The organism is Flavobacterium plurextorum, assembly GCF_024638035.1.
GTDB classification, from domain to species: Bacteria; Bacteroidota; Bacteroidia; order Flavobacteriales; family Flavobacteriaceae; genus Flavobacterium; species Flavobacterium plurextorum.
Genome location: NZ_CP100442.1, coordinates 2,305,584 through 2,363,254 on the forward strand (window position 1 = coordinate 2,305,584; position 57,671 = coordinate 2,363,254).

The 57,671-nt window shown below is 35.3% G+C and carries 36 protein-coding genes, 2 tRNA genes and 3 rRNA genes; 29 read left to right on the forward strand and 12 right to left on the reverse strand.

The genetic code is table 11. The features are described from left to right. Positions 1-122 precede the first annotated feature (122 nt). From kdpA to NLG42_RS10245, 8 genes are all read right to left on the reverse strand, one after another. Positions 123-1,844: a potassium-transporting ATPase subunit KdpA gene (kdpA, locus tag NLG42_RS10210; RefSeq protein ID WP_257683670.1), complete on the reverse strand. Its 1,722-nt coding sequence runs from the start codon at positions 1,842-1,844 to the stop codon at positions 123-125. 105 nt (positions 1,845-1,949) lie between these two features. Beyond that, a complete protein-coding gene (kdpF, locus tag NLG42_RS10215) occupies positions 1,950-2,027 on the reverse strand; it encodes a K(+)-transporting ATPase subunit F (protein ID WP_073099479.1) in 78 nt (25 codons plus the stop codon). A gap of 200 nt (positions 2,028-2,227) precedes the next feature. Continuing rightward, entirely contained in the window at positions 2,228-2,509 is a 282-nt protein-coding gene (locus tag NLG42_RS10220; RefSeq protein WP_089059296.1) for a DUF7674 family protein, read from the reverse strand. A 376-nt stretch (positions 2,510-2,885) separates the two neighbouring features. Further along, entirely contained in the window at positions 2,886-4,235 is a 1,350-nt protein-coding gene (locus tag NLG42_RS10225; protein WP_099720088.1) for a sigma-54-dependent transcriptional regulator, read from the reverse strand. A 433-nt stretch (positions 4,236-4,668) separates the two neighbouring features. After that, positions 4,669-8,208 (reverse strand): ABC transporter permease/M1 family aminopeptidase, encoded by a 3,540-nt coding sequence (locus NLG42_RS10230; RefSeq protein WP_257683671.1) that lies wholly within the window; start codon positions 8,206-8,208, stop codon positions 4,669-4,671. 4 nt (positions 8,209-8,212) lie between these two features. Next, positions 8,213-9,097, reverse strand: a complete 885-nt coding sequence (locus tag NLG42_RS10235; protein WP_257683672.1) for an ABC transporter ATP-binding protein — start codon at positions 9,095-9,097, stop codon at positions 8,213-8,215. Positions 9,098-9,214: 117 nt separating this feature from the next. After that, positions 9,215-9,421, reverse strand: a complete 207-nt coding sequence (locus NLG42_RS10240; protein ID WP_012024053.1) for a helix-turn-helix domain-containing protein — start codon at positions 9,419-9,421, stop codon at positions 9,215-9,217. Positions 9,422-9,423: 2 nt separating this feature from the next. Further along, positions 9,424-9,939: a DUF2975 domain-containing protein gene (locus NLG42_RS10245; protein ID WP_089058408.1), complete on the reverse strand. Its 516-nt coding sequence runs from the start codon at positions 9,937-9,939 to the stop codon at positions 9,424-9,426. A gap of 174 nt (positions 9,940-10,113) precedes the next feature. On the opposite strand from NLG42_RS10245, the gene NLG42_RS10250 reads away from it, so the two are divergent. From NLG42_RS10250 to rrf, 6 genes are all read left to right on the forward strand, one after another. After that, positions 10,114-11,130, forward strand: a complete 1,017-nt coding sequence (locus tag NLG42_RS10250; RefSeq protein ID WP_257683673.1) for an LLM class flavin-dependent oxidoreductase — start codon at positions 10,114-10,116, stop codon at positions 11,128-11,130. A 1,063-nt stretch (positions 11,131-12,193) separates the two neighbouring features. Further along, a 16S ribosomal RNA gene (locus NLG42_RS10255) occupies positions 12,194-13,707 on the forward strand. A 126-nt stretch (positions 13,708-13,833) separates the two neighbouring features. Continuing rightward, positions 13,834-13,907, forward strand: a tRNA-Ile gene (locus NLG42_RS10260). A gap of 99 nt (positions 13,908-14,006) precedes the next feature. Then, positions 14,007-14,080: transfer RNA gene (locus NLG42_RS10265), tRNA-Ala, on the forward strand. Positions 14,081-14,271: 191 nt separating this feature from the next. Beyond that, a 23S ribosomal RNA gene (locus tag NLG42_RS10270) occupies positions 14,272-17,155 on the forward strand. Between the two features lie 150 nt (positions 17,156-17,305). Further along, positions 17,306-17,415, forward strand: a 5S ribosomal RNA gene (rrf, locus tag NLG42_RS10275). Together the 16S, 23S and 5S rRNA genes with 2 tRNA genes alongside form the textbook arrangement of a ribosomal RNA operon. A gap of 384 nt (positions 17,416-17,799) precedes the next feature. Here rrf and NLG42_RS10280 read toward each other — a convergent pair. Next, on the reverse strand, positions 17,800-18,813 hold the full coding sequence (locus NLG42_RS10280) for a proline-specific peptidase family protein (RefSeq protein WP_257683674.1): 1,014 nt from the start codon (positions 18,811-18,813) through the stop codon (positions 17,800-17,802). A 138-nt stretch (positions 18,814-18,951) separates the two neighbouring features. Here NLG42_RS10280 and NLG42_RS10285 point away from each other — a divergent pair, with 138 nt between their 5' ends. The 23 genes from NLG42_RS10285 (at position 18,952) to NLG42_RS10395 (ending at position 54,980) form a co-directional block, all read left to right on the forward strand. Continuing rightward, on the forward strand, positions 18,952-19,389 hold the full coding sequence (locus tag NLG42_RS10285; protein ID WP_257683675.1) for a PepSY-like domain-containing protein: 438 nt from the start codon (positions 18,952-18,954) through the stop codon (positions 19,387-19,389). 71 nt (positions 19,390-19,460) lie between these two features. Next, on the forward strand, positions 19,461-20,492 hold the full coding sequence (locus NLG42_RS10290) for a LacI family DNA-binding transcriptional regulator (RefSeq protein WP_089056902.1): 1,032 nt from the start codon (positions 19,461-19,463) through the stop codon (positions 20,490-20,492). Between the two features lie 26 nt (positions 20,493-20,518). Next, positions 20,519-21,355, forward strand: coding sequence for a helix-turn-helix domain-containing protein (locus tag NLG42_RS10295; RefSeq protein WP_257683676.1), 837 nt, complete (start codon positions 20,519-20,521; stop codon positions 21,353-21,355). An 88-nt stretch (positions 21,356-21,443) separates the two neighbouring features. Then, a complete protein-coding gene (locus NLG42_RS10300) occupies positions 21,444-21,989 on the forward strand; it encodes a YbhB/YbcL family Raf kinase inhibitor-like protein (protein ID WP_257683677.1) in 546 nt (181 codons plus the stop codon). 298 nt (positions 21,990-22,287) lie between these two features. Continuing rightward, positions 22,288-24,441, forward strand: a complete 2,154-nt coding sequence (locus tag NLG42_RS10305) for an alpha-glucuronidase family glycosyl hydrolase (RefSeq protein WP_257683678.1) — start codon at positions 22,288-22,290, stop codon at positions 24,439-24,441. A gap of 132 nt (positions 24,442-24,573) precedes the next feature. After that, complete coding sequence (locus tag NLG42_RS10310) at positions 24,574-25,311, forward strand: SDR family NAD(P)-dependent oxidoreductase (protein WP_089056913.1); 738 nt, start codon at positions 24,574-24,576, stop codon at positions 25,309-25,311. Positions 25,312-25,468: 157 nt separating this feature from the next. Further along, positions 25,469-26,632 carry a mannonate dehydratase gene (gene uxuA / locus NLG42_RS10315; RefSeq protein ID WP_257683982.1) on the forward strand — a complete coding sequence of 388 codons (1,164 nt, stop codon included), beginning with the start codon at positions 25,469-25,471 and terminating at the stop codon, positions 26,630-26,632. Between the two features lie 183 nt (positions 26,633-26,815). Next, positions 26,816-29,419 carry a glycosyl hydrolase 115 family protein gene (locus tag NLG42_RS10320; RefSeq protein WP_257683679.1) on the forward strand — a complete coding sequence of 868 codons (2,604 nt, stop codon included), beginning with the start codon at positions 26,816-26,818 and terminating at the stop codon, positions 29,417-29,419. Positions 29,420-29,466: 47 nt separating this feature from the next. Then, positions 29,467-30,576, forward strand: coding sequence for an endo-1,4-beta-xylanase (locus NLG42_RS10325; protein WP_257683680.1), 1,110 nt, complete (start codon positions 29,467-29,469; stop codon positions 30,574-30,576). A 319-nt stretch (positions 30,577-30,895) separates the two neighbouring features. Then, positions 30,896-32,329 carry an MFS transporter gene (locus tag NLG42_RS10330; RefSeq protein WP_089056897.1) on the forward strand — a complete coding sequence of 478 codons (1,434 nt, stop codon included), beginning with the start codon at positions 30,896-30,898 and terminating at the stop codon, positions 32,327-32,329. Positions 32,330-32,352: 23 nt separating this feature from the next. Continuing rightward, positions 32,353-33,387 (forward strand): glycoside hydrolase family 43 protein, encoded by a 1,035-nt coding sequence (locus NLG42_RS10335; protein ID WP_257683681.1) that lies wholly within the window; start codon positions 32,353-32,355, stop codon positions 33,385-33,387. A 23-nt stretch (positions 33,388-33,410) separates the two neighbouring features. Then, a complete protein-coding gene (locus tag NLG42_RS10340) occupies positions 33,411-35,153 on the forward strand; it encodes a glycoside hydrolase family 43 protein (protein WP_257683682.1) in 1,743 nt (580 codons plus the stop codon). A 313-nt stretch (positions 35,154-35,466) separates the two neighbouring features. After that, the gene (locus NLG42_RS10345) at positions 35,467-36,474 is read left to right on the forward strand and encodes a GntR family transcriptional regulator (protein ID WP_257683683.1); all 1,008 of its coding nucleotides are present in this window, start codon (positions 35,467-35,469) and stop codon (positions 36,472-36,474) included. A 2-nt stretch (positions 36,475-36,476) separates the two neighbouring features. Next, complete coding sequence (locus tag NLG42_RS10350; protein WP_257683684.1) at positions 36,477-37,958, forward strand: xylulokinase; 1,482 nt, start codon at positions 36,477-36,479, stop codon at positions 37,956-37,958. 9 nt (positions 37,959-37,967) lie between these two features. Beyond that, positions 37,968-39,293: a xylose isomerase gene (gene xylA / locus NLG42_RS10355; protein ID WP_257683685.1), complete on the forward strand. Its 1,326-nt coding sequence runs from the start codon at positions 37,968-37,970 to the stop codon at positions 39,291-39,293. 526 nt (positions 39,294-39,819) lie between these two features. Continuing rightward, the gene (gene fsa, locus NLG42_RS10360) at positions 39,820-40,476 is read left to right on the forward strand and encodes a fructose-6-phosphate aldolase (RefSeq protein WP_257683686.1); all 657 of its coding nucleotides are present in this window, start codon (positions 39,820-39,822) and stop codon (positions 40,474-40,476) included. Positions 40,477-41,051: 575 nt separating this feature from the next. After that, positions 41,052-44,219, forward strand: a complete 3,168-nt coding sequence (locus tag NLG42_RS10365) for a SusC/RagA family TonB-linked outer membrane protein (RefSeq protein WP_089056890.1) — start codon at positions 41,052-41,054, stop codon at positions 44,217-44,219. Positions 44,220-44,229: 10 nt separating this feature from the next. Further along, on the forward strand, positions 44,230-45,861 hold the full coding sequence (locus NLG42_RS10370; protein ID WP_257683687.1) for a RagB/SusD family nutrient uptake outer membrane protein: 1,632 nt from the start codon (positions 44,230-44,232) through the stop codon (positions 45,859-45,861). A 33-nt stretch (positions 45,862-45,894) separates the two neighbouring features. Then, a complete protein-coding gene (locus NLG42_RS10375) occupies positions 45,895-47,265 on the forward strand; it encodes a glycan-binding surface protein (protein WP_257683688.1) in 1,371 nt (456 codons plus the stop codon). A 12-nt stretch (positions 47,266-47,277) separates the two neighbouring features. After that, positions 47,278-49,485 (forward strand): endo-1,4-beta-xylanase, encoded by a 2,208-nt coding sequence (locus NLG42_RS10380; RefSeq protein ID WP_257683689.1) that lies wholly within the window; start codon positions 47,278-47,280, stop codon positions 49,483-49,485. A gap of 140 nt (positions 49,486-49,625) precedes the next feature. After that, the gene (locus NLG42_RS10385) at positions 49,626-51,248 is read left to right on the forward strand and encodes a GH35 family beta-galactosidase (protein WP_257683690.1); all 1,623 of its coding nucleotides are present in this window, start codon (positions 49,626-49,628) and stop codon (positions 51,246-51,248) included. Positions 51,249-51,507: 259 nt separating this feature from the next. After that, positions 51,508-53,421, forward strand: coding sequence for a sialate O-acetylesterase (locus tag NLG42_RS10390; protein WP_257683691.1), 1,914 nt, complete (start codon positions 51,508-51,510; stop codon positions 53,419-53,421). Between the two features lie 743 nt (positions 53,422-54,164). After that, positions 54,165-54,980 carry an alpha/beta hydrolase gene (locus tag NLG42_RS10395; RefSeq protein WP_257683692.1) on the forward strand — a complete coding sequence of 272 codons (816 nt, stop codon included), beginning with the start codon at positions 54,165-54,167 and terminating at the stop codon, positions 54,978-54,980. Here NLG42_RS10395 and NLG42_RS10400 read toward each other — a convergent pair. The 3 genes from NLG42_RS10400 to NLG42_RS10410 form a co-directional block, all read right to left on the reverse strand. After that, positions 54,977-56,071, reverse strand: coding sequence for a sensor histidine kinase (locus NLG42_RS10400; protein ID WP_257683693.1), 1,095 nt, complete (start codon positions 56,069-56,071; stop codon positions 54,977-54,979). The genes NLG42_RS10395 and NLG42_RS10400 overlap by 4 nt on opposite strands. A gap of 35 nt (positions 56,072-56,106) precedes the next feature. Further along, entirely contained in the window at positions 56,107-56,808 is a 702-nt protein-coding gene (locus NLG42_RS10405; RefSeq protein WP_257683694.1) for a LytR/AlgR family response regulator transcription factor, read from the reverse strand. A 118-nt stretch (positions 56,809-56,926) separates the two neighbouring features. Further along, entirely contained in the window at positions 56,927-57,493 is a 567-nt protein-coding gene (locus tag NLG42_RS10410; RefSeq protein WP_257683695.1) for a porin family protein, read from the reverse strand. Positions 57,494-57,671 lie beyond the last annotated feature (178 nt).

Genomic DNA, 57,671 nt, shown 5'->3' on the forward strand with positions numbered 1-57,671 from the left:
CGTTTAACTTGCATAAATGCACATAGCTATGTGTGAAAACGAGTTTTCTTTTTACTCTTTTTTATGGACTTATTTCTATGTTTCTATGTGTTTAATTTTTTTCAGCATTTAAAAATGAGTTGTTATTTTAGTGTGAAATATTCAGCCAATGGACCTAAAGCTAACGCTGGGAAGAACGATAAAGCAGCGATAATTGCGATTACGGCAAAAGTCATTATTCCAAAAATTGAGGTATCCGTTTTTAAAGTTCCTGCACTTTCAGGAATGTATTTTTTACCAGCCAATAAACCTGCAATTGCCAATGGTCCGATGATTGGAATAAAACGGCTTAACAGCAGCACAATTCCCGTAGTGATATTCCAAAACGGATTATTATCTCCTAAACCTTCAAAACCAGAACCGTTGTTGGCCGCGCTCGAAGTGTATTCGTATAACATTTCTGAGAATCCATGATTTCCAGGATTATTTAACCAGCCTGTCGCATTTCCGCTGAACCAATAACCCATTGCAGTATCATGTGCAGCAAAGTAAGAAGCTAAAGCAGTTCCTGACAATATTAATAAGGGGTGAAGAATGGCGATAAAAGCAGCTATTTTTACTTCCCGGGCTTCGATTTTCTTTCCTAAAAATTCAGGAGTTCGACCTACCATTAATCCAGAGATAAATACTGCCAGAATAATAAAAATATAGTAGTTCAAAATACCTACACCACATCCACCGTAAAAGGCATTAACCATCATAGCTAGTAATTCCATTGCACCAGAAACAGGCATAGAACTATCGTGCATACTATTAACTGAACCTGTAGAAATTACGGTTGTGGCAATACTCCAAAAACCTGATATTGCTGGTCCAAACCGAACTTCTTTTCCTTCCATCGCTCCATTAGTTTGGGCGATTCCCATTTTTTCGATGGCAGGATTTCCGTTAATTTCGCTCATAACCGTTGGAGTTACTAATAATAAGAATCCAACCGTCATTACGCCGAAAATTATATAGGATAGTTTTCTTTTCTTTAAATAAAAACCTAGAGCAAAAATCATCGCAAACGGAACAATCATTTGTGCCCAAAGTTCAACTCCATTAGTAAAATAAGTCGGGTTTTCTAACGGATGTGAGGAGTTAGCTCCAAAAAATCCGCCACCATTTGTACCAATATGTTTGATAGCAATAAAAGCAGCAGCAGGACCTCTCGATACTTCTACTTTGTCACCTTGTAAAGTTGTAATAGCATCTTTTCCTTCAAAAGTCATTGGAGTACCGCTAAAAACTAAAGCGATTGCAACAATTGCTGAAAGCGGTAATAAAATACGAGTACAGCTTTTAATGAAATAATTGTAAAAATTACCCAATTTTTCCGTAGTTCTTTCTTTCATTGCAGTAAAGACCATTGCCGCAGCAGCCAATCCGATACCAGCAGAAACAAATTGAAGAAACATCAGTACTATTTGTGAAAGGTATGAAACCCCGCTTTCGCCGGAATAGTGCTGTAAATTGCAATTGACTAAAAATGAAATAGCAGTATTAAATGCCAAATCGGGTGCCATAGATGGGTTGTTATCTGGGTTAAGGGGCAATGAACCTTGAGACAATAAGACAAAAAAGCAAAGAAAGAACCAAATCATGTTTATACTTAAAAGTGCTTTTAAGTGTTGTTTCCAGTTCATTTCTTCGGCAGGATTTATACCGCTGATTTTAAAAATAAATTTTTCAATTGGATTGAAAATTGGATCAAGAAGTGTTTTATCTCCCAAATACACTTTAGCAATATATTTTCCTAAAGGAATAGCTAAAACAATTGTTAAGATAAAAATACCAATGACGCCTAATAATTCTGTGTTCATAATATGTGAGTTTTTGTAAAATGTAAAATGTGAATCTGTAAAAAGTGAGATGTGATTTGTGAAATGAAAGACATCTAACATTTCACTTTTGACATTTCACATTTATTAAAATTTTTCGGGTTTGATTAATACATAAATCAAATACACGAAAACGGCGATTGAAATAATAAATAGTGCGGTCATGATTTATATTTTTTCAAAAAATTCAACTGACATAAAACAAATGGCAAAAAGCACAACGGCCAATGCGAGTAAAAGAAATGTGATCATAAGATTATTTTAGATTTTAGATTTGTGAAATGTTATTTGTGAAATGTGAGATGTAAAATGTTATTTGTGAAAAGTGATAAGTACATTTTACATTTCACAAATAACATTTCACACTATACGCCCGATGCATTAATCTGTTTGATATATTCTGCTTTAAGCGTTTGAGGAAAAAGATGTGAAATATTGCAGTGACGCATTTCCATAAAAGAAGAAACCGAAAAAACATACACATTAGAAATGGCGTTTTTAGTTTCGATGCTTCCGCTTACAAATAAACGTTCAGCAAGAGCCAGGCATTTTTTTGCCCGAACGATATTACCCGAAATAATAGATTTTTTGGTTATCTCAGCAAAGCGTTCAGCTTGTTTGCAGATTGAGGTGACTTGATTTTTCATTTGAAATGAATTTTAATGTTCTCTCTCCTTATGCCAAAATATGTTCCGAAAAAATGAAGTTGTATCTAAAGTGTTGTCAATAAAAGGAATGTAGTTTTGTGCCAAAAAAAAGGTATAAAAAAAGCCTATCATTTTGATAAGCTTTTCTCGTTTTGATATGTTATTGTTAAGCTCCAGCAGAGCGTTGTATTTATAGAAAACAACAAGTACAGATATTACATCCTCAGCGGGGTGATATTTTTTTTGATTGTTTAAGCTCCGCTGGAGCTTTTTATCATTGGCAATAAATAATCTATAAATATGATGCTTCTCCGATGCTTTAAGAATTGAATTTGCTATTAATATTGAGATTGCTATTTTAGTTGAAATTTGGAATTTAATTTTTCTCTATTCCATATTCTTCCAACTTTCGATATAAAGTCGCAATTCCAATTTCTAATAGTCTAGCTGTTTCAGCTTTATTTCCTTTTGTATAATTCAAAACTTTTTGAATATGAAGTTTTTCAACACTCTGCATTGAGAAAGCTGACATTGGTTTTGAACTTTTCTCGGCTTGATGCTGCATTTCGTAAGGCAGAACATCCGAGGTTAAAGTATCACCATTATTCAAAATAACGGATCTTTCGATAATATTTTTAAGTTCGCGGATGTTTCCAGGCCAGGAATAATTTTCTAGTTTCTGCAGAAAATCATCTGAAATATGTAATGTTTTTTTATTTGTTTTTTCAGAAAATTGCTTCACAAAATGATGCGTTAAGACTGGAATATCTTTAATTCTTTCTCTTAAAGAAGGAAGTTTAATTTCGAAGATATTTAAACGGAAATACAAATCAGAACGAAAACGATGTTCATCACTTTCTGTTTTTAGATCTCGATTTGTCGCAGCAATTAATCTAAAATTTGATTTTTTTGAGGTAGTATCACCAACAGGAATATATTCGCTGGTTTCTAAAACCCGCAATAATTTAGCCTGAAGATCAATTGGCATTTCACCAATTTCATCTAGAAATAAAGTACCGCCGTTAGCCTCTTCAATAAAACCTTTTTTATCTTTTAAAGCTCCTGTAAAAGCTCCTTGTTTGTGACCAAATAATTCACTTTCCAAAATTTCTTTGCTGAAAGTACTGCAGTTTAAAGCCACAAATGATTTTCCTGCACGATTACTGTTTTCATGAATAGCTTGTGCAAAAACTTCTTTTCCAGTTCCAGTTTCGCCTGTAAGTAAAACAGTCGAATCTGTTTTGGCTACTTTTTGCGCCAAATCAATTACCTGTTCAAGACCTTTTGATTTTCCAATGATAGTTTTAAACGAATATTTATCATTGATTCGTTTTTCAAGTTGCTGCACCTTTTTTTGCAAATGCACTTTTTCAACTGCTTTGTAGAGAAGCGGAATAATTTTATCGTTATCATCTCCCTTTACAATATAATCAAAAGCACCATTTTTCATAGCCTGAACACCGTCTGGAATATTTCCAAAAGCAGTTAATAAAATAACTTCTGTCAATGGGAAATTTCCCTTTATGTTTTGAAGAAAATCGACACCGTTCCCGTCAGGAAGTTTCACATCACACAAAACGACATCAATATCAGTTTGTTCCAGTTTCTTAAAACCTGATTTTAAATCTTTGGCTTCGATAACTTCAAAACCTTCTGATTTTATAATACGCGCAAGCAGACTTCTTAGTTTTTCTTCGTCGTCTATAATTAAAATTTTGTGTGTCATTTGAAAAAAAGGCTTATCGGAAGTTGTTTTTGATGTACAAATGTAGGTTTTAAATCATTTTCCTTTTTTGATTCAACGGAAATTATTTTAAAAGTAGAATCTAGTAGTACAAAATTAAAAATTAAAAAAGACAGAAAAACAACTCACAAACAGATTTTCAATCTGCTTAAATAAAAGCTTTAGCCACAGATTAAAATGATTAAAAAGATTTTTTTATGAGCGCTAAAATAAAAATCCAAATAATCCTTTTAATCTGTGGCTAAAAAAATAAACAGATAGAAACATAGTTTTTTTCTTTATCTAAAAAAGGGAATAAAAAGAAACTAGTTTCTAACACATAGCTATGTGTATTTATGCAAGTAAAACACCTTTCAGTTGTAACAAAATTTATGTTTCTATGTGTTAAAAAAAAATATTCCAAACGAAAAAACTTCTAGTCAATCTCCTTTTCGTTGTCTTTTATAAAAGTATCAATATTCATTAAATACGGATCAATAACAATACGTTGAGGTTTTGTTTTTAGTTTTATTTTTCCTTCAATTTTATTGTTTTTTATAGAGAAAGGATAACGAAACAATTTTCCGGTTTCATCATAAATTCCAATGTAAATTGCAGTATCATTCGCAATTAGTTTTCGTTCTCCAGTTGCATTTTCTTTATATTTTTCAGAAACAGCCTTAAAAGAAACTTCATAAAAACCATTCTTTTTAATACTGGTGACAGATTCTATTTTGGATGAATAGGTAATAATCTGTTTAAACATTTCATCTAATTTATAATGAAGTTTTTTATCTGTTACGGCATAAATCTCTTTTAATAAATCCTCAGAATCAGGAAATGGATTTGGATATTTATAATGATTCAGAAAATTTTTCAAAGCCAGATTTACTTTTTCTTCACCAATTAACATTCGGAGTTGATGCATCACCAGCATACCTTTATCATAAGGCAAATGCGGGGTTTCATAATTTGTTTTATACAAAGGTGTTTCAGGATCATAACTTCGGCTGCTTAAATACAAATCGAGATGAATTTTTAAGGTTCCAAGTGCTTTTTCCAAACCATGTTCTTTTTCATAAAGCATAAGCTCGGTATATTGCGCCAAAGTTTCGGTCAAAATCCAGCTTCCTTCTTTTTGTTCTGGACTTATCTGCGCATTTCCCCACCATTCATGCGACAATTCATGAGCCGTTAATTGATTAATGATATCTTCTTTATCCTTGTTGTTGAGGTTGCTGTAAAACCCAAAATTCTCTTTCATAAAAACAGTTGACGGATAGGAAGTTGCAGCAAATCCATCGGCGAAAGCTGAAACTTCGGCATAACGAATCGCTTTATACGGATATTTGCCAAAATTGTTTTGACAATAATCTAAAGTGTTTTTTACATCCTGAACTAATTTTTTGATATTTCTTGAATGTCTTTTATCGTAATAAACTTCAATAGAAATACCTTTATAATTCGTTTTTTGAATTTTATATTCAGCAGAAGAAAAAGCAAATCGAAATGGAATTTTGCCATTCGATTTATAATGAAAATAATTGCGGTTGTCTTTTTTCCAATTTCCAATTAAATCTCCAACACCAATCGCCGTTTGATTTTTAGAAGTAGAAACCACAGCATCATAATCAACGAAACCATATTTGATTTCAGATTTGTCTTCTAGTTTTTTAAGTGGTGACTGCGGTTTTAAATGCCTTTTTGCCCGTTCTTTTTTACTGCTTATTTCATTCGATTCCTGATAACCAAAAAGCGGAAAGTAACGACTCATTCGCATAAACGAACCATTTTCGATTATAGAGTTAAAAGCCGTATGTCCTTTAAATGGAGACCAAGAAGATTCAAAGGAAAAATTCATTTTCATTTTCTGCTGTGGCTGCAAAGGTGTTTCTAAGCGATACCAATAATGATGAAATGCCGAAACATCGTCTAGATTTTTAGAATTCGGAATTTCAACAGAAGTTAGTTTTGAGTTTCGATCTATATATAGGAGTAAACTATCAATTGGTTTTTTAGAATTATTAATCAACTCATAAGTACCTTTTACCTCATAACGATTTTCTTCAGGAAACAAATCGACATTACTTTTTACAGAAACAATAGTTGGCTGAGCCAGATTATTATATTTTTTAAAGTGATTCTCGTATTTTTCGCTCCAGTTATTCTGATCTTCTTCGGTCAAATATGGATATTCAATATTTGTTTTATAAAAAAGATAACTTCCAAAGCCAATAAAAAGAGTAATTCCCAATAAGAAAGTTGTTTTTTGAGCAGCATTGCAGGAATTTCTTCGAAAGGTTTTTACGATTGAAGCATTTCTCTTCCATAAAATTCCTGTCAAAGTAAGAAGTACTAAAGCCAATCCGAAATTGTACAACATCGAAATGTGAAATGAATAAGTATATTTTCCGAAACCATTCAAATCAAAATATTCCGTTTTAAAAGCATTTCCAAATCGAAATAAAGGATGGGAGATTCCTAATTGTTCTCCAATTCCGGTACAAAGCAAAATACAGAAAAAAGCAGCCACAGAAAGTCCGATATATTTATTCTTAATGAAAGTCTGAATCGCAATTATCAAAATGGAGATTAAAAGCAGCGGAAACCCGAGATAATAAAACAAAGAAAGATAAAGACCAATTTCGATTGGAGCATTGGCATTCACAATCTGAAAACCGCATCCAATCAAAATACTAATGCTGATAATGATTAACGGAATTATAAAAAGCGCGGTCAATTTTGCCAATAAAACTACAAATTGAGAATATGGCGCAGTATTTTCCAGCATTTCGAATCTTGAATTTTCGCTTCGGTTTAATAATTCGCTGCTGTAAAAAAGTAGAATTAAAATCAAAATAAATGGCAGGCGATCCATTATGGTAGAAATCATCAATGCCGTATCTGTAATTTTTTCGGCTAAACGGATTCCGCCATCAATTTCATCCGAAATTTCGATTGCCAATAATCCCGAAAATAAAAGAATAATCAATAAAAACGGAATTCCCTTTAGAACTAAAAAAATATCCAATTTAATATTGCTTTTAAAAACGGCATAATTATGTCTGAAAGTTTTGAATTCAATGTTTTTTGGTATTTCCGAAGAAATGATTCTTACTTCTTTTGAAATAATTTTAGACGCTTTTATCTTTTTAGTTTTCGTTTTTCGGAAAGAAAATAATCGATACGAAACAAAAAGTAAAAGCAGGGAAATTGAAATCCACAATAATCGGTTAAATAAAAAGCTGCCTGAAAGCGAAACCAGTTCGGTATTTTTTTCAATCGCGGTCCAATATCTTGTTTGTTCTAGAAATGCAGCCAAACCAAATGGATCTATTTTTGCTGCCAATGACATGGCTTTCGCCGAAGAAGGAGAAGCATTTGCAAATAAAGGCGAATTCGAAAAAATCGAACCTGCTATATATAAGATGTAAATTAATAACCCGCCAACATAAATTAAAAGTTTACTTCGCGTAAGCCAAGCGAGAGCCGTCAATATCGAAAGACATAGGAAAATGTTTGGAATGACGATTACAAAAAACGGCCAGAGGTAATTTATGATTTCAAAAGGACCAATTTCGCTTTTAGAAAGCCAAGACATTTGATGTCCAACGATCATTCCAGTAATAAACATTCCAAAAGAAACTACAGCAATAAGAAACGCAGTAATAAATTTAGGCGCCAAATAATGAAACTTAGAAATAGGAGAGGAGAAAAGGATCGAATCGAATTTTGTTTCATATTCCTTTAAAAAACTCTTCGCAGCTTGAAGTGTAATCGAAAATATCGTCATTAGCGAAATCAGTCCAATCGCATAAGTCAATACATACGGACTATTTTTATAAGCACCCGAAAACGAGAAATTCGCAAAAGCACTCACAAAAAAACCTAAAACCAAATAAATGATAAATGTGGCATAAAAAGTCCAGCTTCTGGTGTTGTTATGCCATTCAAATTGAATTAATTTAGAAAGCATAACACTAATTTTTAAGTTGATTTTGAGCTAAAACACTAAAATAAACATCGCTTAAATCTGGCGAGATCAATTCGAAACCAGAATTTGGACGTTCATCTGAGAAAACATGAATATTGATTTTACCTGAATTTAGGTTTGATGAAATGATGTTATAGTTCGATTGATGATCCTTCAATTCTGCTTTTTCAATCGCTTTCATCCAGATTTTATCTTTTAAAGAATCGATCGCTTCATTTGGTTTTCCTTCCAAAATCAATTTCCCGTTAGAGATAATTGCCATTTTTGGACATAAATCACGAACGTCTTCCACAATATGAGTTGATAAAACCACAATAATGCTTTCGCCAATTTCGCTCAGCAAATTATTAAATCGGTTTCTTTCTTCAGGATCAAGTCCTGCAGTAGGTTCATCCACAATAATAATCTTCGGATTTCCCAACAAAGCTTGAGCAATCCCAAAGCGCTGACGCATTCCGCCAGAAAAAGAATGAACTGCTTTATCTTTATGCTGTAGTAAATTCGTCTGCTGCAATAAATACAAAATTTGATCGTGTCGTTCTTTTTTATTAACGATTCCTTTTAAAACTGCCAAATGATCGAGCAGACGATAAGCAGAAATTTTAGGATAAACACCAAATTCCTGTGGCAGATAACCCAGATTTTGTCTGATAAACATTGGATTTTCTAGAATATTAATTCCGTTAAATTCAATAATTCCCGAAGTTGGTTCTTGCAAAGCAGCGATAGTTCGCATTAAAGTCGATTTTCCGGCGCCGTTTGGACCTAATAAACCAAACATTCCGTTTGTAATTTCAAGCGATAATTGGTCAATCGCTTTTGTGCCGTTCTCATACGTTTTGCTGAGATTTTTGATTGATAAACTGTTCATTTTTTGATTGATTTTGATGATTGAATTAAACTATGATTTGAAAAAATTAGGCAATAGAATACCTTTCGGCTTCAAAAGCCGATTTGTTAGGAGTAAGAAATAAGATTTAAAAAAAAGCTATTCAGCCACGTATTCTAAAATATCACCAGGCTGACAATCTAATATTTTACAAATAGCTTCGAGAGTGTCAAATCGAATTCCTTTTGCTTTTCCAGTTTTTAGAATCGATAAATTGGCAGGCGTAATATCTAGTTTTTCTGCCAACTCTTTACTCTGCATCTTGCGTTTGGCAAGCATTACATCAACATTTACAATTATTGGCATAGTTATATAAATAAGTCTTGTTCGTTCTGAAGGTTTAAACCTTGTTTAAAAATGGCTGCTAAAAAGTAAGCGAAAACACCAAGCATTCCGTGTAATAGAATAAAAAGTGAAACTTCATTATCCAGCGGAACAAAAAAGAAAGCCACAAATATTACAATACTCGGAATTAATAAGTTTGATAAATAGAAACGCCTTAAATGAGAAATTCCGTTTTGAGTAAACAGTTTAGGTTGAAAAAATACCTTAAAAACATTACTGCTCAATAAAAAGAAAAGTCCGTACAAACTTAACGGCGCCAAAAAGTCAAACAAAATATACGGCAAGTTATAATCACCAAGCATTAAAGGATGAGAAGTAAAAGGATAACAAACCTGAAAGTATTTTCCGTTGTCCTTAAAAGTCAAAAATAATCCCGTTACCAAAGTAAAAGCAGAATAGAAAGCTAGAAAGAAATAAACAACAGCCAGAAATCGGGTAAAGTAAAATAATATTTTAGATACAATATGAGTTGTCTTCATATATTGAAAAGTTAAATTGATATTGCAAATGTATAATTAATTATCGCAAAACAATAATTAATTATTGAAAATTACTTGTTTGTGCACTTTAGAGAATATTATAAATCTATTAACATTAGAAAACAAAAGGCATCCGTAAAAATGAGTTAATTTTGTAGACTAGCATTTTTTTATATGAAAAACCCAATTTCAGTCTCATTATTAGAGCTCGCTATCATTACTCAAGATAGCAATGCTGCAGAAACATTTCAAAAAACAAAAGACATAGCGCAATTAGCTGACAATTTAGGATATAAACGATTTTGGCTTGCAGAGCATCATAATATGGCACACGTTGCAAGTACTGCGACAGTTGTTTTAATTGGTTATGTTGCAAGTCAGACAAAAAATATCCGAGTAGGTTCTGGCGGTATCATGTTGCCAAACCATTCTCCTTTAGTAGTTGCGGAACAATTTGGAACCTTAGAGACGCTTTATCCAAACCGAATCGATTTAGGTTTAGGAAGAGCGCCGGGAACAGATCAACCAACTGCCGAAGCAATCAGAAAAGACTTTTTTGAACAAGCACAGCGTTTTCCACAAAATGTAAGCAAACTTCAGGAATATTTTTCGAGTGAAAATGCAACAGGAAAAGTTCGTGCGTTTCCAGCCGAAGGTTTAAAAGTTCCAATTTGGATTTTAGGTTCAAGTATGGATAGTGCGGCTTTGGCAGCGGCTTATGGATTGCCTTATGCTTTTGCTGGACACTTTGCACCAAAACTGATGGTTCAGGCTTTTGAATTCTATCGTGAAAATTTCCAAGCTTCAGAATATTTAGACAAACCAAAAACAATGGCTTGTGTTAATATCATTGCTGCAGACACAAACGAAGAAGCAGAATTGTTGTCTACAAGTTTGTATCAAATGTTTCTCAACTTAATTCGAAACGATCGCAAAGGTCTACAACCGCCAGTTCCGTCATTAGATGATATCATGAACGAACAAGAACGTTTTCATGTCAATCAAATGACAGCAGGAACCTTCACAGGAAACAAAGAGCAATTAAAAACCGATTTGAAAAAATTTATTGACTATACTAGAATTGATGAACTGATGGTAACAAGTCCAATCTTCGATCATCAGGCAAAACTAAAAAGTATTCAAATCACCAAAGAAGCAATCGATAGTCTTAACGAAAGTATACATATATAAGTATACTATAATATATAGTGATAATAACCGGACAAATTTTTTGAATCTGTCCGGTTTGTTTTTTATACATACCTATATAGGTATAGAATTATAGTTAAGCCCTAATTTTCTGTAGAGGCGCACGGTAGTGCGTCTAAGTTGTGAGTAAGACGTGTTGTGTGTCTTCTTTGGAAAATAATCAACACTTTAATATGTACTAACGTCTAGCGGAGCAAAGTCAAATGATATTTAGGTTTTGTATTTTTTGGCAGCTTTTTCCCGCTATTCGTTTCAATCTTTTATTTTGAACCTCAAAATAAAAGGATTTCCACTTCTATCGGGGCTGGAGAATGAGCTATTGAGGGAAATAAGAGAAGGAAAAGAAGAATTAAGTTCTTTTAAAGAGCAAATAAGCTTTAAAAAGAGATTGTAAATCTTGGATTCTTTACCACAGAATAAGAAAAACGCTGAAAACTCTGCAAAAGCAGGGGGCTTAAAAGTGTAAAAAATAAAGAAACGGCACTGTAATGGAGAAAACCCTTACAATAGATTGTGAAAAGCTGCTTTGTAAAGAATCCGTTATCAGTTAGTTAAGAAATAAAGTAAAAAAAGAATAAAAAAACTTTCTAAAAAGGCTTGTTTAAGTGGAATTGTTGTGTACTTTTGCACCCGCAACAGCGATAAACGTTCACCGAAATACTGACAAGCAAGGCAAATAAGCAGAGAAGAAATTTTCAAAAAAATATTGCGAAAAGCTTGTGAGAATGGAAAACGGATATTACATTTGCACCCCGCAAAATGCGGAAAGTTATTTGAAAGACTGGTAAGGAAAATGAGAAAATGAGACGAAAAAAAAGTTTCAAAATTTTTTAAATTTTTCTTGCAGGAAACAAAATAAATTTTTAGTTTTGCACCCGCTTTGAGAAACAAATTAAGGCGTAGAAAATAAAGAAATACACGTTCGTAGACATATTGAATTGACAGCCGTTTTGAAAGAGATTTCAAAACAAAAGAATAAGAGTAATAGAATCGTAAGATTCGAAAAGAACCGATAGATCATCATCGCAATATAATATTAAAATATACGATGAAGAGTTTGATCCTGGCTCAGGATGAACGCTAGCGGCAGGCTTAACACATGCAAGTCGAGGGGTATATGTCTTCGGATATAGAGACCGGCGCACGGGTGCGTAACGCGTATGCAATCTACCTTTTACAGAGGGATAGCCCAGAGAAATTTGGATTAATACCTCATAGTATAGCTCTACCGCATGGTAGTACTATTAAAGTCACAACGGTAAAAGATGAGCATGCGTCCCATTAGCTAGTTGGTAAGGTAACGGCTTACCAAGGCAACGATGGGTAGGGGTCCTGAGAGGGAGATCCCCCACACTGGTACTGAGACACGGACCAGACTCCTACGGGAGGCAGCAGTGAGGAATATTGGACAATGGGCGCAAGCCTGATCCAGCCATGCCGCGTGCAGGATGACGGTCCTATGGATTGTAAACTGCTTTTGTACGAGAAGAAACACTGCTTCGTGAAGCAGCTTGACGGTATCGTAAGAATAAGGATCGGCTAACTCCGTGCCAGCAGCCGCGGTAATACGGAGGATCCAAGCGTTATCCGGAATCATTGGGTTTAAAGGGTCCGTAGGCGGTTTAGTAAGTCAGTGGTGAAAGCCCATCGCTCAACGGTGGAACGGCCATTGATACTGCTGAACTTGAATTATTAGGAAGTAACTAGAATATGTAGTGTAGCGGTGAAATGCTTAGAGATTACATGGAATACCAATTGCGAAGGCAGGTTACTACTAATTGATTGACGCTGATGGACGAAAGCGTGGGGAGCGAACAGGATTAGATACCCTGGTAGTCCACGCCGTAAACGATGGATACTAGCTGTTGGGAGCAATCTCAGTGGCTAAGCGAAAGTGATAAGTATCCCACCTGGGGAGTACGTTCGCAAGAATGAAACTCAAAGGAATTGACGGGGGCCCGCACAAGCGGTGGAGCATGTGGTTTAATTCGATGATACGCGAGGAACCTTACCAAGGCTTAAATGTAGATTGACCGGTTTGGAAACAGATCTTTCGCAAGACAATTTACAAGGTGCTGCATGGTTGTCGTCAGCTCGTGCCGTGAGGTGTCAGGTTAAGTCCTATAACGAGCGCAACCCCTGTTGTTAGTTGCCAGCGAGTCATGTCGGGAACTCTAACAAGACTGCCAGTGCAAACTGTGAGGAAGGTGGGGATGACGTCAAATCATCACGGCCCTTACGCCTTGGGCTACACACGTGCTACAATGGCCGGTACAGAGAGCAGCCACTGGGCGACCAGGAGCGAATCTATAAAACCGGTCACAGTTCGGATCGGAGTCTGCAACTCGACTCCGTGAAGCTGGAATCGCTAGTAATCGGATATCAGCCATGATCCGGTGAATACGTTCCCGGGCCTTGTACACACCGCCCGTCAAGCCATGGAAGCTGGGGGTGCCTGAAGTCGGTGACCGCAAGGAGCTGCCTAGGGTAAAACTGGTAACTAGGGCTAAGTCGTAACAAGGTAGCCGTACCGGAAGGTGCGGCTGGAACACCTCCTTTCTAGAGCCTCAAATGTTAGTGCTTGCACACGTTGAGGAAACAAGATGATTATTTATAGGATTCTGAATTGGAGATTGTATTACTCTTGCTGTTAATTTAAAAAAAAATGAAAATTAAGTAAAACAGAGTCTCGTAGCTCAGCTGGTTAGAGTACTACACTGATAATGTAGGGGTCGGCAGTTCGAGTCTGCCCGGGACTACTCTTTTAACTTAATTACAAGGAAATTTTAGAAGTTGAAAGATTAAGAATCAAAAAGTTCATAATTTTTAATTCACGATTTTTGATTTTTAATTAAAATGGGGGATTAGCTCAGCTGGCTAGAGCGCCTGCCTTGCACGCAGGAGGTCAACGGTTCGACTCCGTTATTCTCCACAATTCAACGTTTAATCGTTGATTTGTTTAAGCGGTTAACCGAATTTACGGTTTAACGATTAAACGAAATAAAGTTCATTGACATATTGAGATAAGAAAATAATAAAAAGTAGAAAGCGTTTTTTGTTATAGTAGTAATACGAATAATAAAAGACAAAAAAAAACGGTCATAATTAATTTTATGATTGGTACAATAAGCAAAATAAGGGCGTATGGGGGATGCCTAGGCTCTCAGAGGCGATGAAAGGCGTGATAAGCTGCGAAAAGCTGCGGGGACGGGCACACACCGATTGATCCGCAGATACCTGAATGGGGCAACCCACTATGTTGAAGACATAGTACACCGATAGGTGGGCAAACCCGCTGAACTGAAACATCTAAGTAGGCGGAGGAGAAGAAAACAAAAGTGATTCCGTAAGTAGTGGCGAGCGAACGCGGATTAGCCCAAACCAATGTTGTTACGGCAATGTTGGGGTTGTAGGACCACGACATTTTATGCATGCAGAACCAGAACTGACTGGAAAGTCGGGCCATAGAGAGTGATAGCCTCGTATGGGTAATAAATGTAATAGATAGTGGTATCCTGAGTAGGGCGGGGCACGTGAAACCCTGTCTGAATTTGGCGGGACCATCCGCTAAGGCTAAATACTCCTGAGAGACCGATAGTGAACCAGTACCGTGAGGGAAAGGTGAAAAGAACCGTGAATAACGGAGTGAAATAGATCCTGAAACCATACGCTTACAAGCGGTCGGAGCCCTTTCGTGGGGTGACGGCGTGCCTTTTGCATAATGAGCCTACGAGTTAACGTTGCTGGCAAGGTTAAGTGATTAAGTCACGGATCCGTAGCGAAAGCGAGTCTGAATAGGGCGCTTTAGTCAGTAGTGTTAGACGCGAAACCGTGTGATCTACCCATGGGCAGGTTGAAGCTGTGGTAACACACAGTGGAGGACCGAACCGGTTGACGTTGAAAAGTCTTCGGATGACCTGTGGGTAGGGGTGAAAGGCCAATCAAACTCGGAAATAGCTCGTACTCCCCGAAATGCATTTAGGTGCAGCGTTAGTTATAAAGTTATATAGAGGTAGAGCTACTGATTGGATGCGGGGGCTTCACCGCCTACCAATTCCTGACAAACTCCGAATGCTATATAATGTTCACTAACAGTGAGGGCTTGGGTGCTAAGGTCCAAGTCCGAGAGGGAAAGAACCCAGACCATCAGCTAAGGTCCCCAAATATATGCTAAGTTGAAAGAACGAGGTTTGTCTGCCCAGACAGCTAGGATGTTGGCTTGGAAGCAGCCATTCATTTAAAGAGTGCGTAACAGCTCACTAGTCGAGCGGACGAGCATGGATAATAATCGGGCATAAGCATATTACCGAAGCTATGGATTTAGAGTTTACTCTAAGTGGTAGGGGAGCATTCTAACAGGGTTGAAGGTGTATCGTAAGGTATGCTGGACTGGTTAGAAAAGAAAATGTAGGCATAAGTAACGATAATGCGGGCGAGAAACCCGCACACCGAAAAACTAAGGTTTCCACAGCTATGCTAATCAGCTGTGGGTTAGTCTGGTCCTAAGGCGAACCCGAAAGGGACAGTCGATGGCTAACGGGTTAATATTCCCGTACTACTAATTACTGTGATGGGGTGACGGAGTGATGAAAGCGCCGCGAACTGACGGAATAGTTCGTTGAAGTACCTAGCTATATTCTCTATAGGCAAATCCGTAGAGAATGGTGAAATACGATAGTACTCGGAGTCTTCGGACAAAGAGATAGTGCGCCTAAGGGCTTCCAAGAAAAACCTCTAAACTTCAGGTAATTAGTACCAGTACCGTAAACCGACACAGGTAGTTGAGGAGAGAATCCTAAGGTGCTCGAGAGATTCATGGCTAAGGAATTAGGCAAAATAGACCTGTAACTTCGGGAGAAAGGTCGCCAGCAGCAATGCTGGCCGCAGTGAAGAGGTCCAGGCGACTGTTTATCAAAAACACAGGGCTCTGCAAAATCGTAAGATGAAGTATAGGGCCTGACACCTGCCCGGTGCTGGAAGGTTAAGAGGAGATGTTATCTTCGGAGAAGCATTGAATTGAAGCCCCAGTAAACGGCGGCCGTAACTATAACGGTCCTAAGGTAGCGAAATTCCTTGTCGGGTAAGTTCCGACCTGCACGAATGGTGTAACGATCTGGACACTGTCTCAGCCATGAGCTCGGTGAAATTGTAGTAACGGTGAAGATGCCGTTTACCCGCAGTGGGACGAAAAGACCCTGTGCACCTTTACTATAGCTTAGTATTGACCTTGGATAAATGATGTGTAGGATAGGTTGGAGACTATGAAGTGGCGTCGCCAGGCGTTGTGGAGTCATTGTTGAAATACAACCCTTTGTTTATCTGAGGCCTAACCCCGCGTTGTGGGGGACATTGCTTGGTGGGTAGTTTGACTGGGGTGGTCGCCTCCAAAAGAGTAACGGAGGCTTCTAAAGGTTCCCTCAGTACGCTTGGTAACCGTGCGTAGAGTGCAATGGCATAAGGGAGCTTGACTGAGAGACATACAGGTCGATCAGGTACGAAAGTAGAGCATAGTGATCCGGTGGTTCCGCATGGAAGGGCCATCGCTCAAAGGATAAAAGGTACGCCGGGGATAACAGGCTGATCTCCCCCAAGAGCTCATATCGACGGGGGGGTTTGGCACCTCGATGTCGGCTCGTCACATCCTGGGGCTGGAGAAGGTCCCAAGGGTTGGGCTGTTCGCCCATTAAAGTGGCACGCGAGCTGGGTTCAGAACGTCGTGAGACAGTTCGGTCTCTATCTACTGTGGGCGCAAGAAATTTGAGTGGATCTGATTCTAGTACGAGAGGACCGAATTGGACTAACCTCTAGTGTATCTGTTGTCCCGCCAGGGGCACCGCAGAGTAGCTACGTTGGGAAGGGATAAGCGCTGAAAGCATATAAGCGCGAAACCCACCACAAGATGAGATTTCTTTTAAGGATCGTGGAAGATGACCACGTTGATAGGCTATAGATGTAAAGGCAGTAATGTCATAGTCGAGTAGTACTAATAATCCGTAAGCTTATGTACACCCTTTTCCCCGCTTCGGCGGGGAAGAAACTTTCTAAAATAGTAAATAAAAGTACTTTTCTTTATCTCAGTATGTTAAGATATTATTTAATTGATAATTAATAATTTATAATTAACAATTAAAAGTTGCCCAAAGCAATTATAACTTCTTAAGGTGGTTATTGCGGCGGGGCTCACCTCTTCCCATCCCGAACAGAGTAGTTAAGCCCGCCTGCGCAGATGGTACTGCAGTTATGTGGGAGAGTATGTCGTCGCCTTTCTTTTAAGAATCCTCATCATTTACTTGATGAGGATTTTTTGTTTTTACGCAAATACCAAAAGGTATGGTGTATTGCGGGAGCCCCGACAGCCATCGGGGGTCGTCGCTTTTCTTTTAAGAATCCACATTATTTATTTGATGAGGATTTTTTTGTTTATAGTGGTTTTAGTTTTTTTTTTTTTTGAAAACTAAAGCGCATCATTTATTTGATAGTGCGCTAGGGATAATACCTTTTGCAAAGAAAAAAAGTTTTTTATTGTCCTTGTCACGAGTTCTTATAAAAGATTTGGCAAAGAGTAAGAGTACTGCTTAGAAGAAAGCTCCATAGTAATTATTTAGTTAGTGTTATGGTTGTGAATGTCAGTGAATTGGGTTTTATTGATGCTTATATTTTTTTATTATCAACATCGCGTACAAACTGAATTACACCATTCATAAAGACTTTTTGGTCATCCCACATAGCTAAATGGCTTCCATTTGGGCAGTATAAATAACGACCTTTTTTGACTAATTTGCTTTGTTCTTCCATTGCTTTTGGATCCATTGTATCGTATTTTGCACCAATCATCAACGTCGGAATTGTAATTTCTTGGAGTCTATTTTTAATATCCCACTTGGCTAATCTTCCGCTGATGCCAAATTCACTTGGGCCTTGCATTAAGGTATAAATTTCCCCATTTACATGTTTGCTGGCACGATTTAATCCGTCTGGCCATTCTTTTAATCGACATAAATGTTTTTTGTAGAAGTTTGGAAGCAATAATTCCATATATCGTGGATTTCCGAAATCTTTTTTGGCTTCTAAGGCTCTAATTTCTGCGAGAATTTTTGGCTCCATTTGTTTTGCTAAAACTTCATCAGCGTATTTTCCGTACTCAGGAGCGCTTGCCATCATGTTAGATACTAATAATCCTTTCATGTTTTGTTGATATTTCAGTGCATATTCCATTGCAAGGATACCTCCCCAGGAATTTCCCAGAACATAAAAGTTTTCTTTATTGGCATTAATTGCTTTTCGTACTTGCTCAACTTCATCAACAAATCTATCAATTGTCCATAAACTGCTATCTTTCGGCTGATCGCTGTAGTAAGATCCTAATTGGTCATATTCGTAAAATTCAAAACCTTCTCGTTGAAAAAATGTTTCAAAGCATTCCATGTATTCATGTGTCATTGCCGGGCCTCCGTGTAACAATAAGATTTTTATTTTGGGATTATTGCCAAAACGTTTTGTCCATACTTTAAATTCTCCTATCGGTGTTTTTATGGGAATCATTTTTACTCCCGCAGATTCTGGATTGTTTTGATCGTAAGTAAAATAATTGGAAAGATCAGTACTATTTTCTCTTTTACAAGATGTCATAAATAATATAATCGTAAAAGCTAGAATGTAACGCATGTAGTTATAATTTAATGGTTTATACTAAGTTACAAATTATAGGTTGTGGATTCTAAAAACTTTAAAAGTTTCTTAAATAGATTTGATCGGGTTTTTTCTTGCCGTAAATTAGTAATGCTATGTATAAAGTAACGAATTATGAAAAACAGGATATTTATAGCCGTGGTATTATTATTTCTTGCAATTTCAGCAAGTGCACAGAAGAAAATTGAAGTATCGGAACTGCCAAAACCTGCACAAGATTTTTTGAAAAAACATTTTAGCTATACTACAGTTGTAAGTGCTAAAAAAGATGCAGAACACGGTGAAAAAGGTTTTGAAGTAAAACTGAAAGATGGAACAGAAGTTGAATTTTGGAAAGACGGATCATATCGTGAAGTTGATGGAGGAGATAAACCAATTCCAACTGATTTTATCCCGAATAACATCAAAGAGTATGTGGCGAAGAATCATCCTAACGAAAGAATAACGCACATTGATTACGGACACAAAGATTTGGATGTTGATTTAACAAATAATATTGATTTAGAATTTACAAAAGAGGGAAAGATTCTAAAGGATAAAAAGAATAAATAAAATTTAGTGTCGCTGATGATTAATCCCAATGAGATAAAATAGTTTATATTTACAATTCTATTTTTTATTTTATGGAAGAAAATAAACATGTAACGATTTATGATATTGCTGAGCGTTTAAATTTGGCAACATCTACTATTTCACGTGCTTTAAAAGATCATCACACGATTAGTGATAAGACAATTAAAAAAGTAAAAAAAACGGCCGAAGAAATGGGTTTTGTACCCAATACTTTAGCGGCAGGTTTACGCGGAAATAAAACTAGAACGATTGGTGTTTTAATTCCAACAGTTACACAGCCTTTTTTATCTTCTTTAATCAGTGGTATTGAAATTACGGCTCAAAAATCTGATTATACTGTAATTATTATGCAATCGCATGACTCGTATGAGGAAGAAGTAAATATGGCCAAATCACTGTACAGCAATCGTGTAAGCGGTGTAATTTGTTCGCTGGCAATGGAAACTAGAGATACGGCGCATTTTCATCAGTTTTCGAACAATAATATTCCATTGGTTTTTGTTGACAGGGTTCCAAAAGATTATAATACTTTTCGAGTTGTGATTGATAATTATTCAGCAGGTTATAAAGCAACCAAACACCTTATAGAACAAGGCTGTATTCGTATTGCACATTTAACTGCCGGCTCTGAATTAGGGAACCTTTATAACGAAAGAAAAAGAGGATATATAGAAGCCTTAAAAGATCATAATATTTCCGTTGAAGAAGAATTAATCATTAATTTGAATTCAGTTACCTATGAAGACGGAGTAAAAGCCAGTAACTCTTTATTTGATTTAAAGCCTATGCCGGACGGATTATTCGCTCCTGGTGATATTTTGGCTGTAAGTGCTGTTCAGACTGCTAAAAAGCGTGGTATTAAAGTGCCCGAAGAGTTTAAAGTAATTGGTTTTAATAACGACCCAATTTCACAAATTATTGATCCTAATCTATCGACTATAACGCATCCGGCGGAAAAGATGGGAAAAGCAGCAGCAGAAATTATTATCAAAAATTTGAAATCTTCTAAAAATGATGATGCAAAAGAAATTACTTTTTTAAATACAGAAGTACTTGCCAGAGAATCATCTAGTAAAGAATAAATGAGAAAGAACTAAATTATTCATTAATGCAAACGGTTATACTTCCAGATGAATTGAATTTTGAAAATTCAAAGCAGGTTTATGTTTTTGATTACAGTAGTTCGAAAGAAATTTCTAAACAACAGATTGTTTTAAATCAAAATACAATTAGTTTTCTTCTTGAAGGAAACAAAGAAGTATTTTTTGATACAACCGCTTTGGCAATAAGTCCTTCCCAATTTTTGATAATGAAATCTGGAAATTGTTTAATGACTGAAAAACTTTCTGAAATTTCAAATTACAGAAGTATACTTTTGTTTTTCTCAAATGAGATTGTCCTGCGATTCATTAGAAAGATTGAATTTAGTAAAATTGAAGCTAGAGAATATAAATCAGTTTATGTTTTTGAGTATGATGCTTTTTTACAGCGTTTTGTATGCAGCTTAATCGATATTGCTGGACTTTCGGGAGAAATTAAATTCAAATTACTAGAAGTTAAGTTTGAAGAAATCATGCTTTATTTAACCGAAAAGTATGGAACCGAATTTTTGTATTCCTTAACTATAAACAGTGATGATGTCTCTCAAAAATTTATTCAGGTAATCGAAAATAGTCATTTGAGTAAATTAACCTTAAAAGAACTAGCATTTTTGTGCAATATGAGCGTTTCAACATTCAAAAGAGAATTTGAAAAGCATTATGCTGAGTCTCCAATAAAATGGTTTCAAAATAAAAGATTGGAATTTGCGCATCATTTACTGCAGCAAGAAAAAAAGAATCCATCAGAAATTTACTTTGAAGCAGGTTACGAAAACCTATCTAGTTTTACGCAAGCTTACAAATTAAAGTATGGCGTCACGCCAAAGCAAAATCAGAAAAATTGAACTTTTATCAATAGTTTTTGATCCTTTCTCTAAAGTTTCTATGGCATCACTGAACCTAAATTTGCTTAAAATTTTAAAACGAAGTAAAATGAAAAAGCTAAATTTAATTTTGGTGTTGTCTTTAATTTTCACAACAACAATTTTTGCCCAAAAAACATTTACCCTAACCAGTAAAGATTTAGGAGGAGAAACTACTAAGATTCAGGAATTCAACGGATTTGGATGCTCAGGTGAAAATCAATCTCCAGAATTATCATGGAAAAATGCTCCAGAAGGAACAAAAAGTTTTGCCATCACGATGTATGATCCAGATGCGCCAACAGGAAGCGGATTCTGGCATTGGGTAGTCGTTGATATTCCGGTAAACGTAAATGAATTGGTAACCAATGCAGGAACAAAAAGTAATTTAATTCCTAAAGGCGCTATTCAAAGTATTACAGATTATGGTATTAAAGGATTTGGAGGTCCTTGCCCGCCAGCTGGTCATGGGTTTCACCAATATATAATTACAGTTTATGCATTAAAAACAGATAAATTAGGAACTAATGAAAATACAAATCCTGCTGTAGTTGGTTTTAATCTTTGGAACCAAGCCTTGGCAAAAGCAAGTATTGTAGCATATTATAAACGATAAAAAACAAATTAAGAATATCGAAATTTTAGGATTTTAAATCTTGGATTCAACCCCGTTAAAGCAGGATAGTTTTTATAATTATCCTGCTTTTATTTGTTATGAAAATATATTTTAATAAAAAAAGAGAGCTAAAATTTTTTTCTTAAACAACAATCTTATATTTTTACGCAACCGATTGCAATTGTTGTTTTATTTAGAATAATATATTTTTTAAATTAAAATTTTATCAAATAGTATTATTTGTATGTAAAATGTTGATTCGGTAAAAATAAAGTTTTATGAGTAAACTAATCAGTAAATGACTTCAATAAGAATTGTTTTCCTGTTTCTTTCGATTTCCTTTTCCGCTTTAGCGCAGAAGGATTATAAATTATGGCTTCAATATGATAGAATAAACAATTTGGATATTACTTTAGAATATAAAAGTAATATCCAAAGAATTGTTTCTCTGGGAAATTCTGAAACTTCTCATATTTCTGTAAAAGAATTGGAAAACGGAATTGTTGGCATGCTGGGAAATAAATTAGAAGTTAAATCAGAAATTAAAGGAGAAAACAATCTGATTGTTGGTTCTCAACTTTCTTTAAATTCTGATTTGCAAAAGGCATTACAAACAGATTTTGATAAAATAAGCAGCGAAGGTTTTATAATTAAATCTATCAACTTAAAAAATAAAAAGCAGTTGATCATTTCAGGAAAAAATGATGTTTCAGTTTTATACGGTGTTTTTACTTTTTTGAGGTTAATGCAGACAAATAAATCAATCCAGAACTTAAATATTACAGATTCACCAAAGACAAATATCCGAATCTTAAACCATTGGGATAATCTGGACAGAACCGTAGAGCGTGGTTACGCAGGTTTCTCGTTATGGAATTGGCAGAAACTGCCTGATTTTATCGATCAGCGCTATATTGATTATGCAAGAGCAAATGCGTCAATAGGTATTAATGGAACAGTTTTAACGAATGTAAATGCAAATGCTTTAATCCTGACGCCGCAATATTTAGATAAGGTTGAAGCATTGGCGAATGTTTTTAGACCTTACGGAATAAAAGTGTATTTAACGGCACGTTTTTCGGCACCAATTGAAATAGGGAAGTTAAAAACTGCGGATCCAAAAGATGCTGAAGTGATTAGTTGGTGGAAAAATAAAGCTGCTGAAATTTACAAACGAATTCCAGATTTTGGTGGTTTTTTGGTGAAAGCAAATTCAGAAGGTCAACCTGGTCCTCAAAATTACGGAAGAGATCATGTCGACGGTGCCAATATGCTGGCCGATGCAGTTGCTCCGTTTGGAGGCATAATTATGTGGAGAGCATTTGTGTATTCTGAACATGATGCAAACGATCGGGCAAAACAAGCTTACGCTGAATTTCAGCCGTATGATGGGAAATTTAAAGAAAATGTAATTGTTCAGGTTAAAAATGGAGCAATTGATTTTCAACCTAGAGAACCGTTTCACCCATTATTTGGCGCGATGCCGAAAACACCTTTAATGATCGAATTTCAAATCACGCAGGAATATTTAGGATTTAGCACTCACTTAGTTTTTCTGCCAAAATTATTTCAGGAAGTTTTAGAATCAGATACGTATCAAAAAGGCAAAGGTTCAACTGTTGCAAAAGTCATTGATGGAACTTTATATCAAAACAAACTAACCGGAATTGCCGGCGTTGCTAATATCGGGAACGATTTAAACTGGACAGGACATCCTTTTGCACAGGCCAATTGGTATGGTTTCGGAAGATTGGCTTGGAATCCGTATTTAGATTCAGAAATCATTGCCGATGAATGGTTAAGATGTACTTTTTCAAACGATGAAAATTTCATAAAACCAGTTAAAAGTCTGATGATAGAATCGCGAGAAGCTGTGGTTAATTATATGACACCTTTGGGTTTACATCATATTATGGATACGGGACATCATTACGGACCTGGGCCTTGGATTTCTAATTTATCGCGTCCAGAATGGAATCCAACTTATTATCATAAAGCAGATAAAAACGGAATTGGTTTTGACAGATCAAAGTCGGGAACCAATGCTACTGCACAGTATGCATCTGAAATAGAGAAAATTTTTGATAATGTAGAGACATGCTCTGAGCAAGATTTATTATGGTTTCATCATGTTTCATGGGATTATAAACTGAAAAATGGACAAACGCTTTGGAACGGACTTTCGCTTAAATATCAGGAAGGCGTAAATCAAGTTACAGCAATGCAGAATGTTTGGAATAAAACTGAAAAGTATGTTGACAACGAACGTTTTAACGAAGTAAAAATGCTGCTCGAAATTCAGCAGAAAGAAGCAAAATGGTGGAGAGATGCCTGTTTATTGTATTTTCAGCAATTTTCAGGAAAAGAACTTCCTGACGGAGTTGAAAAACCAACACAAACTTTAGAGTATTTTAAATCACTAAAATTTCCTTTTGCACCAGGAAATGGATAATAAATGGAGTAATTATAACGCTGATTTACACGGTTTTTTTGTTTTGCTTTTATTGGAAAAATCTGTTTTTTTCCGCGTCTTTGCGATAGAGAATCTGTGTCACCTGCGTTCGATAAATATATTTTAAAAATTATGAGTAAAAAAACAGCAATAGTAACCGGAGGAAATTCAGGTTTAGGATTTGCAACAGCAAAGAAATTTTGTGACAATGGAATCACAACCTACATTATTGGAAGATCAAAAGAAAAGACAGAAGACGCCTGTAAGGAAATTGGAGAAAATGCTATTCCAGTAATCTTCGATTTAAATGAGCTGGAAGGAATTCCTGCCATGATCGAAAGTATTACAAAAAATAATCCAATTGATATTTTGGTCAACAATGCTGGGATCAATATGAAGAAAGAATTTGCTGATGTAACCGATGAAGATTTCTTAAAGATAATTCATACCAATCTTTTGAGTGTTTTTGCTGTGAGCCGAGAAGTGGTAAAAAACATGAAAGAGAATGGAGGAGGAAGCATAATTAATATTAGTTCAATGGCATCACAATACGGAATTCCAAAAGTAATTGCCTATTCCGCGAGTAAAGGTGCGATTGAATCTATGACGCGTGCAATGGCAGTTGAATTGGCTCCGTCTGGCATTCGTGTGAACTGTATTGCACCAGGATTTATTAAAACTAAAATGTCGTCAACAGCTTTGGATAATGATCCCGAAAGAAAAAATAAAGTCTTAGGAAGAACACCAATGGGATTTTTAGGAGAACCCTCGGATATTGCCGATGCCGTTTATTACTTCGCTTTAAGCGAATCAAAATATACAACAGGAACTGTTTTGCCTGTTGATGGTGGAAATAGTATTGGGTTTTAATTTTTTAATTTTTAAACACATAGAATCATAGTTTTTCTTTGTTTACAAGGCATAGCTGTGTGTTAGAAACTAGTTTTTTTTAAAACTTTTTCAAGCCAATTTAAATCTATGTCTCTATGTGTTTAATTAATTTTTACAAAAGTTAAGTATGATAAAAATGCAGCAAACCATGCGATGGTTCGGACCAAGTGATAATGTTAAGCTGATTGACATTCGACAAGCTGGCGCAACAGGAATTGTAACGGCTTTGCATCAAATTTCGGTTGGAGAGGTTTGGACAATTGAAGCAATAAAAGAAAGACAACAAATTATTAAAGAAGCCGGATTAGAATGGACTGTTGTTGAAAGTTTGCCTGTTCATGGAGAAATTAAAAGAGCTTCAGGAAATTATCGTCAATACATCGATAATTATAAAATCAGTTTACAAAATCTGGCGGAGTGCGGAATAAAAATTATCACTTATAATTTTATGCCGATTCTGGACTGGGTTAGAACTAATCATAATTTTATCAATGAAGATGGAAGTAAAGCCTTGCTATACAATCAGGATGCTTTTACCTATTTTGATGTTTTTCTTCTAAAAAGACCAAATTCAGAAAATGATTATTCGGATGCAGAAAAAGAAAAAGCATTACAGTTTGGAAACTATTTGTCAGAAGATGAAAAAGCATTGTTGTTTAAAAATGTTTTATTGGGATTGCCGGGAAGTAAAATCAATTTTACGGCAGAACAGATTTTATCTTTATTAGATAATTATGCGAATATTGATAATGAAAAACTAAGAGAAAACTTGATTTACTTTTTATCCGAAGTTGCTCCAATTGCGGAGAAAAATGGACAAAAATTAGCGATTCATCCTGACGATCCGCCGTTTTCAGTTTTAGGACTTCCGAGGATTGTTTCTACAGAAAAAGATATTAAGGCTATTTTGGAAGCCGTGCCCTTAAACGCAAATGGTTTGTGTTATTGCACAGGTTCTTTAGGGGCAAATCCGGATAACAATCTGGAGAAAATTATAGATGATTTTGGTGATCGAATTCATTTTTTGCACCTCCGAAATACCATTCGTGAAAGTGAAACTATTTTTAGAGAATCAGAACATTTAAATGGTGATGCGAATATGGAAATTATCGTAGAGAAATTATTGATGCTGATGAATAAAACAAAAATAAGTCTTCCAATGCGTCCCGATCATGGTTTTCTACATTCGGTTGACGAATCGAAAGAAACGTATCCTGGATATTCTCTGGTAGGAAGATTAAAAGGTCTTGCTGAGTTAAGAGGTTTGGAGATGGGAATTGCTTATAAATTGAATTTGTAATAGTATTGAAATAATACGTACTATTTGTCATTCCGAAGAACGAGGAGTCTTCACGAGAAACGCTGCAAAGATTGGATTCTTGTTGCGGAGCTGCTTACGAAGATTTTAGGTATACAATGGTAAAACTATGTTTATTTAAACAAGTGAAACGCCTTTTTATAAGCAAAGAAAATCTGTGATTCTATGTGTTTAAAAATTAAAACTTCATATCTAATTCTGTTGCTTTTCCTAATCGGATTAAGTACAAAATCGTATGCTGTAAATCCAGAGAAATATATAGTCAATAAGGGTTCTACTAAAAACTTTCCTTTGGTTTCAAAAGGAAAAACAGCTTCGATTTTAGTCAGCAAGAATGATTTTTTAGGCGTTTTAAAAGTTGCAGGACATTTAGAAAATGACATTTTTCAGGTTTCGAATTTACATCCAAAACGCATCAATACCATTTTAGAAGCTCAGAATTTTGTCGTAATTATTGGGACACTGGGAAAAAGTGAAATCATTGATCAATTAGCTAAAGAAGGTAAAATTGATGCAAACCAACTTCGCGGAAAATGGGAAAAATTTACCACACAAGTTGTCGAAAATCCGTTTAAAGGAATCAAAAAAGCTTTGGTTATTGCAGGTTCAGATAAAAGAGGAACGATTTATGGAATTTATGATCTATCCAATCAAATTGGTGCTTCGCCTTGGTATTATTGGGCCGATGTTCCTATTAGAAAACAATCGGAATTGCATGTTTTACCTGGAATTCATTCGCAGGGAGAACCAAAAGTAAAATATAGAGGGATTTTTATAAATGATGAAGCTCCAGCTTTGTCGGGCTGGGTATTTGAGAAATTTGGCGGATTTAATTCGAAATTCTACGATAAAGTTTTTGAATTGATTCTGCGAATGAAAGGCAATTATTTATGGCCGGCAATGTGGGGTAGAATGTTTTATGTCGAAGATCAACAGAATGCAGTTTTGGCAGATGAATATGGAGTTGTAATGGGAACTTCTCATCACGAACCTTTAACTAGAGCACATGCAGAATGGGGAAAATCAAATGGAAAATGGGATTTTAATACCAATTCTGAAGCTTTGATTAATTTTTGGAAAGACGGAATTAAAAGAATGGGAAATAAAGAAACCATTGTAACTGTTGGAATGCGAGGTGACGGCGACGAACCGATGACTGAAGGAACTGCAATTGGTTTATTAGAAAATATCGTAAAAACTCAAAGAAATATTATTGCAGAAGTTACTAAAAAACCAGCCGAAGAAACACCTCAAATGTGGGCACTTTACAAAGAAGTTCAGGATTATTATGATAAAGGAATGACAGTTCCTGATGATATTACCCTTTTGCTTTGTGATGACAATTGGGGAAATATTCGCAAACTGCCAGAACTCGATGCAAAACCAAGAAAAGGCGGTTATGGCATTTATTATCATTACGATTATGTTGGTGGACCAAGAAATTACAAATGGATCAACACAAACCAAATCGAACGTGTTTGGGAGCAAATGGATTTGGCGTATCAATATGGCGTCGATAAAATTTGGATTGTAAATGTGGGCGATATTAAGCCAATGGAATTTCCGATTGAATTTTTCTTAGATATGGCATGGAATCCTGAAAAATTTAATGCCGGAAATTTAGAACAATATTATGTGAATTGGACAAAAGAAAATTTTGGCAATCAGTTTCCAAAAGAAATTGCCGAGATTTTAAAGTTATACACCAAATACAATTCACGCAGAAAACCTGAATTATTGGATACTAAGACTTATAGTATTATAAATTATAAGGAAGCAGATCGTGTTGTGGCAGATTATCAAAAATTGGTCGAAAAGGCCAATTCGATAAATGAAAAATTGAGACCAGAATATAAAGATGCTTTTTATCAGCTCATTTTATTTCCAGTTTTGGTAAGTGCCAATTTAAATGAATTGTATGTTGCAGCAGCTAAAAATCAGTTATACGCAGAACAAGGAAATCTCATTGCAAATGTGTATGCTGAAAAAGTAAAAACATTATTCGAAAAGGACAGTTTACTGACGAATTATTATCATACGAAATTGTCAAACGGGAAATGGAATCATATGATGTCACAAACACATATTGGTTATGATAACTGGCAGCAACCGGGAAAAAATGTGATCCCAAAAACGAAAATAATCGAAATTTCAAACCAAGTTGAAGCAGGAATTTCTGCTGAGGATTCGCCAAAGGCTGAAACACTCATTAATAATAGAGATTTAGATCATGTTCATGGCTTTGTTGAGAATAATGGATATATTTCAATTGAAGCTCAAAATTATTCGAAAGCAATACATTCTGACATGGTAAAATGGACAATAATTCCGAACATTGGGCGAACAGAGTCTGGTGTTACTTTGAAACCTTCGAACATAAAGGCTATTGAAATTTCGGAGCACTCACCAAGGTTAGAATACAATATTCATTTTTTTAGTAAAGGAAAAATTAAAGTAAACGCTCATTTTTCACCGACAATCAATTTTAAAATTGGAGACGGATTAAAATATGGAATTGGCTTTGATGATGAAAAACCGCAAATCATGAATCTCAACGCAGATTCTTCCGAGAAAGCTTGGGCAGAATCGGTTGCCAATAATATTAAAATCATTATTTCAAAACATGAAATTGAAAATGCAGGAAATCATGTTTTGAAAATTTATGCGATCGATCCAGCTTTGGTACTTCAGAAGATTGTAATTGAAACAGAAGAAGGAAAAGTCTTGAAGTCGTATTTAGGGCCGCCAGAAAGTTTTAGAAAGGATTGACAAACTAAATTTAACGTAGAAATGATTAACTATTAAACCAAAAATATATGAAATTTATTAAACCTTATTTAGTTGCCGTCACAACTATGCTGGCCTTGAGTTGTACGTCGCAGAAAGAAACGGCTTCATTAAAAGATGCCTATAAAAACGATTTTTATATTGGTACGGCTTTAAGTGTGGATCAAATTGAAGAAAAAGACAAAAAAGTCGATTCGTTGATAACAAAAGAATTTAATGCGATTACCGCAGAAAATATAATGAAATCGATGTATACGCATCCGCAAAAAGATAAATATGATTTTACTTTATCAGACAAATTTGTGGCTTACGGCGAAAAGAATAAAATGTTCATTCATGGACATACTTTGATATGGCACAGTCAATTAGCGCCATGGATGGAAAAAATTGCGGATAGCACTGAAATGAAAGCGTTTATGAAAGATCATATTACAACGATTGTTTCGAAATACAAAGGCAGAATCAATTCTTGGGATGTCGTAAATGAAGCATTGAATGAAGATGGAACTTTGAGAGCGTCTGTTTTTTTGAAAACGCTTGGCGAAAAATATTTAGTTGATGCTTTCAAACTCGCTGAAAAAGCCGATCCAAAAGCGGAGTTATATTACAATGATTATAATATCGAGGAGCCTGCAAAAAGAGCGGGAGCAATTGTTCTGATCAAAAAAATAAAAGCTGCAGGAGGAAAAGTTGACGGCGTTGGTATTCAGGGGCATTGGAGATTGCAAAGTCCGTCATTAGAAGAAATCGAAAAAAGTATTTTAGAATATTCGGCTTTAGGAATTAAAGTCGCTTTTACAGAATTGGATATTACCGTTTTGCCAAATCCGTGGGATTTAAAAGGAGCCGATATAAATCAGAAATTTGAAGGAAGTGCCAAAATGAATCCATATCCTGAAAAATTACCAGATTCAGTTCAAACGCAGTTAGCAGAGCGTTATGCATCAATTTTTAAACTGTTTCTAAAACATAAAGACAAAATTAGCAGAGTTACTTTTTGGGGAGTTTATGATGGACAATCCTGGCTAAATGATTGGCCGATAAAAGGAAGAACCAATTATCCGCTTCCATTTGATACAGCTTTGAAACATAAACAAGCTTACGACAGCATTTTAAAGTTGAAGAAAATTGAAGAATAATAGTTCAAAAACAGCATTCAATTGAAATAATATTAACAATCGGTTGTTTTTAAAAATATTCTTGAAATAAAGCAAACTAAATTTGCACAATATGTTTTTTTGTATAATTTTACACAACCGATTGTTTTGAATGAAATTCAACACAATCTTGTCATTTCGATCCCGAGGCTTCGGGAGAGAAATAACACTAGAAGCTCCGCAAAGTATGTCGCCAATCTTTGTTGAATCCCGAGTGTGATTTCTCCTTCCTCAAAATGACAAAAAAACAAAAATTCTTAATTTTAGGATTTAACGAAACTAACTAACCACAAACCACAAAATGAATAACATTTCACAAAAATTATCCATCAAAGAAAAAATTGGATACAGCTTAGGAGACTTGGCAGCCAATTTAGTTTTTCAAACTTTGATGACGTATTTGGCATATTTCTACACAGATATTTACGGATTATCGCCAACAGATTCCTCTATTATTATGTTAGTTGTTGGTTTAGTTGCCGCCTTTATCTTTAATCCGATAATTGGAGTTTTAGCAGATAGAACGAGTACCAAATGGGGAAAATTCAGGCCTTGGATTCTAGCAACCGCAATTCCGCTTGGAGTAGTGGCATTATTAGCATTTTCAACTCCAGATTTCGCTTATAAAGGAAAAGTAATTTATGCCGTTGTAACCTATACTTTATTACTGCTTTTTTATGCAGGAAATAATCTGCCGTATTCAGCTTTAAGCGGTGTAATTACAGGTGATATGTCCGAGAGAAACAGCATGTCGTCCTATCGTTTTGTGGCGGTTATGTTTGCCCAGTTTTTTGTTCAGGTTTTCATGCTGGGAATTATAAAAAGTGCTGGAAACGGAGACAAAGCAATTGGTATCGAAAAAGTAATGACAGTTTTGGCGATTATTGGAACTATTATGTTGTTAATCACTTTTTTGACAACAAAAGAAAGGATTATTCCAAAACCAGAACAGAAATCAAGTGTAAAAGAAGATTTAAGCGATTTAGTTAAAAATAGACCGTGGATAATTATGCTTTCGCTTACCACTTTGGTTTTTATTACGCTGGCAATGAAAGGCGGTTCGTATGTGTATTATTTTGAAAACTATGTAGATAAAGAACAATTGGCAGTTTTTATTCAGCCTATTTTAGATACTTTGTCCAATATTGGATTGAATCATTTTGGTAATGATCCCGTTTCAGCTGGATTTGGATTGTTTAATGCCGGTGGAATAATTTTTATGATTATCGGAATTACGTTATCTAAAAACCTGGCGGATAAATACGGAAAACGAAATGTATTCGGATTGTTTTTATTCATTTCAACGTTGTTTATTATCGCTTTTTATTTCTTTCCGCCAGCATCAATTCGTTTGATATTTTTCTCTCAAATTTTGCACGGATTTTTCTACGGAATCACAATCCCGATTCTTTGGGCGATGATTGCTGATGTTGCTGACTATTCAGAATGGTTGAACAATCGCCGTGCGACAGCTATTATTTTCTCTGCTATGATGGTAGGTTTAAAAGCGGGATTAAGTATTGGCGGTGCTTTAACAACATTGTTTTTAGGATATTTTCATTATGTGCCAAATTCTGCCGTACAAACTGAATCTGCGATTAACGGAATCAAATTATTGGTCAGCATTTTTCCTGCAATTCCATTTTTAATTGGAGCCGGATTACTGTTTTTCTATAAAATCAATAAACAAATGGAAGTACAGATCGAAACTGAGTTAAAAGAAAGAAGAACTTAATTATTTAAAATAAAGATAGCACTATGCCTGAAGATAGCATTGAACAAATTAATTTCGAGGAAATTAATGAACTGGCGATTTCAAAGCCTTTAGTTTCTCACATTTACACGGCCGATCCGTCGGCACATGTATTCAATGGGAAGATTTATATTTATCCGTCGCACGATATAGATGCAGGAATTCCTTTTAACGATAACGGCGATCATTTTGGAATGGAAGATTATCACGTTTTTTCGATGGACAGCATTTCATCCAAAGCCGTAGATAATGGTGTTGCACTGCATGTTGATGATGTTGCCTGGGCCGAAAAGCAAATGTGGGCGCCAGATGCAGCACATAAAAATGGAAAATATTATTTGTATTTTCCAGCAAAACGTGCCAACGGAATTTTCCAAATTGGAGTAGCAATCAGTGATTCTCCCTCTGGGCCTTTCAAGTCAGAACCAGATGCGATAAAAGGAAGTTACAGCATTGATCCTGCAGTTTTTGAAGACATAGATGGGAAACATTATATTTATTTTGGAGGAATCTGGGGCGGACAACTGCAGAAATACCGAAATAATAAATACGATCAAGATAATGAAGAACCTTCTGGAAAAGAGTCTGCTTTAGGTCCAATTGTGGCTTTGCTTCGTGATGATATGCTGGAGTTTGCTGAGGAACCAAAAGAGATTAAAATTCTCGATGAAAGCGGAAATAAAATTTTAGCAGGCGATAATGATCGTCGTTTTTTTGAAGCTTCGTGGGTTCATAAATACAACGGAAAATACTATTTCTCCTACTCAACAGGAGACACCCATTTTATTTGTTATGCGATTGGCGACAATCCATATGGACCATTCATATATCAGGGAAGAATTTTGAATCCAGTTGTAGGATGGACTTCGCATCATTCTATTTGTGAAGTAGAAGGCGAATGGTATTTATTTTATCATGATTCAAGTTTATCAAAAGGTGTAACGCATTTAAGAAGTATGAAAGTAGCCAAAATCGATTATCTCGAGGATGGTTCAATCGTAACGATCGATCCTTATGGAATAAGAAGATTACAGGATTAAACCTTAGTTATCAATAAAAAGAGATGTTTAGAACTAAAAGATTAGATATTAAATTAGTAAGCGCAGTCATTTTAATGAGTGCTTTTTCTTCGTGTAAAAAAATTTCACAAAAATCACAATCGGTTGTGTATTCTGATTACGCCGTTTTTGATTGGTTTGATTACCGAGGAAATGATGATGCTTATATTAACTTATCTAAGTCTGAAAGTGAATATCTAAATCCGATTTTGGCTGGATTTTATGCAGATCCTACAATCTGCAGGGTTGAGGACAAGTTTTATTTAGTGAATTCCTCTTTTTGCTATTTTCCTGGATTGCCCATTTTTGAAAGTACTGACTTGGTTAATTGGAAACAAATAGGAAATATTATAAACCGTCGTGAACAGGCTGATTTTGGAAATTCTCGATTATCGGGCGGAATGTACGCACCAACTATTCGATATCATAAAGGCATTTTTTATGTCATTTGCACCAATGTGAGCGGAGTAGGTAATTTTATTGTTACAGCTAAAAATCCAGCTGGCCCTTGGTCAAATCCAATTGTGCTTCCTGAAGTTAACGGAATCGATCCAGATATTTTCTTTGATGAAGATGGGAAAGTATACATTACGCATAACGGACCTCCGCCAAATAATGTTTCGCTTCATGATGGACATCGTGCCATTTATATGCTCGAATACGATTTGGAAAAACAAAAAACCACAACAGCTCCCAAATTGGTTATTAACGGCGGAACCGATATGACTAAAAAGCCCGTTTGGATTGAAGGTCCGCATGTACTTAAAAAAGACGGATTTTATTATATGATCTGCGCTCAAGGCGGAACAGGTTTTAATCATTCAGAAGTTGTTTTTAGAAGCAAGAATGTTTATGGACCTTATGAAAGTTATGCTTCGAATCCTATTTTAACACAGTTGCATTTAGATCCAAATCGTAAAAATTTAATTTCGACTACAGGTCATGCTGATTTTGTAGAACTTCCAAATGGCGAATGGTGGTCTGTATTTTTAGGATGTCGACCTTATGAAGGAGATTTATATAATACAGGAAGAGAAACTTTTATGATGCCTGTTGAATGGAAGAATGGCTGGCCGGAAATTAAAGGCGGAAACGAACCAATTCCGATGAAAAATAAACGTCCAAATTTGCCTCTTTCAAAAGAAAAAATAGAACCCAATAATGGGAATTTTATTTGGCATGACAATTTTGATTCGAATGAATTGAGTTTGAAATGGAATTTGATAAGAACTCCTTCTGAAAAATGGTATGAATTAACGAATGGAAAATTATTAATTAAACCGAGAAAAGAATCGATTCATACCGAAACTAATTTTTCTTTTATTGGAAGAAGACAGCAGCATTTAAAATTTCAAGCTTCTATTAAATTGGAGTTTAGTCCGAAAGATATTTTACAAACAGCTGGCTTGACAGCTTTTCAAAATGAAAAACATTATTTTTTAATTGGAAAGCGACTGAATTCAAACGGAAAAGAAGAAGTTTTTGTTGAAAGAACAGCAGAGAAAATCAATAGCGGAAAATCAGAGATTATTTCGAAAAAAGAGCTTTTAGATTTTGATAAAACATTGTTTGTAAAAATTGAAGGAAACGGAAGATTGTATAGTTTTTATTATAAAACAGCTCAAAATGCAGATTGGGTTTTATTGATTAAAGATGTCGATGGATCAATTTTGAGTACGAAAGAAGCAGGCGGATTTGTGGGAACGTATTTAGCGATGTATGCGTCAAGTGAACATTTTGAGAAATAGTCCCAGAGGGACGGCATATTTATAGGAAATACATCTCTATAAATATTACGCTCTTCCAGAGCTAAATTGAAATGACAAATATCACGGAAATGTTCTTTTGAAAACGTTTTGCATGAGGGATTGAAGTGGAAATCCTTTTGTGTAATGAAATGAAACAAAAGATTGAAGCGGAAAGCCCGACCCGCTTTTTCGGCGGGACATGCCCAAACTAATAGAATAAACAGCTTTTAAAAAATAACATAATTCATGTAAAAAATAATTTTTTATAAAAAGAAATTGCCTATTTTAGCATAACAGAACGGAACAGAACGGTATGCTAAAAGAAGAAGGAAAATTTGAGTTTATAATTAATCACGATAGTGATATTCCGAAGTACCAACAGTTGGTGAACGGAATTAATAATGCGATTGCAGAGAATATTTTACAAAAGGGAGATTTGCTTCCTTCGGTAAATAGTATTTGTAAAACGAATCAGTTATCGAGAGATACGGTTTTTAAAGCGTATACGATTTTAAAGGACCAAAAAACGATCGATTCTGTGCCGAACAAAGGTTATTACGTTTCAGGCGAGACGAGAAAAGTGCTTTTGGTTTTAGATACTTTTAAAGCATATAAAGAGGTTTTGTATCATTCGGTTGTGAATAATCTGCCTGATAATGTGATTATTGATGTGCAGTTTCATCATTATAACATTGATGTTTTTAAAACGATCATCAATAACGGAATTGGGAAGTATTACAAATATGTGGTGATGAATTTTGATCATAATGATATTGCTCCAACGTTGTCGGCGATTTCAAGTGATAAATTGCTTTTGATTGACTGGAATATTCAGGGTGATAAAACTAATAATTATGTTTTTCAGGATTTTGGAAAAGCTTTTTATAACGCTTTAATTGAAGCTGTTGATTTGTTTAAAAAGTATAAAAAAATAGAATTTGTATATCCGGATTTCACGAATCATCCGTATGAAACGGTTGAGTTTTTTAAGAAATTCTGTACTAATTTTAATTTTCAATATGAGATTATTACGGATCCTAAAAAGTTCAATATCGAAAAAGGAATTGCTTATATCAGTGTAAGCGACAGGATTTTGGGGCACTTTTTAGAACAGTGCAAAGAGAAAGATTTTGAGCCGGGAAAAGACGTTGGTTTTTTGTCGTATAACGAAACGCCAATGAAGAAATTTATATACAAAGGAATTTCGGTTGTGTCAACTGATTTTAAAGAAATAGGAACCAAAGCAGCGGCATTTATTACGCATGAAGAGGATATTCAGTGTTATGTGCCGACAAAATTAATAATAAGAGAATCATTGTAAGTATGTATTATATTGGATATGATATTGGAAGTTCTTCTGTCAAGACAGCCTTGGTAGAAGCAGAAACGGGTAAAAAAGTAATCGTTTTGAATGAACCGCAGAACGAAATGGAAATTTTGTCGATTCACCCAGATTGGGCAGAACAAGATCCTGAGATTTGGTGGCAGCACATTTGTACTGCAACTAAAAGAGCCATTCGCGAAGCTAATATCGATGCGTCAAAAATTCAAGGAATTGGTATTTCGTACCAAATGCACGGATTGGTGGTTGTTGATAAGGCAGGAAATGCACTTCGAAATTCTATTATTTGGTGTGACAGCCGCGCGGTTGAAATTGGAAACAAGGCTTTCGCCGAAATTGGAGAACAAAAATGTATGGAGCATTTACTGAATTCACCAGGGAATTTCACGGCTTCGAAACTAAAATGGGTAAAAGAAAACGAGCCTCAAGTTTACAACAAAATTGATAAATATATGCTTCCGGGAGATTACATCGCTTTGAAACTGACAGGCGAAGTAACGACAACTAAAAATGGTTTGTCTGAAGGAATGCTTTGGGATTATAAAGAAAATAAAGTAGCCGACTGGCTTTTAGATTACTACGGAATCGAGCAATCTTTGACGCCAAAAATAGTTGAAAATTTTACGAATCAGGGAGTTGTTACCCAACAAGCTTCAAAAGAAACTGGACTTCCAGCAGGAATTCCGATTGTTTATAGAGCAGGTGATCAGCCAAATAATGCTTTGTCATTAAATGTTTTGAATCCGGGCGAAGTGGCAGCTACGGGCGGGACTTCGGGAGTATTTTATGCGGTAAGCGAAATGTCATCAGGAAAAAGCACGAGAGTAAATAATTTCGTTCACGTAAACTACGAATTGGAAACGCCAAGAGTGGGTAAACTTTTAAATATTAATGGAGCTGGAATTCAGTACAGATGGCTTCGCAATAATATGGGTAACGAAAGTTATGAAGCGATGAATGAAAAGGCTTCGAATGTTGAGGTAGGATCAGAAGGCGTTGTTGTGATTCCGTTTGGAAATGGTGCTGAGCGTATGTTCAACAATAAAAACATCGGAACTCATTTCTTAAACCTTAACTTAAATATTCATAACAGCGCGCATTTATTTAGAGCTTCTTTAGAAGGAATTGCTTTTTCGTTTGTGTACGGAATGGAATGTTTGAAAGATGATAATGCAACAATTAATGTGATTAGAGCTGGAAATGATAACCTTTTTCGCTCAGAGATTTTCTCAAATACAGTGGCGACTTTAATTGGTCACGAAATTGAAATTTACAATACAACCGGCGCAGTCGGAGCAGCAAGAGCAGTTGGTTTAAAAGATGGTGATTACAGCAAATTTGGAGCTAATGTCAGCGACAACGATCACGTAATGACTTTTTTACCGCTGCACAACAAGGAGCCTTACGAAACGGCTTATAAAAAATGGAAACAAGAATTAGAATTAATATTAACAACTAAATAAAAAGATAAAATGATAGTTTTAGGAGATAAAGAATATTACAAAGGTATTGGTCAAATTAAATTTGAAGGAAAGGAATCGGATAATCCGCTGGCATTTAAATATTATAATCCAGATCAAGTTGTAGCTGGAAAAACAATGCGTGAGCACTTTAAATTTGCGATCGCGTATTGGCATACTTTCTGCGGACAAGGAAGCGATCCATTCGGACCAGGAACACAGCAATTTGCTTGGGATCAGTCTTCAGATCCTTATCAAGCGGCAAAAGATAAAGCGGATGCAGCTTTTGAATTTATCAGTAAAATGGGATTTGATTATTTCTGTTTTCACGATTACGATTTGATTGCAGAAGGAGCAACTTTTGCAGAATCAGAAAAACGTTTAGCTTTTATTACTGATTACCTAAAACAGAAAAAAACGGAGTCTGGAATTAAATTACTTTGGGGAACTTCAAACTGTTTCTCAAACCCTAGATTTATGAACGGAGCGGCTACAAATCCAGATTTTAATGTAGTAGCAAGAGCGGGAGGACAAGTAAAATTAGCACTTGATGCAACGATTGCTTTAGGTGGAGAAAATTATGTTTTCTGGGGTGGTAGAGAAGGTTATATGTCTTTATTGAACACAGATATGGGAAGAGAATTAGATCACATGGCGCAATTCTTAACATTGTCTAGAGATTACGCAAGGGCGCAAGGTTTTAAAGGAACTTTCTTTATCGAGCCAAAACCAATGGAGCCGTCAAAACACCAATATGATTTTGACTCTGCAACAGCAATTGGATTCTTGAAAGAATATGGTTTAGATAAAGATTTCAAAATTAATATTGAGGTAAATCACGCTACATTGGCGCAGCATACTTTTCAACATGAATTAGAAGTTGCTGCAAAAGCAGGAATGTTAGGAAGTATTGATGCTAACAGAGGCGATTATCAAAATGGCTGGGATACAGATCAGTTTCCAAATAACATTCAAGAAACTACAGAAGCGATGTTAGTTTTCTTAAAAGCCGGCGGATTGCAAGGTGGTGGAGTGAACTTTGATGCAAAAATCAGAAGAAACTCTACAGATTTAGAAGATGTTTTCTTAGCGCACATTGGCGGCGCTGATACTTTTGCAAGAGCTTTATTGACTGCAGATAAAATCATCACTTCTTCTCCTTACGAAAAATTAAGAACAGAAAGATATAGTTCTTTCGATTCTGGAAAAGGGAAAGATTTTGCTGATGGAAAATTAAACCTAAAAGATCTTTACACTATCGCTCACGAAAATGGAGAATTAAATCTTCAAAGCGGTAAACAAGAATTGTTTGAAAACATCATTAACCAATATATTTAATTGGTTTAGATTTCAATATCAAACCTAACAGGTTTTAAAACCTGTTAGGTTTCTACAAAAAAATATTTAGTGAGAGAAAATTTCTAAAACAACTTAAATTTTTAAACATGATAGCCATAAATAGTTAAAAGTGTTTTAAAAATGATTTTAGATAAAAACTTTGAAAATGTGTATTAAGATTATGGCTTTTTTTGGCATTGAGATTTAAGAAAAATAGATTGAAGGTTTAGTTACTATTTTTTTGAAAATTGAAATGGATGAATAGTCAGTTTGATAAAATAATAAGCGAGTTATTTTTTATTGAAGGTTTTTTGAAGAGTAGAATCGATCGAAATGCACATTTTTTTTCTCGCTGGATGTTAAACGCAGTGCTGTGCGTCTCTACTACTTACTTAGACAAAGAACTATGTACAGTTTTGTCATTACGATCCCGAGGCTTCGGGATCGTAATGACAACTATGCGATTATGCTTCACATTAAATACTATTGAAACTAGATTATAACCAACCTTAAACCAAAAAAACTTATGAAATTTTTTATTGATACTGCTAATCTTCAGGATATTGAAGAGGCACAAGCTTTAGGCGTTTTAGACGGCGTAACCACCAATCCGTCTTTAATGGCAAAAGAAGGAATTACAGGAAAAGAAAATATATTAAAGCACTATTTAAACATTTGTAATATTGTTGACGGAGATGTTTCTGCTGAGGTAATCTCAACCGATTTTGATGGAATGATCAGAGAAGGGGAGGAATTGGCAGCTTTACATCCGCAGATCGTAGTTAAATTGCCAATGATTGGCGATGGTATTAAAGCCTGTAAATACTTTTCTTCTAAAGGAATTAAAACCAATGTAACGCTTGTATTTTCTGCAGGGCAAGCTTTATTGGCAGCGAAAGCAGGAGCAACATATGTTTCCCCTTTTCTTGGAAGATTAGATGATGTTTCGACTGATGGAATGCGTTTAATTGAAGAAATCAGAGAAATCTATGATAATTATAATTATCAAACACAAATTCTTTCGGCTTCGGTAAGGCATACAATGCATATTGTAAATTGTGCCAAAGTTGGGTCAGATGTTATGACTGGACCATTATCAGCAATTAAAGGATTATTGAAACATCCACTTACAGATATTGGATTAAAACAATTTGTTGAAGATGCTAAAAAAATGAATCTTTAATGTAATAAAAGCCATTTTCTACTATTTTTTAGACTCCCCTCCAGTTATTCTGAGGGGAGTTTTTTGTAAAATAAAAGCAACCGATTGTTTCTGTTTTGTCTTTTGTAGGAAATATATTGTTTAGGGGTTAATTGTTTGATGTGCAGTTTGTAATGTTCTCCACGTCTTATTTTACAAGGGATTGTTGAGGATTTGGTTTAGTATGATTTTCAATAGAATACTGCGATGTTTTAGTCCGTTTAAAAAAAATATATAAATTTAACATTTTATACTTTTTTTAAGATTTTGATCTAAACAATTTATTATCTCTAACGTTTTCGTTGTGATTAAGTCTGTTTTTGAGAATTATTTCATTTTTTTTGATTATTTGTGTTTAAAACGTTTTTTTTTAATGGTATTTTTTTGAAATTGAGAAAAAAAATTAACGCAACCGATTGTGTGTTATTGTTTTTTGCATATATTTGTTTTGACTATAAGCTATTATTTGTCTGAATTTTAAAAAGGAAAATCATAGTAAGTCAATAAAAAAGAAAAACTAACTAAACCATACTATTAACTTATTAAACCAATTATTTATGACTAACTTTTTAATTACTAAAAGCAGATCAAAATACTTTAAGAATTTGGGATTCTTGATCCTGATGCTGGTATTTTCTGCTGCAGTAAATGCGCAAATTACTGTATCGGGTACTGTATCTGATAGTAATGGACCAATACCAGGTGTGAATATTATTGTGAAAGGAACAAAGACAAGTACCGTTTCTAATTTTGACGGAACGTACACACTTCAATCTGTTCCTGCAAATAGTATTTTGGTCTTTAGCTTCATAGGATATAAAACACATGAAGTTTCGGTAAATAATAAAACTAAAATTGATGCTTTACTGGAAGAGAATTTAAATGACTTGAAAGAAGTTGTTGTTGTTGGATATGGAACTGTAAAAAGAGCAGATTTAACAGGAGCAGTTTCAACAGTCAGCAGTACCGCAATTAGTCAATCTGTTGCAACAACAATCGATCAGGTTTTACAAGGTCGTGCTGCAGGGGTGCAAATTCAACAAAATAGTGGTACGCCAGGAGGAAGTTCTTCGGTACGTATTCGTGGGATAAGTTCTATTACAGGTTCAAATGAGCCTATTTATGTAATAGATGGTGTAATAATTGATGGAAACACAGGATCTTTAAATTCAAATCCGCTTGCAGGAATTAATCCGAATGATATTGCTTCGATTGATATTTTGAAAGATGCTTCTGCAACAGCAATTTATGGTTCAAGAGCTGCAAATGGTGTAATCATGGTAACTACCAAAACAGGTAGAAAAGGAGATTTGACATTAAACTTTGACAGTTATGTAGGATGGCAGCAAATGCCAAAAGAATTACAAGTATTAAATCTTAGAGAATATGGTACTCTTAAAAATACTCGTGCAGATTTAGGAATTGTACAGCGAGATAATGCTTTCATCAGACCTGATTTGTTGGGAGAGGGAACAAACTGGCAGGACGAATTATTTCAAACAGCTTTAATTCAAAATTATAATTTGTCTGCTTCGGGCGGTTCTGATAACACTACTTATGCATTAGGAATGTCTTATTTTGATCAGGAAGGGACTATAATTGGTTCTTCTTTTGATCGTATGACTCTTCGTGGAGTAATTGATTCTCAGGTAAAGAAATGGATGAAAGTTGGAGTGAATATGAATGTTTACAAAACTAATCAAGTTACAACAGTAAATGATGATTCGGTAATTCTAACTGCGTTGAAACAAACTCCAAATGTTGCTGCACGTAATGCCGATGGTACTTTTGATGGGCCAGATACGACAGAATTTGTTCAAACAAATCCATTAGGAATTGCTTTGCTAAAAGATAATCATGCTAAAAACTACGGAATTAGAGGAAACGCTTATGCGGAAATTAGTTTCACAAAAGATTTAAAATTCAAAACACAATATTCGCTGGATTACGGTTTTGGAAATAACTACACTTTCAATCCATCTTATACTTTTGGAGCATTATCTAATGAGGTGAGAGAAGGAAGCAGAACAAAATCTACAAGCGAAAACTGGATTTGGAATAATTTATTGACTTATAATAAAGTATTCGGAAAACACAGTATTAACTCGATGTTAGGTCAAGAATTACAGGAACAAAACTGGGAAAATCTTTATGGATATCGCTCAGGATATTTAACAAACGGAGCTACAGATTTAAATGCAGGTGACCCAACAACAGCAAGAAACTCAAACGCAAGTTCTACAAGATCGCTTAGTTCTTATTTTGCAAGAGCAGCGTATTCATTTGATGATAGATATTTTATAACAGGAACTATTAGAAGAGATGGATCTTCACAATTTGCAGAAGAGAACAAATGGGATTGGTTTCCGGCAGCAGGTTTAGCATGGAAAATATCAAGTGAAGGATTTTTAAAAGAGAATCAAACGATTAATAATTTGAAATTACGCGCAGGATGGGGAGTTACAGGTAATTCAACTGTACCTAATAATGCTTACACATCTGTATATGGTACATCTGCAACAAATTGGGGAAGTGGTCAAATTGCAACAAATACAGCTAATCCAGATTTAAAATGGGAAAAAACAAATCAAACTAACATTGGTTTAGATCTTGGACTTTTCAATAACAGAATCGAAGTTACAGCCGATGTTTATTACAAGAAGACAGATGATTTATTATTAAGATTATCACTTCCAGCTTATGTAGGTACAACAGGGCAAGGATCTACAGCACCTCCATATGCTAATATTGGATCACTAGAAAATAAAGGTATTGAGTTTACAATAAACACAATAAATATGCAGCGAGAAGATTTTCTTTGGAAATCAAATTTCAATATCTCGATGAATAGATTTAAAGTCTTGAAATTGAATTCAGAATCTGGAGTTTACGATCAGACTTTACAGCAAGGTTCTGATGTAACGGTGGTTACTCGCAGTGCAGTAGGGCAGACATTGGGACAATTTTACGGATATAAAGTTATTGGACGTTTTGAAAAAGCAACTGATTTTTATTATAAAGATGCAAGCGGAACTGTAAAACCAACAGCGCTTCCAGAAGGAATGCAGATTGGAGAAAACGGAGTTTGGATTGGTGACTATATGTTTGAAGATGTAAACAAAGATGGAGTAATTAATGAGAAAGATGCTGGTTACATTGGAAATCCTAATCCAGATTTTACTTTTGGATTTACGAACAGCTTTTCGTTTAAAGGATTTGACGTGAGTATAATGTTTACAGGATCTTACGGAAATGATGTTTTGAATTACCAAAGACGCTGGTTAGAAAATCCTCGTGAGAATACCAATTTATTGAAAACAGCTTTAGGATATGCGCAATTAGAATTAATTGATCCAACTGGGCCAAATGATTATCGTAATGTACAAATTGTAGGCGGAGATCCATATATGCCAAGAATTGGAGCTTCATCAGCATCTTCGGCTTCTAACTATCGCTTGAGTAATAGATTTGTGGAAGACGGATCTTATGTTAGACTTAAAAACATTTCATTAGGCTATAATCTGCCTAAGAGTTTATATTCTAAATATGGAATTTCAAACATCAAAGTATATTCAAATATGCAGAATGTTTTGACTTTTACAAAGTATAAAGGATATGACCCAGAAGTTGGTGCAATAAACCAAAACCAACTTTTAAATGGTATCGATAACGGACGTTATCCTTCGCCGGTAACAACTACTCTTGGAATAAATGTTAATTTCTAAAAACTGCACAATGAAAACAAAGAAAATATTTTACACGGCTTTAATTATTGCATTGCCATTTGTTTGGACGAGTTGCAGCGACATTTTAGACGTTGAACCAAATGATGTAATTACTAAAGAGAACTTTTATAAAACAGAGTCTGATTTTCAGGCTGCAACAGGACCTTTATACAACAAAGTATGGTTCGATTTTAATGACAAATTTTATTATGGTTTAGGCGATGGACGTGCGGCAAATATGTATGCTCCTTTTTCAGATTACGTTTATCCATTTACAGATTTAACAGAAACTGGATTAACAGGACCATTGGTTTCGGCTTGGGCATCGTTGTACAATGTAGTTCAACAATCTAATAATGTGATTATCGGAATTTCTGGAAGTTCACTTAGTAATGCTGTTAAAAATAAATATATTGCCGAAGCCCGTTTTATGAGAGGAACAGCATACTGGTATTTGGCTTCGTTATGGGGAGATGTAATTATCTCTACAGATCCGAGAGAATTGGTGAAAAATCCAATTGTAAACAAAAATCCAATGAAAGATGTTTACGAGTTTTCGATGCGCGATTTAGAGTTTGCAGCTAAATATCTTCCAGAAACTGCAGGTCAGGCAGGACGTTTAACAAAATACAGCGCATTCGGAATGCTGTCTCGTGTTTACTTATCGTTTTCAGGAGTTAGTGATAATCCAAACAGCGGCACTCGCAATCAAGCATATCTTGATTTAGCAAAAAAAGCGGCTGAAAAAGTTATTAGTTCTGGTCCTTATAGTTTGATGGCAAATTATGAAGATTTATTTATGGTTGACAATAACAACAATACAGAATCAATGTTTGCTTTGCAATGGGTGCCAAATGGAGATTATGGTGTAAACAATACACAGCAGGCTTATTTTGCCTTGGGATCTGATATTACGGGCGACGATGCTGCTTGGGGATATTGGACAAGAGCTTCTTACAATGTATTGCAAGAATATGAATCAAAAGATCTTCGCCGTAAAGCAACATTTATGGGTAACAAAGATCATTATGCCGAAATCAACAAAGCAAATGGAGGTTACACAGTTGATCACGGAAATGATTTCCTTACCATAAAAAAAGGAGTTGTAGGTTCTACAAAGGATAATTCTAAAATTACCCGTATGAATTCAGCTTTAAATACTTATATGCTGCGTTTGGCAGAAGTTTATTTAAACTACGCGGAAGCTTCTTTAGGAAATAACGCTTCAACCGCAGATGCCGCCGCTCTTATGGGAGTAAATAGACTTCGTACGCGTGCAGGTTTAGATTCAAAAACAACATTAACGTATGCTGATATTATTCATGAAAGACGTGTTGAATTGTGTATGGAAGGACAATATTGGTACGATTTAGTTCGCAGAGCTTACTACAAACAACAAGAAGTAATCAATTATGTTACGGCACAAAACAGAGGTGTAATTACTCCAATTTTGTATGACACGGCAACTAATAAAGTTACAGTCGACGCTTCAAAAAGTACTAGTCCAAGAGCTATTGGTGTAATTGATGCAACAATTTTTACACTTCCTTACCCAGAATCTGAGTTAGTTCAGAATCCGTTATTGAGAGAAAATCCTGTTCCGTATCAGTTTACAGAAGAGAAAATTAAAGACTTATTCTAGTATTCAGAAATAAAAAATTAAAGAAATAGTAATATGAAATATATTTTAAATAAAAAGTATTGGGCGCCCATCGCACTTCTTACAATGATGGTTTTCGGCATGCTGTTTACCTCTTGTGATAACAATGATTCACAAGACGGTGCGATCACAATTTCAAAAGTATTTTTAGAAGATGTCAATTCAACAGTGCCGGATCGAGAAGTTAGTTTTGCCCGTTTAGGACAGTTGCTGCGTATTGAAGGTTCAGGATTTGAGGGACTTAAGAAAGTATACATCAACGGATATTCTACCTACTTTAATGTGGTTTTTGTATCTAACAATTCGATGCTTGTAAGTGTTTCGGCAGATACACCAATTTTGGACGCAGATCCATCTGTGAGAAATACAATTCGTTTTGCAAATGATTCTAACGAAACCACTTTTAAATTTGAAATTCGTTCTGGTAAACCTGCTATAACTAATATTTCTAACACAATGCCAAATGCAGGTGAAACCATAACAGTTATAGGAACCGGTTTAACCGAAGTAAGTAAAGTAGTTTTTCCTGGAAATGTTGAGGTAACAACAGGAATTACATCAACAGAAGATGGCGAATTATTTACCGTTAAAGTTCCAAGTGGAATCTCAGATTTAGGAGGATCACTATTTGTTCAAACTTCAAATGGCGGAGTTTATTCTCCAGCATATTTTAACTGTAAAAGAGGTGTTATTTTAGATTTTGACGGAAGAGGACAGCACAGTTTTTGGGGCACACCTCCTGCCACTGGTATGATTTTAGGAACCGATATAGAATCAGCTTCGATAGGCGCAGGAAATCTTTCGCAAGGAAAATACGTACCGCATCGCCCAGCTCGTCTTGCTTCTATTGCTCCAGCAACAGGCAGAGCAACCGAAACATGGACAGGAGGAACTGGTGTTGATAACTGGAGAGCACAGTTAACTCCTTTTATTCCAGCTAGTACACCGCTTGATAAAGTTGCATTTCAATTTGATATTTATGTACCAGACGCATGGAAAGATTCAGGTTACTTAAAAATATGTACAATCAATAATTTTAATGCAGGAACATGGTCTGGCGGAGTTTATAATTATATTCCTTGGCTTATTGATGGAAAATCAGTTGCTTTTCAAACTGCTGGATGGACAACTATTACCATTCCATTAAATAAATTTTATCAATGGTCTAAAGAACCTTTTACTTTCGAAGCTGTTTTGGCTTATCGAGAAGCTGCAACGTATCAAAACTTTGGAATTTGGTTCGAAAATGCAGACGTAAAAATGAAAGATGTTTTAGGAAATACGAGCGAAGTAGAATTTCCTTCAAAAGCAACTTCAGTAAAAGTATATACTGATAATTGGAGAATTGTACCATTAGACACACCAGTTTACAATGATTTTAACTAACAAAACTGCAAAATGAAATATAAATATATCCTACCAATAATTGCTTCATCATTAATGATTTTGTCATCATGCGATGATAATATGATGGAGTGGGGAAAAGACCCAGAACATGGAGAAGTAACAGGAGCTGAGCTTCCGTTAGCTTTAGTAGAAAAAATAAGCCGTTATGAACCTTTAAAAAACTATTCGGACTTTTCGTTAGGTAACGGAATTGGCGTGAGTTTGTACATGAGTGACGCCGCATATAGAAAAATTGTAAATGAAAATTTTGATGAAGTTACGCCAGGTTACGAGATGAAACACGGCGCAATGGTAAATGCAAAAGGAGAAATTAATTTTACGAATATCGATGCTTTTATTGCAGCCACAAAAAGTGCAGGACTAAAAGTTTTTGGTCATACTTTAGTTTGGCATTCCAATCAAAATGCAAGTTATCTGAACAGCATTATTGCACCAACAGTAATTCCGGGTTCAAGCGGAACTAATATTTTGGATGTAGCCGGTTTAAAAAGCGGCACTTTTGCAAATTGGTTAAGAAATAATCCAGGAAAAGGAATTTCAATTGTAGCAAATTCGGGTTTAACAAGCTCGTCACAAGCGATAAAACTAGAAGCAAGTGTAACTTCGTCAGCAGCACATCATCTGCAATTAACATCTCCAAATGTTCCAATCGTTACAGGGCATAATTATGAAATTTCATTTTATATAAAATCAGATATTGCCGGTAAAGGACGTATTTCATTCAATGGTTCATTAACAAATACGTATCCGTATAAAGATTGGTATAATACCGGCGGATCTTGGGTAGAGGCTTTTGCAACCACATCTGCATGGCAGCAAGTTAAAATTAAAGTAGCTCCCGGCGATTTTAAAGCAGGAAGCACAACATTTCAGTTTAATTTAGATTTAGGATACCTGCCAAATGTTACCTATTTAATAGATGTAAATACTATTGCTGTTGTGGATCTTGATGCTCCTACAGGAGTTGTAAATTTAGTTTCTAACGGAACATTCAATTCAGGTATCACAGGCTGGAGTAAAGCGAATGGAGCTGATAACGCATTGAGTCTTGCGCCTGCTGCTAATGCTTATGAAGGAAGCGGTGCGATGAAAGTTATTAATGCAACTGATAATCCAGGGCTGCAATATAAAACACAAATTCAAACATTATTTACTACTCCTTTAACAGCAGGTAAAAGTTATACGACATCCTTTATGATTCGTTCAGAAGCACCTGGTTCAATGAGATGTTCAACAATGCCAGGAAGTTTAGCAAATTATCAGGGAGACCAAACAACTTCTACGACTTGGAAATTAATTGAATGGAAAATTACAGCCAAAGGAGGAGAAACAGGATTAAGCTTAGATTTAGGTTTATTAGCAGGAACGTATTATATCGATAATGTTACCGTAACAGACGGTTCATCGTCAGGCGGAGGTGTAACAGCTCCAATAACAATTGAAAAAACAGATGCAGAGAAAGCCAAGATCATTGGCGATGCTATGACGGATTGGATTTCTAAAATGATGACACATTATAAAACAGGAGTTTTTTCTTGGGATGTAGTAAATGAGCCGGTCAAAGAAGATGGAACATTAAGAAATGGAACAGAAGGCGATACAGCAACAGATTATTTTTCTTGGGTAAAATACTTAGGAAAAGATTATGCCGTTACAGCATTCAAACTAGCACGTCAATATGGAAATGCAACAGATAAACTTTTCATTAATGATTATAATCTAGAATCAAGATTAGATAAATGTGATGGATTGATCGAATACGTGAAGTATATTGAAAGTAAAGGAGCTGCGGTTGACGGAATCGGTACTCAGATGCATATTAGTCTAACAACAGACAAAGATAAAATTGTTCAGATGTTCCAGAAATTAGCAGCTACAGGAAAATTGATTAAAATATCTGAGTTAGATATTAGATTAGGAACTGCTACACCAACTGTTGTTCAGCAAGCCTCACAAGCTGAAATGTACCAATTTGTTATCGATATGTACAAAAAACACATTCCTGCAGCACAGCAATATGGAATCACTATTTGGGGAGTTTCTGATAATTCAAAAGAACATGAATATTGGCTTCCAAATGAATCTCCAAACCTTTGGGATGCTAATTATGTTCGTAAACATGCATACAAAGGCACTGCAGATGGTCTTGCAGGAAAAGATGTAAGTTTAGGATTTTCGGGTGAGTTAGTAAAACCTTAAATATTTGAATTGGTGATAATCCATAGTATAAAGCTGTAAAAGGGTTTATATTATGGATTATTTATTTCTTAACTTTTACAGCTTATTATTTTACAGAAGCAAATTTAAATGGAATAGCTTTCAATCTTAAAATAAATAGAATGGCATTTTTCTTAAAAAACAGAATCCTTTTAATTGCATTATTATTGGTGCATTTTGGATTTTGTCAAAATATACCCAGCCTTCAGAAAAAAGGAAACAAAACACAATTAATTGTAAACCAAAAACCATTCTTAATACGCGGAGGTGAATTAGGAAATTCCTCTGCAACGAGCATGGAAAGCATGGAAACTATTTGGCCAAAATTAGTTGATATGAATCTCAATACAATTTTAACACCCGTTTATTGGGAACTTATAGAACCAGAAGAGAGGAAATTTGATTTTTCGTTAATTGATGATTTAATTCTTAGAGCACGAAAAGAAAATTTAAAACTTGTATTTCTATGGTTTGGATCTTGGAAAAACAGCATGTCAAGCCACGCTCCAGCTTGGGTAAAATTAAATCAGAAAAAATACCCGCGAGTTAAAGATGATCAAAATCACAGTCACGAGATTTTGACGCCTTTTAGTGAAAACAATCTTCAAGCCGATTTAAATGCGTTCAAAAAATTGATGGCACACATTAAAGAATTGGATCAAAAAGAGCAAACCGTAATTATGATTCAAGTCGAAAATGAAATCGGAATGCTGCCAACTGCCCGAGATTATAATCCACTGGCAAATGAAGCTTTCAAAAAAGAAGTTCCAAAAGAATTACTGCAATATCTTCAAAAAAACAAAGAAAAACTGGTTCCAGAGTTTTTGGAAATTTGGAAAAAAAAGGGGTTTAAAACTTCAGGAAATTGGGAAGAAGTTTTTGGAAAAGGACTTCATACAGATGAAATTTTTATGGCTTGGTATTTTTCAAAATTTACCAATCAAATTGCAAAAGCAGGTAAAGACATTTATCCAATTCCGATGTTTGTCAATGCAGCTTTAAATGCACCCGAAAAAAAGCCAGGTCAATATCCGAGTGCTGGACCGCTTCCGCATCTTATGGATGTTTGGAAAGCTGCGGGAAATTCGATTAACTTTTTGGCGCCCGATTTTTATAATCCGTCCTTTAAACAGTGGAATGATTTATTTACACTTCAAGGTGATCCTTTATTTATTCCTGAACATCGGTTTGATGAAACGGCGCCTTTTAAAGGTTTGTATGCAATTGGACATTATGAAGCAATTGGTTTTTCGCCATTTTCTATAGAATCTGTGGCAGACGCCAAAAAAGAGCCTCTTGGAAAAATCTATGATTTGGTGCAACAATTAACTCCAACGATTGAAGCCAATAAAGGACAAGGAAAAATTGACGGTGTTTTGTTAGACAAAGAAAATAATACACAGATTATTAAATTGGGAGATTATGAATTTACATTCAAACACGATTATACCCTAAATTGGTCTGACGGAGCAAAAGCAGATTCTTGGCCAATGTCAAGCGCAATTATTATAGAAATTGCGAAAGACGAATTTTATATTGCGGGTTCAGGAATTGTTGTAACTTTTAAATCTTTAAAAGAGAATTTAAATGTAGGAATTTTAAAAACTGATCAAGGAAAATTTGAAGATGAAAAATGGAAAACGATAAGACATTTTAATGGAGATCAAACCCATCAAGGCAGACATTTGAGAATTTCAGTCGGCGATTACGAAATACAAAAAATAAAATTATATACTTATAAGTAGTTTTTTTAGCCGCGAATTTACTTCGCCTATTCGCTGTCGCTCGAGTCACGAATTGTCACTAATTTTTATTTTTTTTAATTAAAAAATTGGTGTCACTACAATATTATAATTAAGTGTAATTCATTGTAAACAAAAACACAGTAAGCTCTAAGAGAAAAACTTTAGCCACTGATTAAAAGGATTAGAAGGATTTTTAATAATCTGTGTAAATCTTTTAATCCCGATAGCTATCGGGAGTGGCAAAAAAAAAATAAACCGCATGAAAAAAATAATACTAGCATTTTTAATAACATTTAGCATTAATGCACAGATAAAACTTCCGCGATTGATAAGTGACGGAATGATATTGCAACGCGATACAAAAGTCAATATTTGGGGTTGGGCTTCTCCAAATGAAAAAGTCGAACTCGAATTTAATCGTAAAACATACAAAACCACAACAGCTCAAAACGGAAAATGGGTGATCGAGCTTCCGTCACAAAAAGCGGGCGGACCTTTTGAAATGACTTTAAAAGGTTCTAATACTATTGTATTAAAAAACATTCTCTTTGGTGACGTCTGGCTTTGTTCGGGACAATCGAATATGGAACTTCCGATGGAAAGAATTAAAGACAAATACAAAGATGTAATTGCAAAATCTGCCAATCCCAATATTCGACAATTTTTAGTACCCGATGAATATTATTTTGCGAAAGAAAGAAACGATTTTTCTTCTGGTTCATGGGTAGAAGCAAATCCAAATAACGTTTTGCAGTTTACAGGAGTTGGTTATTTTTTTGCCAATGAAATCTACGAAAAATACAAAATCCCAATTGGTTTAATCAACAGTTCTTTAGGTGGCTCACCAGCTGAGTCATGGATTAATGAAGAAAGCATAAAAAAGTTTCCAGATTATTATGCAGAATATTTAAAATTTAAAGACGGAAAACTCGAAAAACAAATCGATGAAAGCGATCGAAAAGTAAGTTCAGATTGGTATAAATTATTAAATCAAACCGATCTTGGTTTAAAGAATAAATGGGCAAATTCAGTCGATATTTCCGATTGGAAAACAATGAATATTCCAGGTTATTGGGCAGATGGAGAACTTGGAAATACAAATGGTTCTGTTTGGTTTAAAAGAGAATTTACTTTAGACAAAATAAAAGAAAATCGAGCTAAATTAATTTTAGGACGAATTGTAGATGCCGATTCTGTTTTTGTAAATGGAAATTTTGTTGGAACGACGTCGTATCAATATCCACCGAGAATTTATTCTTTTAATGCTAATATTTTAAAGGAAGGAAAAAATGAAATTACCATTCGCGTTATCAGTAATTCTGGAAGAGGGGGTTTCGTAACCGATAAACCGTACGAATTAAGTATTGGCGATAAAACAATTGATTTAAAAGGGAATTGGAGCTATAAGTTAGGTTCAAAAATGCTTCCGCTGCCAGGACAAACTTTTGTGAGATGGAAACCAGTCGGACTTTACAATGCTATGATTGCTCCATTGAAAAATTATCCTATAAAAGGTGTTTTATGGTATCAGGGCGAAGCAAATACAAAAAAGCCATCCGAATATTTTGCGCTAATGGAAACCTTGATAACCAATTGGAGAACACTTTTTAGACAAGAAAAACTACCTTTTTTATTGGTTCAGCTTCCAAATTTTATGGAACCAAAACCAGAACCTGCAGAAAGTAATTGGGCAGCTTTAAGACAACAGCAGTTGAATACCTTGAAAGTTCCAAATACAGGATTGGCGGTCGCAATAGATTTAGGTGAATGGAATGATATTCATCCTTTAAATAAGTACGATGTTGGAAAAAGATTGTCACTTCAGGCTAGAAAATTGGTTTATGGAGAAAAAACGTTAACAGCTTCAGGACCACTTTACAAATCGATAATAAAAGAAGGAAACAAACTAATTTTAAGTTTTTCAAATGTTGGAACTGGATTGGTAATCAAAAATGGTGATGAATTAAAAGAATTTGCTATCACAAGAGTTGATGGGAAGTTTGTTTGGGCGAAAGCTGTAATTCAGGGAGATAAAGTTATAGTTAGTAATGATTCCGTCGCAGATCCAGTCAAAGTTAGATATGCTTGGGCAGATAATCCAGCAGAAGCTAATTTGTACAATAACGAAGGATTGCCGGCTTCACCTTTTGAAGCTGGTTTGGATGATGAATGATATAGTTTAGAAGAGTATTCAAGAAGATTAGATTACCAAATCTAATCCTGCACGATCTAAAATAAATAAGAGTGTAAAAAGAAAAAACCGATTAGTTTCCTAATCGGTTTTCTTTTGCGGAGAAAGAGGTTTCTCCCTGTTTTATTAAAACCCTAGTAAATACTAGGCTTTAGATGCTATTTAAGAGTTGGCACAGAAAAAAAAGTGTACCTCGAAATTTTAACCAATTTCCTTGAACAAATATAGGTTAAAAACAACTTAAATTTACAAAAATTATATGGAATTTCTAGAGCTTTAAAAATCTAAATTCGACATCTATTTGTCAATTGATGTATTTTGAAGGTATGTTAGAACATTAATATGGGGGTTTTTGAGTAATTAGAGTTGTGATGATTTCAATCTATTTCAAAAATTTTATTTATGATTCATGGGAATTCTTTGTAAATGCAAAATGATTTGGTAAGTAGATAAAAACTAGATTTCAATCTATTTATTATAATATTCTTTTCTGATTCTCCAGAAAATCTTTGTATATACAAGTTCTCTAAAATGAGAGCCTGCCTGTCTTCTATAGTAGGAAAGCTTAGTTTTTTAATCCAGTTTATGTTTGCTTAGAAAAATTGAGTAAATAATCTGTAGTTGGTATAGTATTGGCGGTCATTGGTATAATTCGCACAAATGATGTTTGTTCCCATAATACTTTTGTGAAACTATAACAAAGGTGAAGATGAGGATTCAATATTATGCATTTATTTTTTTTTATTCATTTTGCAGGCCATTGCCAGCTGCGAATTGAACATGAATTTTGGAATGGCCATTTTTCAAGCGGCGAGATAATATCTAATGTGTTAAAGCTTGAAGATGGAAGCATTGTCGAGAATAATATATTTGTTTCTTCTTTAGAATTCTATAAGCCTGAGAAGCCAAATGGAACCGCAGTACTATTAATACATGGAGGAGGGATGTATGTGCTGTTTTCAGAGGTGCAGGGAGTTAAAGTTGCAGAGTGGCTCAATAAGCAGGGAATTTCCGTTTTTTTATTCAGACATCTGCTTAAGAAGAGTCAGACAGGCAGTCCTGTACAGGATCTTATTAAAAATTTTTCATTAAAATCGGATTATAAAAGAGTGCTTGCCGATTCGGTTTTTCTCAAAGCCGCTTCAGACGCAGGCCAGGCACTTAAATACCTCAGGGAATGTTCGGAAGACTTCGGCGTTAGGCCTGATAAAATAGGTCTGATGGGATTTTCAACCGGTGCGGCGCTGGGGCTGGAGTTATATAAAAGTAAATCCAAGTCGGCATGGCCTGACTTTCTCATAAGCTTGAACGGCTTTTCGGATGATAAAAGAAAATTTTCATCTTCTACTTCATTTTTCATTGCCTCGATTTCAGATACACCTTTTGATGAAACCAGTCAGAGCATAAAACTCTATGGTAATATCAGTTCTTCTAATGCCGCTGTTGAACTTCATGTATACAATAACACGGCAGAAGATAACACTGACAGCAGATGGAGAAAGGATCTTGAGTTTTGGCTCGCAAAGCTGAAGGAAAATTAAATGGGCAGTTTTAAATAAGTACGATAGTGGTTGTCCTGAGGTCCAAAGCTTAGTTCATATCCGGTGTCCGAATATAAAAGCTGCAGTCTTCTTGTAATGTTGGAAAGGCCGGCGCCGCTGGCGTTATTTCGTTTCATTTTTTTGACCTGCGGCACCGAATTTGTTTCTGTAAAATAGAAATAATTGTCCCTCACGGCAATGGTTATAGTTACAAATGATTTTGCTTCGGAATCGGCACTGTGCTTAATGGCATTTTCAACCAGAATGATTAAAATATTAGCAGGAACTTTTATCCCTCTGATTTCTCTCTCATTGTAGCTTAGGGTGTGGGTAAAGTCATCTCTTCTGATTTTTTCAAGCTCCAGGTAGTCTTCAATAAATTTTATTTCTGAAGAAAGGAAAATCTGGTCGCTTCGGTCAGTTTCATATATTAGATGGCGCAGGAAGCTGCTCAATTTGATTATAATTCCGGAAGCTTTTTCAGGTTCGGTTGCCGTCAGGACATTTATATTGTTAAGCATGTTGAATAGAAAATGAGGATGTATCTGGTTCCGCAGCGCCGCAAGTTCACTCTGTACGGCACGGTCTTCTAATTCTTTAATGGTTTGAATGTCGCTGATCCATCTTTGAAGAAGCTTCAGCGCGCTGGAAAGAAGCAGAAACGGGCCAAATACAATGCTTATCACTACCATGACCGTAAACCATTCAAATTTTTCTGCAGCAGGTTTAATTCTGTGGGGATCCAGAACAAAAGAATGAAAACAGACTACAGCAAGAGATATTAGTGCAATTAGTGCTGCAAGAGAAAAAAGATAAAGCGCTGCTTTTCCCTTATATATAAAAAGTGGTGTCAGTTTATACATATTGATGTAGAACAGCGATACTGTAAAAAGAAGTCCGAAAATCCAGTCCAAATGATCGAAAAAACTGGAATATTCGCCCCATTTTTTTCCCGTAAGTCCCAATACAAGCAGAAATATAATACCTACGGCATGACGGTGGATTCTATACTTTTTAGAAGTCAGGCCTGTGAATAATCGGTCAGCGGAGTGAATGTTTTTTTGTGTATTGTTTTTAGGTTCATTTTTCATAGCTCCTGTTATGCATCTGTTTGTATTTTCTGTTTTTACTCCCCCAAAAAGTATTTATGAAACTCGGTCTGGTAGGTCCTTCCTACGGGAATCTCTATATCTTTCATGAAAATTGTAGTTCTGTCAAAAGAGGCGATCATCTCTGCATTGACAACATAGGATTTGCTGACCCTTAAGAATTTCTGTGCTGGGAGTTTAAGGTGCATGGATTTTATGTTCATCGCCGTTACAAATTTGCTGTCTTCGGTATGGATAACCACATAATCTTTCAAGCCTTCCACATAGAGGATATCACTGAAGAAGATTTTATGAAATCTTCTTTCCGCTTTTATAATTATGAAAGTATCATTGCTGCTTTCAAAAGTATTTTTATAGGTCTGGACCAGACTCAGCTGATGCACGGCTTTCTGCACTGCTTTCTCAAATCTTTCAGGCGTAAAAGGTTTCAGCAGATAATCGACAGCTTCTGTCTCATAGCTTTCAGCGGCATATTGGGGATAGGCAGTAGTGAATATGATCTGTATTTTAGTATCCAGAGTTTTTGCAAATTCAAGTCCGTTGTCATCAGGCATTTCAATATCAAGAAATATTAGGTCTGTATCATGTTCTTCCAGAAAAGCCGCAGCCTGTGCCGTACTGCTGAATGAGTTTAAAAGCTGTAGCCTTCCGTTCCTCCCTATAAGCAGCCTCAGCCCTTCACGGGCAAGGGGTTCGTCGTCTATGATTATGCATCTCATTTTTATATGTTTTCAAGCAGCCGGTTTATATTTAATGTTAAATGGCATTAAAAGTGCTGCGGGGGCGTAAAGTTATTATTAATTATTGAAAAGACAGCCTGTAAGGTTTTGGTAAAGCCTAAAATAAGCGAAGGGCTGCACCAATCTGAATCTGGCTGCTGTTTGATCTGCCGCCAAATTCACTTATATCAGAAAAACCCCAAATGTATCTCGCGTAGATAGTAAGCGGGCGAAGATTTATCTCAGCACCGCCTAATACCGAGAAATCAGTTTTCTTAAATAATTTCCTGCCGTTCTCTGTTATGGATTTATCGGAATCGGCCAGGAAGCTGAACTGTGGACCTGCAGTAAATGTTATAAAACCCTCGCTGTTTAATCGCAGCAGCAACGGCACGCTTACGTAGTTTAATGTTTTGCTTCCCTTGAATGCGTTGTCTATAACATCTGAATAACGGTCCTGTACCGATGTGTTGGTCTGGTTAAAGAGTACTTCTGCCTGAATTCCTGCAAAATCGGAAATTTCAGCGTATATAAAACCTCCCAAATGATAGCCGAGTTCAAATTTGTCCTGGAATGTTGTTCCGTTTATTTTGTTCAGGCCGGCCCCGGCTTTTGCGCCTGCATGAATCTGTGAATTTGCCGCAGCGTGCAGAAGAATGGCTGACAGTAGGAGGATTTTTTTCATTTTTTATTATTTTTTATTATTTTTTTTAGTAATTAGAGCTGTTTTATAATCTGCATGATATGGATATGCCATGAGCCCTTTTTTTTCCGCAGAATTATGTTGTAGAGTTTCGTGGATGAAACCTGCATGCCTCTGAAATGCGCCCGGTATAAAACTTCCGTGCAGGTCAGCAGCAAAA

Bases quoted from the DNA above. Each gene is read 5' to 3' on its own strand.
- NLG42_RS10300 (WP_257683677.1), top strand. From the start codon at position 21,444: ATGAAAAAGCTAAATTTAATTTTGGTGTTGTCTTTAATTTTCACAACA.
- NLG42_RS10295 (WP_257683676.1), top strand. From the start codon at position 20,519: ATGCAAACGGTTATACTTCCAGATGAATTGAATTTTGAAAATTCAAAG.
- NLG42_RS10220 (WP_089059296.1), bottom strand. From the start codon at position 2,509: ATGAAAAATCAAGTCACCTCAATCTGCAAACAAGCTGAACGCTTTGCT.
- NLG42_RS10370 (WP_257683687.1), top strand. From the start codon at position 44,230: ATGAAAACAAAGAAAATATTTTACACGGCTTTAATTATTGCATTGCCA.
- NLG42_RS10395 (WP_257683692.1), top strand. From the start codon at position 54,165: ATGCATTTATTTTTTTTTATTCATTTTGCAGGCCATTGCCAGCTGCGA.
- NLG42_RS10410 (WP_257683695.1), bottom strand. From the start codon at position 57,493: ATGAAAAAAATCCTCCTACTGTCAGCCATTCTTCTGCACGCTGCGGCA.
- uxuA (WP_257683982.1), top strand. From the start codon at position 25,469: ATGCAGCAAACCATGCGATGGTTCGGACCAAGTGATAATGTTAAGCTG.
- NLG42_RS10305 (WP_257683678.1), top strand. From the start codon at position 22,288: ATGACTTCAATAAGAATTGTTTTCCTGTTTCTTTCGATTTCCTTTTCC.
- NLG42_RS10285 (WP_257683675.1), top strand. From the start codon at position 18,952: ATGAAAAACAGGATATTTATAGCCGTGGTATTATTATTTCTTGCAATT.
- NLG42_RS10240 (WP_012024053.1), bottom strand. From the start codon at position 9,421: ATGCCAATAATTGTAAATGTTGATGTAATGCTTGCCAAACGCAAGATG.
- NLG42_RS10385 (WP_257683690.1), top strand. From the start codon at position 49,626: ATGGCATTTTTCTTAAAAAACAGAATCCTTTTAATTGCATTATTATTG.
- kdpF (WP_073099479.1), bottom strand. From the start codon at position 2,027: ATGACCGCACTATTTATTATTTCAATCGCCGTTTTCGTGTATTTGATT.
- NLG42_RS10340 (WP_257683682.1), top strand. From the start codon at position 33,411: ATGTTTAGAACTAAAAGATTAGATATTAAATTAGTAAGCGCAGTCATT.
- NLG42_RS10250 (WP_257683673.1), top strand. From the start codon at position 10,114: ATGAAAAACCCAATTTCAGTCTCATTATTAGAGCTCGCTATCATTACT.
- NLG42_RS10380 (WP_257683689.1), top strand. From the start codon at position 47,278: ATGAAATATAAATATATCCTACCAATAATTGCTTCATCATTAATGATT.
- NLG42_RS10375 (WP_257683688.1), top strand. From the start codon at position 45,895: ATGAAATATATTTTAAATAAAAAGTATTGGGCGCCCATCGCACTTCTT.
- NLG42_RS10280 (WP_257683674.1), bottom strand. From the start codon at position 18,813: ATGCGTTACATTCTAGCTTTTACGATTATATTATTTATGACATCTTGT.
- NLG42_RS10230 (WP_257683671.1), bottom strand. From the start codon at position 8,208: ATGCTTTCTAAATTAATTCAATTTGAATGGCATAACAACACCAGAAGC.
- NLG42_RS10335 (WP_257683681.1), top strand. From the start codon at position 32,353: ATGCCTGAAGATAGCATTGAACAAATTAATTTCGAGGAAATTAATGAA.
- NLG42_RS10330 (WP_089056897.1), top strand. From the start codon at position 30,896: ATGAATAACATTTCACAAAAATTATCCATCAAAGAAAAAATTGGATAC.
- NLG42_RS10235 (WP_257683672.1), bottom strand. From the start codon at position 9,097: ATGAACAGTTTATCAATCAAAAATCTCAGCAAAACGTATGAGAACGGC.
- NLG42_RS10365 (WP_089056890.1), top strand. From the start codon at position 41,052: ATGACTAACTTTTTAATTACTAAAAGCAGATCAAAATACTTTAAGAAT.
- NLG42_RS10310 (WP_089056913.1), top strand. From the start codon at position 24,574: ATGAGTAAAAAAACAGCAATAGTAACCGGAGGAAATTCAGGTTTAGGA.
- fsa (WP_257683686.1), top strand. From the start codon at position 39,820: ATGAAATTTTTTATTGATACTGCTAATCTTCAGGATATTGAAGAGGCA.
- xylA (WP_257683685.1), top strand. From the start codon at position 37,968: ATGATAGTTTTAGGAGATAAAGAATATTACAAAGGTATTGGTCAAATT.
- NLG42_RS10290 (WP_089056902.1), top strand. From the start codon at position 19,461: ATGGAAGAAAATAAACATGTAACGATTTATGATATTGCTGAGCGTTTA.
- NLG42_RS10400 (WP_257683693.1), bottom strand. From the start codon at position 56,071: ATGAAAAATGAACCTAAAAACAATACACAAAAAAACATTCACTCCGCT.
- NLG42_RS10320 (WP_257683679.1), top strand. From the start codon at position 26,816: ATGTGTTTAAAAATTAAAACTTCATATCTAATTCTGTTGCTTTTCCTA.
- NLG42_RS10225 (WP_099720088.1), bottom strand. From the start codon at position 4,235: ATGACACACAAAATTTTAATTATAGACGACGAAGAAAAACTAAGAAGT.
- kdpA (WP_257683670.1), bottom strand. From the start codon at position 1,844: ATGAACACAGAATTATTAGGCGTCATTGGTATTTTTATCTTAACAATT.
- NLG42_RS10350 (WP_257683684.1), top strand. From the start codon at position 36,477: ATGTATTATATTGGATATGATATTGGAAGTTCTTCTGTCAAGACAGCC.
- NLG42_RS10405 (WP_257683694.1), bottom strand. From the start codon at position 56,808: ATGAGATGCATAATCATAGACGACGAACCCCTTGCCCGTGAAGGGCTG.
- NLG42_RS10245 (WP_089058408.1), bottom strand. From the start codon at position 9,939: ATGAAGACAACTCATATTGTATCTAAAATATTATTTTACTTTACCCGA.
- NLG42_RS10390 (WP_257683691.1), top strand. From the start codon at position 51,508: ATGAAAAAAATAATACTAGCATTTTTAATAACATTTAGCATTAATGCA.
- NLG42_RS10325 (WP_257683680.1), top strand. From the start codon at position 29,467: ATGAAATTTATTAAACCTTATTTAGTTGCCGTCACAACTATGCTGGCC.
- NLG42_RS10345 (WP_257683683.1), top strand. From the start codon at position 35,467: ATGCTAAAAGAAGAAGGAAAATTTGAGTTTATAATTAATCACGATAGT.